Genomic DNA, 55,759 nt, shown 5'->3' with positions numbered 1-55,759 from the left:
CAGGACGACAGCAGCTCCAGCGCATCGTCACTGGCGCGCGCCAGTTCGCGGGCGCTCAACCGGCGTTCGTCGGCCAGGCGGCGCATCAGCGTCGCATCGCGGCCTGCAGCGCGGTAGCTCTCGCCATTGATGAACACATGGTGCGTGTCGTACATCATGCGGCTGCGGCGATCCAGGCGTACACCTTCGAGCATCACACCCGCGTCCCCTGGCTCGAACCACACGCTGGGCTTGGGTTCGGTCAGATATTCACCGAGCGCGCGCTCCAGCACCAGGGGCTGCGCCAGCGCGCGGGCCAGTGCATCGCGCGCAAAATCCTGCAACCCCGCAGGAATGGCTGCGGGCTGAGGCACAGCCTCCTGCTGCGCGTCTCGGTACAACAAGGGGCTGCCCTCATCGGCAGCATCCTCAGCCAGGCGCACCAGCAGTTCTTGCGCAAGCTCAGCACGGGCCGGGGCCCTGAAACCGATCGAATAGGTCATGCATTCGCCCTCGGCGATGCCGTCATGTGCATAGCGCGGTGGCAGGTACAGCATGTCGCCAGGCTCCAGCACAAACTCCTCTTCCGGCTCGAACTGCGCCAACACCTTGAGCGGAATGTCATCACGCAGCGTGAGATCCTTCTGGCGGCCAATGCGCCAGCGCCGCCGACCGTGGGCCTGCAACAGAAAGACGTCGTAGCTGTCGAAATGCGGGCCCACCCCCCCGCCAGGGGACGCATAGCTGATCATGAGGTCATCAAGCCGCGCTTCCGGCACAAACCTGAACTGCTGCATCAGCGCGTGTACTGCATCATTGTGCAGGTCCACCCCTTGCACCAGCAAGGTCCAGTCTGGCTGCTGGAGTGCAGGCAGGGCACGCCGCTGGAAAGGGCCGTGGCGCAGCTTCCACGCACCTTTGGCCAATTGAACAAGGCGGGACTCCACCCCCTCTTGGGCGGCCAGCGCGAAAAGCTCGGACCGCAGCACTGGGGGCGTGAACTGGGGAATAGCCTGGCGCACCAGCAAAGGCTTCTTCTGCCAATGGCGGCGCATGAATTGCGCGGGGGTCAGGCCACCGAGCAGGGAAAGGGGTTGCTGGATATCCATGGGCACAGGTCTACCCCTTTGCGGGGCCATTGGTCAAACTGCGACAATTCTCCTATGGAAATTACCCAACAATGTGTGGTCGCACTGACCTGGACGCTGAAAGACACCCTGGGCGAAGAACTGGACGTTCTCGATGACCCTGTGGAGTTTCTGGTGGGGGGCGACGATCTGCTGCCCCGCATCGAGGAAGCCCTGCAAGGCCACAGCCCCGGGGCCACGCTGGCACTCCACCTGGAGCCCGAAGACGCCTTCGGCGACTTCAATGATCAATTGCTGTTCCTGGAACCGCGTGCCCTGTTTCCCGCAGAGATCGAAGAGGGAATGACGTTTGACGGCGCCGCTTTGCCGCAAGGCTGCAACCCCGATGCTCCCCGCACCGGGCTCTACACGGTGACCGAGATCTATCCTGAACATGTGGTTCTGGACGGCAACCATCCGTTGGCGGGTATTGCGCTGCGTTTGCAGTTGACCGTACAAGCGGTGCGTGAAGCCACTGAAGAAGAGATTGGCCGTGGCACCGCCGGTACCGGTTTCTTTCGGGTTCAGCCCCAGGCCCCTGGCAATAACCTGCTCCACTGAACCGCATTGACGGGCAGTCCTGAACGACTCAGGACTCCCGCGCAACCTGCCGGTTCATCAAAGGCGAGAAATCTGGCCGTTGTAGAGGCGCACACGGTCACCCATGCGCAGATCCCCAGGGCTGCTCACGTCGTAGACGCGGTAGCCCCCGTGATCGAGTTGTACCGACAGGCGATAACCCTGTACTTCCTGGCTGTTGTTGCGGCCCTCGATGGCATTGCCTGCGACGGCTCCCCCAACAATACCTACGCCTGTCGCTGCGGCGCGGCCTGAGCCCTTGCCAATCTGGTTGCCCAGCACACCCCCGACCACGGCTCCGATCACAGCTCCTGCACCAGAGGTTTGGCCTTGTGAGCGCCCCTGCAGCACTTCAATGTTGGAAACCCGACCATATTCCGTGCCTGCCGGGCTGTTCGGGTAGGCTGGCGCGGTCTGGTAGCCACCTGAGTAGCCACCCGAATATTGCGGCGGAGGAGCCGAACGGTTGTGGCCGCAAGCGGCCAAGGAGCCCATGAGGACGACAGCACCGGCAATGGCGAAGGAACGGGTAAATTGCAGCATTTTCAAACTCCTAAAGTCAGGGGGGCTGGCGCATGGCGCTCTGAGAACTCAGACTCGGTGCGCATGCCTTGATTGGAACAACGCGCGAGCACCCCATGCCGTAGACGCGGAGGCTGCGAGTTGGTCAGTAACAGACTCTTCCAAAGGTAAGCGCCGTCTTACAACCACGCCCACGGCCCACTGGCTGCTCGTTTTTCAGGCTTTTCCGGTAGATCCGTAGCCGCCCTCACCGCGCTCCGTCGCTGCAAACTCCGTCACCACATTGAACTGTGCCTGCACCACCGGGACGATCACCAACTGGGCCAGTCGCTCCATCGGCTCCAGAGTGAATGCAGTGCCGCTGCGGTTCCAGGCGCTCACCATGAGCTGCCCCTGGTAGTCGCTGTCGATCAACCCCACGAGATTGCCCAGCACGATGCCATGCTTGTGACCCAAGCCCGAGCGTGGCAGGATCAGCGCGGCATACCCGGGGTCCTTGAGGTACACGGCAATCCCCGTGGGCACCAGCTGCCAACCATTGGGCTGCAATGTCAGCGGAGCATCGAGGCAGGCCCGCAGATCCAGGCCAGCACTACCGGGCGTGGCATAGGTTGGCAACTGGTCCGCCATGCGCGGATCCAGAATCTTCACATCAATCTTCACAGCTATTTTTTCTTTCCTGTTTTGCGCTGCTGGGTCACTTGCCGCAGCCGCTCCTGCAAGGGCGCCACGCCTGGCGTGGCGCCGGAGCCTGCGGATGATAGGGCTTTGGGCGCAGCCTCCATCAGCCAGCCGAGCCCCCACCAAATAGCCCCCATGACCACCAGCCCCGGCAAAGAGCCCTGGCTGAACACAAACAGCGCAACGGCATGCAGTGCAATCAGCACCAACAGCACGACACGCACCGTCCGCAGCACTCCGAACAAAGGCATGAGAACCTGGGCAAGGTCCGGCGGAACAGCCGGAGACATCGGGCGCACACCACCTGCAGCCGCCGGCTTAGATGCCGTGGTGGAGCCAGGGGATGGTGCCTGCGCGCTCCTGGCGGGAGCTGACGCGCTCAGCCGCTCCACATATCGCGCAAAATCGCCATTGGGCGGTGTGTCCCATTCAGGCTTGGTGGAGCCAGTATTCATACGACCTCCTAAAAACGAAAGTCACGAACCCAGGGGCGGCAAGCGGGCGGCGATGTCCTCCACCAGTTGCTGCGCCAGCACGCGCTTGGAAGCACGGGGCAGCTCCCGGTGACCCTCCGCATCCACTAGCAACAGGGCATTGTCATCCATCCCAAAAGTGGCAGGGCCGATGTTGCCCACCAGCAGCGGTACCCCTTTGCGCACGCGCTTGGCCGTCGCATGGGCCAGCAGATCATGGCTCTCCGCCGCAAAACCGACACAGAACAAATCGCCTGCGAGGGCATGCGATGACTTCGCCACCGCAGCCAGAATGTCGGGGTTCTCGACAAAACCCAGGGTCGGCGTCTGGCCCGATCCGTCCTTCTTGATCTTCTGGGAAGACTGGCTGGCTGGCCGCCAGTCCGCCACGGCAGCCGTGGCAATGAACACCGAAGCCGCCTGCACATGCCGCTCCACCGCCGCCAACATGTCCCCGGCCGACAGCACATTCACACGGCGCACGCCACGCGGAGTGGACACATGCACAGGCCCGGCCACCAAAGTGACATCGGCTCCAGCCTCGCGGGCCGCGCGGGCGATGGCAAAGCCCATCTTCCCGCTTGAAAGGTTGGTGATACCGCGCACAGGATCGATGGCCTCAAAAGTGGGGCCCGCCGTCACCAGCACCTTGCGCCCCGCCAGGACCTTGGGCGCGAAGAAGGCAATCAACTCCTCAAGCAGCTCCCCAGGTTCCAACATACGGCCATCACCAGTCTCGCCACAAGCCTGGTCGCCGTTGCCCACACCCAGCACCACCGCACCATCCTGCGCAACCTGGGCCAGGTTGCGCTGCGTGGCTGGGTGAGCCCACATCTCACGGTTCATGGCGGGTGCCAGCAACAACGGCACCTGGTGCGCCGGACGTGCCAGGCACAGCAGGCTCAACAATTCATCCGCCCTCCCCTGCACCAGCCGCGCGATGAAATCCGCACTGCAGGGCGCAATCAGGATGGCATCGGCCTCACGGCTCAGGTTGATGTGGGGCATGTTGTTGGGCTCGCGCGCATCCCACTGCGAGCCATACACGGGGCGGCCGGACAGGGCCTGCATGGTGACCGGCGTGACGAATTGCTCAGCCGCTTCGGTCATGACGACCTGCACGGTGGCCCCCTCTTTGATGAGCTGGCGGCACAGATCAGCCGCCTTGTAGCAAGCCACGCCCCCACTCAGACCCAGAACAATGTGTTTGCCAGCAAGCTCATTCATGGAGCGAATTTAGCAGACGGGGGTGACCCTGCCGGCCGGGGTGCCGCCGGGGTGCCATCTATAATCCCAATTTCCCACCACCAAAAAAGACATGACCAAATTTGTCTTCGTCACCGGCGGTGTGGTGTCTTCCCTCGGTAAGGGAATCGCCTCAGCCTCCCTTGCCGCGATCCTCGAATCGCGGGGACTCAAAGTCACCCTCATCAAGCTAGACCCCTACATCAACGTAGATCCGGGCACCATGTCGCCATTCCAGCACGGCGAGGTGTTCGTGACCGACGACGGTGCAGAAACCGACCTGGACCTCGGCCACTATGAGCGTTTCATCGAAACGCGCATGAAGAAGACCAACAACTTCACCACGGGCAAGATCTACCAGTCCGTGCTGGAGAAGGAACGTCGCGGCGACTACCTGGGCAAGACCGTGCAGGTCATTCCCCATGTCACCAACGAAATCCAGGAATTCATCAAGCGCGGCGCGGGCATCGGCACGCCCGACGCGGTGGACGTGGCCATCGTCGAGATCGGCGGCACCGTGGGCGACATCGAATCGCTGCCGTTCCTTGAAGCCGTGCGCCAGATGAGCCTGCGCATGGGCCCCAACAATGCGGCCTTCGTGCACCTGACCTACCTGCCCTGGATCGCAGCGGCCGGCGAGCTCAAGACCAAGCCCACCCAGCACACCGTGCAGAAGCTGCGCGAGATCGGCATCCAGGCCGATGCGTTGCTGTGCCGCGCCGACCGCCGCATTCCCGAGGAAGAGCGCGCCAAGATCTCGCTGTTCACCAACGTGCCCGAATGGGGCGTGATCAGCATGTGGGACGTGGACACCATCTACAAGGTGCCCCGCATGCTGCACGAACAGGGCCTGGACGGACTGATCTGCGACAAGCTGCGCCTGAACACGCCGCCCACCAGCCTCAAGCGCTGGGACGACCTGGTGCACGAAACCGAGCACCCACAAGGCGAAGTCACCATCGCGATGGTGGGCAAGTATGTGGACCTTTCGGACAGCTACAAGTCCGTCAACGAAGCCCTGCGCCACGCCGGCATGCGAAACCATGTGCGCGTGAAGATCGACCATGTCGATTCTGAAACCATCGACAGTGCGGAGGCTGTGGCCAAACTGGCCAAGTACGACGCCATCCTGGTGCCCGGCGGCTTTGGCCAACGCGGTGTGGAAGGCAAGATCGCCACAGCCCAGTTTGCCCGCGAGCGCAAGGTGCCCTACCTGGGCATCTGCCTGGGGATGCAGGTGGCCACCATCGAATACGCGCGCCATGTGGCGGGCCTGGCGAACGCCAACAGCACCGAGTTCGACCCCGCCACCCCGCACCCCGTGATCGCCCTGATCACCGAGTGGAAAGATGCAGACGGCACGATCAAGAAGCGCGATGAAAACTCGGATCTGGGCGGCACCATGCGCCTGGGTGCACAAAGCTCTGACGTATCGGCCAACACGCTGGCCCACAGCATCTACGGAGATGTGGTGACCGAGCGCCACCGCCACCGCTATGAAGCCAACGTGAACTACCTGGACCAGCTGCGCAAGGCGGGTCTGGTGATCTCGGCGCTTACGCAGCGTGAAGAACTCACCGAAATCGTGGAGTTGCCGCAAAACGTGCACCCCTGGTTCATCGGCGTGCAATTTCACCCCGAGTTCAAGTCCACGCCCTGGAACGGCCACCCGCTGTTCAATGCCTTCATCAAGGCGGCGGTGGAACACCAGAAGCAAGCGGCGAAAGCCTGAGGAAAACGGCCATGCAACTGTGCGGATTCGACGTCGACCTCCACCAGCGCTTTTTCCTGATCGCGGGCACCTGCTCCATTGAAGGCTTGCAGATGTCGCTCGACGTCGCAGGCCAGCTCAAGGAAACCTGCTCCGCCTTGGGTATCCCGCTGATCTACAAGGGCTCGTTCGACAAGGCCAACCGCTCGTCCGGCTCCAGCCAGCGTGGTGTGGGGCTGGAGGCGGGTCTCAAGATCCTGGACGAGGTGCGCCGCCAGTTGCAGTTGCCCATCCTGACCGATGTGCACGACACAGCTCAGGTGGCCGAAGTGGCCAGCGTGGTCGATGTGCTGCAGACGCCCGCATTCCTGTGCCGCCAGACCGACTTCATCCGTGCCGTGGCGCAGTCTGGCAAGCCGGTGAACATCAAGAAGGGCCAGTTCCTCGCACCCTGGGACATGAAGAACGTCATCGACAAAGCCCGGGCTGCCGCGCTGGAAGTTGGCCTGTCGGAAGACCGGTTTCTCGCCTGCGAACGCGGCGTGAGCTTTGGCTACAACAATCTGGTGGCCGACATGACCAGCCTGGCCGAGATGCGCAAGTCTGGCGCGCCGGTGGTGTTTGACGTGACCCATTCGGTGCAAAAACCTGGTGGGCTTGGCGCCGTGAGCGGCGGCGCGCGCGACATGGTGCCTGTGCTGGCCCGCGCCGGTGTGGCTGCGGGCGTGGCAGGGCTGTTCATGGAAACCCACCCCAAGCCCGCTGAGGCCTGGTCGGACGGGCCCAATGCCGTGCCCCTCAAGCACATGAAGGCGTTGCTGGAGACCTTGGTGGCGCTGGACGACATCACCAAGAAAAACGGATTCCTAGAAAACAACTTCAACTGACAGGACGAAAAAATGGCCGTCGCCTACATCATCGTAGACATGAAAGTGACCGACCCCGAGCAGTACAAGCTGTACATGGCCGCCGCCCCCGCTGCGGTGAAAGCCCATGGTGGCGAATACCTGGTTCGCGGCGGAAAGTTCGAGACTTTGGAAGGCGATTGGACGCCAGCACGAGTGGCCATGCTTCGCTTCCCCAGTTTCGACAATGCCAAGGCTTTCTACGACGCCGAGTTGTACCGGGCCGCGCGCGCCAAGCGCGAAGGCGCCACCGAGTTTTTCAATATGGTGCTGGTCGAAGGCGTAGACGCCCCGGTCTGACCCTTATCTATCCAAAGGAAAAAAATGAGCGCAATCGTTGACATCGTAGGCCGCGAAGTTCTGGACAGCCGCGGCAATCCCACCGTCGAATGCGACGTGCTGCTGGAATCGGGCGTGATGGGGCGCGCCGCCGTGCCTTCGGGCGCATCCACCGGCAGCCGCGAAGCCATTGAAATGCGCGATGGCGACAAGAGCCGGTACCTGGGCAAGGGCGTGCTCAAGGCCGTGGAGCACATCAACACCGAAATCAGTGAAGCCGTGCTGGGCCTGGATGCCTCCGAGCAGGCCTTCCTGGACAAGACGCTGATCGACCTGGACGGCACCGAGAACAAGAGCCGCCTGGGCGCGAACGCCATGCTGGCCGTGTCGATGGCCGTGGCCCGCGCTGCCGCCGAAGAATCCGGCCTGCCCCTGTACCGCTACCTGGGCGGCATGGGCAGCGTGCAGTTGCCCGTGCCGATGATGAACGTGATCAACGGCGGCGCGCACGCCAACAACAGCCTGGACCTGCAAGAGTTCATGATCATCCCCGTGGGCGCTCCCACCTTCCGCGAAGCTGTGCGCTGGGGCGCTGAAGTGTTCCACGCGCTGAAGAAGATCATCCACGACAAGGGCATGAGCACCGCCGTGGGCGACGAAGGCGGCTTTGCCCCCAGCGTTGAAAACCACGAAGCGGCCATCCGCCTCATCCTGCAAGCCATCGAAGCCGCGGGCTACACGGCCGGCGAACAGATCGCCCTGGGCCTGGACTGCGCTGCGAGCGAGTTCTACAAGGACGGCCACTACGTGCTGGAAGGCGAAGGCGGCCTGAAGCTCACCGCCCAACAATGGACCGACATGCTGGCCGCCTGGGTGGACAAGTACCCGATCATCAGCATCGAAGACGGCATGCACGAAGGCGACTGGGACGGCTGGAAGCACCTGACCGAACGCCTGGGCGACAAGGTACAGCTGGTGGGCGACGACCTGTTCGTGACCAACACCAAGATCCTGAAGGAAGGCATCGACAAGCGCATCGCCAACTCGATCCTCATCAAGATCAACCAGATCGGCACGCTGACCGAAACCTTCGCTGCCATCGAGATGGCCAAGCGCGCCGGCTACACCGCCGTGATCTCGCACCGCTCGGGCGAAACCGAAGACAGCACCATTGCCGACATCGCTGTGGGCACCAACGCTGGCCAGATCAAGACGGGCTCGCTGTCGCGCTCGGACCGCATCGCCAAATACAACCAGCTGCTGCGCATCGAGGAAGACCTGGGCGAAATCGCTCAGTACCCCGGCCGCGCTGCGTTCTACAACCTGAAATGAAGCTCCCCCTGAGCCGCTTCGCGCCTTCCCCCTCTCCTGCGGGAGGGGGACGCACCCAGTGGCCCGGTCAAGCCGGTTCCACGGGTGCACTGGCGTGCAGCGCGCCCAGGACACAGGCATGGCCTGCCGCAGCCGGTCGGACGGCGCGGCATCGCACCAAGGACTGAACCGCCGCCATGGGCTCCCGCATAGTGCCTGTCATCCTGCTGGCTCTGCTGGCAGCACTGCACGCCCAGCTCTGGCTGGGGCGTGGCAGTGTGCCGCGCGTCAACGAGATGCAGCGGCAGATTGATGCGCAAAAGGTCGCCAATGACCAGGCCCGGCAGGCCAACGAGCGCTTGTCCTCGGAGGTGCACGATCTCAAGGAAGGGCTCGACATGGTGGAAGAGAAGGCGCGCAGCGAATTGGGCATGGTCAAGCCCAACGAGGTCTACGTGCAGTTCACGCCACGCTGAGCCCGTGCGTTTGCACTCCGAGGTTCAGTGACCCTCCCCCAAAAAACCGCCGTTCGGATGTCTTGACGACGGCACAGGGGGCGACGCCCCATCTTCTGACCACCTGCCCCCGTGCCCTCCTCGCCCACCATCGTTCTGCTCGGCGCGCCCGGCACTGGAGCCCAGGCGTTGAGCGACGCGCTGCACATGCAGCTTGCCGCCGGTTCCGCACACATTCTCTGCAACCCTGCCCTGTGCGGCCTGCCCCCTGAGGAAGTCATTGAGGCCAGCCTGATTCTGCTGATGGGGCTGGATCTGCCCTGCCCCGCTGGCGAACGGGCGGCGCAGGAGGCAGTCGACGCACGTTTGCGTGTGGATCTGGCCCAGGCTGGCATGGGCTATCGGGTGGTGTATGGGCATGGCGAGCAACGCATTGCCAATGCAATGATTGCTATTAAAAATATAGCAAAAAATACTCACCAATCAAGCACCAGGGGCATTTTTGACCCAAAATCCGATGCCAGCACCCGCACACCGGCCCGTCTTCGCGCCTGGAACTGCGAAAAATGCAGTGACCCTGAATGCGAGTACCGCCTGTTCACCGCGCTCACGGGGCGAGACACACGCACCACCTGAATCCTGGCAACCCAGGGCGCATCCCCCGAAAATGCGTGCTGGGGAGGGGGGCGCGACAGTAATCAGGCTTGCTGCACGAGGCCGCGCTTGAGTTCCTTGAGCAGCAGCACCACCTGGCTGGAGCCATAGCGGTACCCGCCGTGGAGCACCTGCACGGCCTTCTCCCATTCCCCTTGCTGGGCCCATTCCACCAGCACCGCGGCCTGTTCGTGAAAGTACTGGTGGCGCGCCATCAGCACTGCATAGGCAGGCTGGTCGCCCAGCAATTCCCCGCCCACGCCATGCAGCCACCGCCCGAGCGCGCCACGGTCGCTGCGGCGCACCTCCGCGGGGTCCAGGCCCTCGCTGGTGCGGCCTTCGAGGTAGTCCATGAGGTGGGTTTTCCAGCGCTCGTGGGCATTGATCGCTGCGTCGATGTCGAGGGCCGCCAGCACAGTGTCCGCACGCAGCGAGTCCGGCGCGCCTGCGGCACGGCTGCTGTCGCACAGCTCCAGCGAAGGCACAGCCTCCCGCCCTCGGGGGCCCACAAATACACGACGTAAGAAATCCATAGCCCCTCTTGCCACACCATGCGGCGCAGCTGCCAGGTGCTCTATGGAGCACCCCTGCAGAGAACCTCGTGTGTGAAAGGCGCCCATCTTAGGTGCGCAGAGCGGGGGAAAACGCGCGCGATTGTCAACGATGGTCATCCGCCCGGTGCCTCGGCCGGCCGCTGCAGCTCCATGGCGGCAATGGGCGCGGGGAAGCCTACTGGATGCCGGTCGGCCCCGGCGGCTGGGTGGCGGTGGGTGGCAGAAAAATCTGCGCGGCATCCACCGCATCGAAGCGGTACTGCTGGCCGCAGAACTCGCAGCCCACCTCGATGTCCTCGCGCTCTGCCAGGATGCTCTCGGCTTCTTCGATGCCCAGGTTGCGCAGCATGTTGCTCACGCGCTCACGGCTGCAGGTGCAGGCAAAACGCGGGCCGCTGGCACCCTGCTGGGGTTCGAAGCGCAGCAGCTTTTCCTCCCAGAACAAGCGGCGCAGGATGGTGTCCACATCCAGCGTCAGCAGTTCCTCGCGGGTCAGGCTGGCGGCCAGGTGGGCAATGCGGTTGTAGTCTTCGTTGTGGCCGATCTGGTCTTCGTTCTCGCGGTGCGAGAGGCCCGAGGCCAGGTTGCCCTCGCCCTTGATCGGCATGCGCTGGATCAGCAGGCCGGCGGCCACCTGATCGTTGGCGCCCAGCACCAGGATGGTGTCGAGCTGCTCGGATTGCAGCATGTAGTGCTGCAACACGTCGGACAGGCGCTCCAGCTTCTCGTGGCGGTCGCCGTACAGCGGAACCACGCCCTGATAGGGCCGCTGTCCGGGGTGGCGATCCTTGGGGTCCAGCGTGATGGCGCAGCGGCCACCGCCCCCTACATTCACCATCTGGCTCAGCGGTGCGCCTTCTGGCACTTCGCCATTGAGGGTGGCCGTGGCACGCAGGCTCAGGTCCGACTGCACTTCGGCCACAGCCAGTTTCACGGGGCCGTCGCCAAACACCTGCAGCACCAGCGCGCCATTGAACTTGATGTTGGACTGCATGAGCACGCCTGCAGCGGCCATTTCGCCCAGCAGCTCGCTCACGGGTGCGGGGTAAGCGCCGTTGGCGGTGTTGCCCGCACGGCGGCGCAGGATTTCGGTCCAGGCATCGGTCAGGCGCACGACCATGCCACGCACGGGCAGGCCTTCGAAAAGAAACTTGTGGAGTTCAGACACGCAGGGGTTCCAGGAGAAAAAATGGGCCGCAGCAACGAAAGAAAGCGGCCGCTGCTCAGGCGAGTTTGTGCAGGCCGTTGTGGTAACGGCGGGCGTTGTCGATGTAGTGCCGGGCGCTCTCGCGCAGGCCTTCGATCTGCTCGGGGGTCAGTTCGCGCACCGCCTTGGCGGGGCTGCCGATGATCATGGAACCATCCGGGAATTCCTTGCCCTCGGTGACCAGCGCACCCGCGCCCACCAGGCAGTTTTTGCCGATCTTCGCGCCATTGAGCACCACGGCGCCAATGCCGATCAGCGACTCGTCGCCGATGGTGCAACCGTGCAGCATGACCTGGTGGCCCACCGTCACACGCTCGCCCACCACCAGGGGCTTGCCAATGTCGGCGTGCAGCACGCTGGCATCCTGGATGTTGGAACCGGCACCAATGGTGATGGTCTCGGTATCACCCCGGATCACCGTGCCAAACCACACGCTGGTGTCTTCGCCAAGCACCACATTGCCCATCACCTGGGCGCTGTCCGCCACCCAGGCCGATGCAGCCAACTGGGGCACCATGCCATCGAGTTCGTAAATCGCCATGCACCACTCCGAAAAAGGGGAAAGGCCAGCGTTTGCGCAAGCCCAGGGAAGTCGCCAGTCGTTACAAAGCGTGCGCAGTGTTCCGAATGGCAGGGCCTAGAATTGTAAGGATGGAGCTTCGCCACCGTGCATTGCAGGTCTTGTGCCTCGCCGACCCTGAACAAAAAGCGGCTGCAGCGCTGGATCTGCATGCGCAAGCAGCTATATTTTCAATAGCAGAAAAAGCCCCCTCGCCGCCATCGGACGCCAGCGCACTGCCCGGTCGGCCCGAGCGGCCGTCGCTGCTTCGCCATACCGACGTCGCCCGCCGTTCGCCCGCCACCGCACAGGGGCGAGCCATCCTGATTCACGCCATTGCGCACATTGAGTTCAACGCCATCAATCTGGCGCTGGATGCCGTGTGGCGCTTTGATGGCATGCCCCGCGACTACTACACCGACTGGATGCTTGTGGCTGGCGAAGAGGCCCGGCACTTCCGCCTGCTGCGCGACCACCTGCGCAGCCAGGGGCATGACTATGGCGACTTTCCGGCCCACCAGGGCCTGTGGACGATGTGCGAGAAGACCCAGCACGACATCCTGGCCCGGATGGCCCTGGTGCCGCGCACACTGGAGGCCCGCGGATTGGACGCGACGCCGCAGATCCAGGCCAAGCTGCGCCAGGTGGGCACGCCCGACGCGCTGGCCGCCGTGGACATTCTCGACATCATCCTGCGCGACGAAGTGGGCCATGTGGCCATCGGCAACCACTGGTACCGCTGGCTGTGCGAGCGCCAAGGGGTGGACCCGGAGGCCCACTACGGCACCCTGGTCAAGCTGTACGAGGCCCCACGCCTGAAACCACCGTTCAACGAAACCGCCCGCCGCAAGGCAGGGTTCACCGACAACGAGTTGCGCTGGCTCCAGCAAATCTGAATTCCTGTGGTTACAGCGCGCGCCGGCAGCGGCTCCTACAATCCGCCGCGCCAGCCACCACTGACACTGGCCCCTCTTTCTTCGATACTCCCACCATGACCTCACCCTCCGCCCCCGGAACCCCCCCAGCCCCCCCCTCCGGCAACCAGACCTCCGTCGCCATGATCGCGCGGCAGGCCATCGTGAATGCGCAGCAGGTGGTGGTTGGCTACGAGCTGTTCAATCGCTCGCGCAGCGGCGCGGCGCATACGGCCGCCACCGATGTGATCCTGGTCTTCACGGCGCTCTCGCACGCGGGCACCGAAGAACTGGTGGGCAAGAAGCTCATCTTCGTGAACTGCACGCATGAAAGCCTTTCCGGGGGCCACCTCGAACTGGTGGAGCCCGACAAGGTGGTGCTGGAAATCCCCCCGCTGGGCCACACGGCGGCCGAAGAAGTTGCCACGCGCATGCCCATCCTGGCAGAGCTGCGCGACCGGGGTTTTCACCTGGCGTTCAACCACACGGTGCTGCAGTCGGCTTACGCCCCGTGGCTGCCGCTGGCGGACTACATCAAGCTCGATCTTTCGGTGCTGGCCGCCGACCAGCTGGCGGTGCTCATCAGCTATGCAGGCCGCCATTGCCAGGCCGAGCTGATCGCGGAAAAAGTGGAAACCGCCCAACAGTACGACATGGTGTCCAGCCAGGGCGTACAACTGTTCCAGGGCTACTGGTTCGCTCGCCCCGCGCTGGTGGAGGCCAAGCTGCTCACCCCGTCGCAGGCCAGCATCATCGAACTCATCAACCAGGTGCGCAAACAGGCCAGCACCGATGACATCGAGGACACACTCAAGAAGGACGCCGGCCTGGCCTTCAACCTGATGCGCCTGATCAACTCCGCGGGTTTTGGCCTGACGCGCGAGATCACATCCTTTCGCCAGGCCGTCATGCTCATGGGGCTCAAGAAACTGTTCCGCTGGGCGGCGCTGCTGCTCACGGCATCGCGCACCAGCGGCACGCCTTCGTCGGTGGGCCAGACCGCCGTCGAGCGCGGCCGCCTGATGGAACTGCTGGCCCTGGAAACCCTGCCGCCCGAGGAAGCCGACCAGGCCTTTGTGGTGGGCATTTTCTCGTTGCTGGACGTGATGCTGTCCATGCCCATGGAGTCCGCGCTGGGCCTGCTCAACGTGCCCGAGCCCGTGGCGGCGGCGTTGCTGCGGCGCGAAGGCTTCCTGGGAGACCTGCTGACCCTGGCCGAAGCCTGCGAGTCCAGCGACGATGTCGTGTTTGACCGCACGGCGGGCCTGCTGCACCTGACCAGCCAGCAGATCAACTTTGCGCACCTTCAGGCCCTCGCCTGGGCCGACCAGCTCGCTGCCTGAGTGCACCACACATTGATTCATAGGCGAGCGCCGCGTGCCGGTCTAGAATCATTGCAGCGCCCAGCACTTCACCACCGCGGACCCCATGTCGACCACACCTGAACAAGACGCCCCCGAAGCTGCACCGACTGCGGTTGACCCCGTGGACGAAAACCTTGCCATCATCGCGCGCCAGGCCATCGTGGACGAATCCCGCGCCGTCTATGGCTATGAGCTGTTTGACCGGTCCACCGCCTCGGATGCGCACACGGCGGCCAGCGATGCCGCCCTGCTGTTCAACGCCCTGTCGTACGCTGGCACCGAGGCCCTGGTCGGCAAGAAGACGGTGTTCATCAACTGCACCCATGACAGCCTTTCGGGTGGACACCTCGAACTGATCCACCCCGAAAAGGTGGTGCTGGAAGTCCCCCCCCTGCCCGACAGCGCCACGCCCGAGGAAATCGAAGGCCGCATCCCCACATTGGAAGCCTTGCGCACCCGCGGCTTTCGCCTGGCGTTCGACCAGCAGGCCTTGCGCCGCGCCTACACCAGCTGGTTGCCGCTGGCGTCTTTCATCAAGCTGGACATGCAGGCCTTCAAGCCCGAGCTGGCGGGGCCGCTGGTCAAGTTTTCCACCACCCACAGCAAGGCCACGCTGGTGGCCGAAAAGGTGGAAACCGCCGAACAGTACGAAATGATGCGCGACCTGGGGGTGAAACTGTTCCAGGGCTACTGGTTCGCACGCCCCTCGCTGGTGAAGGCCACCACCATCCGCCCTTCGCAGGCCACGATCATCCAGCTCATCAATCTGGTGCGCAAACAGGCCAGCACGGCGGAGATCGAAGACCTGCTCAAGAAAGACCCCACGCTGTCTTTCAACCTGCTGCGCTTCATCAACTCCTCGGGTTTTGGCCTGTCGTGCGAGATCACTTCGTTCCGCCATGCCGTAATGATCCTGGGCCTCAAAAAGCTTTTCCGCTGGGCAGCCCTGCTGATGACCACCTCCCGCGCCGGAGGGGCACCACCCGCCGTGGGCCAGACCGCCGTGGTGCGCGGGCGCCTCATGGAGCTGCTGGCTGGCGAGTTGCTGCCGCCCGAAGACTGCGACAACGCCTTTGTCGTGGGCGTGTTCTCGCTGCTCGACACCATGCTGGGGGTTCCGATTGAAAAGGCGCTGGAATCCGTCGCCCTGCCCGAGCCCGTGATGGATGCCCTGCTGCGCGGGACCGGTGTGTTTGCCCCGTTCCTGGAGCTGACCAAGGCCTGCGAAAGTGGTGATGAAGTGGCCTTTGCCAAGGCAGCCGATGCCTTGCACCTGTCCAACCGCCAGGTCAACTGGGCCCACCTGCAGGCCCTGACCTGGGCCGAGAGCCTCAACGAAGACTAGCCTCCCGGGGGCGGGGGCGCTCCTCGCTCCTTGCATTCGCCTGCACGGGCCCTGGCCATCCAGGGCCCTTCGTTTTTCAGGCGGTCATTGATTTCCCTGGATGCCCGCCGCACGGATGATGCGCGCATTGCTCTCCGACTCCTGCGCGATCTGGCGCGCGAACTCCGCCGCCGTGCCACCGGTCGGCACGTTGTCCGTGGCTTCGAGCTTGCTGCGGATGTCAGGCAATGCCAGCGCCTTGTTCACCTCGGTGTTGATGCGCTCCAGCACAGCGGCGGGCGTCTGTGCTGGCGCATAGATGCCGAACAGCGACGACAGGTTGGCGGCGGGCTGACCCAGCTCCGCCAGCGTAGGCACCTGGGGCAACGAATCCAGCCGTGCCGGCGCACCCACCGCCAGCGGCTTGAGCTTGCCCGCCTTGATGTGCTGCAGCACGGCAGGCCCCGCATTGGTGGACAACACCTCGAACTGCCCGCCCAACGCGTCGTTCATCTGCTGGCCACCGCCCTTGTAAGGCACATGGGTGATCTGCACCTGGCTTTTGCCCATGATTTGCTCCACCATGATGTGGCCCAGCGACGCCTGCCCCGAGGTGGCCCAGCGCACGGCACCGGGCCGGGCCTGTGCGGTGGCGATCAGCTCCTTGAAATCCCCCGCCTTGCTGGCCGAGGTTCCGAGGAGCAGCACGGGCGAATACATCACGCTGACCACAGGTGCAATGTCCTTTTGTGGATCGAATGGAGATTTGCCAAGGTGCGGATTGAGCGCCAGCGGACTCACCGCCGCAAAGCCCAGGGTGTAGCCGTCTGGCGCTGCCTTGGCGACCGCATCCACGCCCAGGCTGCCGCTCGCACCGGCCTTGTTCTCGATGACCACGGGGGTGCCCAGCTGCACCGCGAGTTTGTCGGCCAGCGCACGGGCCACCGTGTCGCTCACGCCGCCGGCGGGATAAGCAACCACAAGGCGGATGGGTTTGGCCGTGGGCCAGGCCTGCGCCGTGGCCAGGGTGGCAGCGCCTATCAGCAACACGCCGGTTATCGTTTTTTTCATGGGTTTCCTTGCGTATACAAGCTGTAGATACAAACGGCAGACGGCCGCGATACCAGTACCGATCCGCGCTATCCGCGCGGATGGTGCTGCGCATGCAGCGACTTGAGGCGTTCCCGCGCCACATGGGTGTAGATGGTGGTCGTGGAAATATCGGCATGGCCCAGCAGCAGCTGCACCACACGCAGATCGGCACCATGGTTCAGCAAGTGTGTGGCAAACGCGTGCCGTAGCGTGTGGGGCGACAGTGGCACGGTGATACCCGCCACCTGCGCCCATTTTTTCACGATGACCCAGAACATGACACGCGTCATGCCGCTGCCACGCTGGGTGACGAACAGGTCGTCCGTCTGCTGCCCGCCCAGGATGGCGCTGCGGCCCTCCTGCAGATAGCGGTCGAGCCACTGGCGGGCCACTTCGCCAAACGGAACAAGCCGCTCCTTGCTGCCCTTGCCCATCACCCGCAGCACACCTTCGTTCAGGCCCAGCTGGAACGTCTTGAGCGTCACCAGCTCGGTCACGCGCAGCCCGCTGGCGTACATCAGTTCCAGCATGGTGCGGTCGCGCAGGCCCAACGGGTTGCCAAGGTCTGGCGCATTGAGCAGGGCCTCCACCTGCGCCTGCGACAAGGTCTTGGGCACACGCAGGGGCTGGCGCGCTGCCTGCAGCCGCACTGTGGGGTCGGCCGTGGTGCGCCGCTCCCGCAGCGCCCAGTGAAAGTAGCGCCGCAGCACCGTGAGGCGCCGGTTGGCCGAGGTGGCGCGGGTCTGCGCGTGGCGTGCCGCGAAGTAGCCCTGCAGGTGGTGCTCAGCCGTGTCATCAAGTGCCAGCGCGGGCTGCTGCGCGGCCAGCCACTGCGCATACAGCGTCAGGTCGCGCCGGTAGGCGGCCAACGTGTTGCGCGAAAGGCCGTCCTCCAGCCAGAGGGCGTCCACAAAGGTATCGATCGCGTTCAGGCTGGCGGTGAGCATCCAAAAACAATAGCACGTAAAGCCCATAAAAAAGCCGCCCGTGGCAACGGGCGGCTTTGTGCAGGAAGGAATGCGGTGCTGGTTATTCCAGCGTCAGCTTCTGCTTGACCACCACATCCTTGTACACGGCAAACTCTGCCTTGATCTGCTCGGCAAACTGCTCGGGCGTGTTGCCCAGCACGATGGAGCCGGTGTCTTCGATGCGTTTTTTCACGGCCGGGTCTTCCAGTGCCTTGCGCACGGCAGCGTTGACCTTGTCCACCACGTCCTTGGGCAGGCCCTTGGGGCCTACGATGCCGTAGTACGCCATGCGGTTCACGGGCTCCAGGCCCATTTCCTTGAAGGTGGGCACATTGGGCAAGGCGGCAACGCGTTGAGGCGCCGCCACCACGATGGGCACCAGGCGGTTTTCCTTGATGAAGGGCAGCGCCGAGGGCAGGTTGTCAAAAATCATGGGCACCTGGCCCGCCACCGTATCGTTCAGGGCGGGGCCCGCACCGCGGTAGGGAATGTGCGTGACGAAGGTGCCCGAGAGGTTCTTGTACAGCTCCATCTGCAGGTGGCCAATGCCACCCGTGCCGGACGAAGAGTACGAATACTTGCCGGGCGACTTCTTGAGCTCGGCCACGAACGCCTTGTAGTCCTTGGCCGGGAAGCCCGGGTGCACCGCAATGATGTTGGGCGTGGCCGCAATGTTGATGATGGGCGTGAAGTCCGTCAGCGGGTTGTAGGGCGTCTTGGGGTTGATGGCGGGGTTGGCCGCCGTGGTGGACACGGTGGCCACGCCCAGCGTGTAGCCGTCCGGCGCCGAACGTGCCGTTTCCGACGCACCCACGATGCCACCGCCACCGGCCTTGTTTTCCACGATCACGGATTGGCCCAGGGCTTTGCCCAGCGGGTCGGCAATCACGCGCGCAATGATGTCGGTGGTGCCACCGGGCGCAAACGGCACCTGCAGCTTGATCACCTTGTTGGGGTAGCCCTGGGCGGCTGCGGACCCTGCGGCGGTAGCCAGTACGGTCAGCGCGAGCCATTGACGACGATGCATGGAGTTCTCCTTCGTGCGGGGTAACAAACAGCGCTGATGGTATGCGCAACCAGCCCCATGGAGCCCTGCGGATTCCACATAAGGGCTAACCCGAAGAACTTGCCCCTCATCAAGTATTCTCGGTGCGTGAACTACGCCCAGCTCCTGATCCCGGACTTCTCCCTCATCCTTTGCGGCTACCTGATCTGCCGGTACACCGCCCTCAACCGCTCTGTGTGGCAGCCCGTGGAGAGCCTGGTGTACTACCTGCTGTTCCCCGTGCTGCTGTTCCAGTCCATCGTCAAGAGCCCGGTGGACATCGGCGCCGCGTCGGGCCTGATCGCTGCGGGTTTGACCATGGGTGTCACGGGCATTGCACTGGCCTACAGCCTGCCGCACTGGCCGTGGCTGGGCAAACACATCGACGCACGCGACCACGCTGCCAGTGCGCAGGTGGCGTTCCGCTTCAACTCCTTCATTGGCCTGGCCATCGCCGAGCGCCTGGCGGGCTCGGAGGGCCTGCTCATGATTGCCGTGCTGATCGGCGTGTGTGTGCCGCTGTTCAACGTGGCGGCCGTGTGGCCGATGGCGCGGCACGGCCAGCACAGCTTTGCGCGAGAACTGGTGCGCAACCCGCTCATCGTCGCCACGGTGTCGGGCCTGGTGGCCAACCTGCTGGGCTTTCAGATTCCGGAGTGGGCCAACCCCACGGTCAGCCGCATCAGTGCCGCGTCGCTGGCGCTGGGGCTGATGGCGGCGGGCGCGGGCCTGCAGTTTGGATTGCTCTCGCGCGGCAAGGCGCTGAGCGTGGCGGTGTTGTCCATCCGGCACCTGGTGCAGCCGCTGCTGGCCTTCGGCATGGCGCGCCTGTTCGGACTGAGCCCGGTGCAGACCACCATGCTGCTTGCGTTCTCGGCCCTGCCCACGGCCTCCACCTGCTATGTGCTGGCGGCGCGCATGGGCTACAACGGCCCCTATGTGGCCGGGCTGGTGACGCTGTCCACCCTGCTGGGCATGGTCAGCCTGCCATTTGCCCTGGGATTTCTGCGATGACCGATTCACACCCCGCCCCGCGTTCCTCCTCCTTGGTCCTGGCACAGCGCCGCACCCTGATGGCGGGCCTGGCCGCAGTCGCGCTGATGCCGCTGGCGGGCTGCGGGCGCAAGGCCCCGCGCGCCCAGGCCGTGCCCACCAGTGCCACGGTGCTGGCGCTGGGTGATTCGTTGACCTCCGGCGTGGGCGCATCGGCAGACACCGCCTACCCCGCAGTGCTGGCGCGCCTGACCGGCTGGAAGGTGGTCAACGCAGGCGTATCGGGCGACACCTCGGCCCAGGCGCTCGAGCGCCTGCCAGCCCTGCTGCAAAAACACCAGCCCGCACTCGTGATCGTGGGTATCGGCGGCAACGACTTCCTGCGCCGCCAGAGCGCCAGCGCCACCCGCGCCAACATCCGCCAGATCTGCGCCGACGCGCAGTCCACTGGCGCCCAGGTGTTGCTGGTGGCCGTGCCCGAGCTGTCGCTTTTGGCGGCCTCCACCGGCCGGCTGAGCGACCACGCGCTGTACGAAGAAGTGGCGAGTGAGCTGAAAATCCCCCTGCACAGCAAAGGCTGGTCCGGCGTGCTGGCCGACGCGCGCCTGCGGTCCGACCAGATCCACGCCAATGCAGCGGGCTACGAGCGATTTGCGCAAGGGCTGGTGGAAACGCTCAAGGACACCGGACTGCTGGCACGGTAAAGCCACACAAGGTCACGGTTCAAATACTCATTTTTTGATAGCTACCAGCGCTTATCCATCAAGCGCTAGCATCCATTTTTATTCAAGATCCAGCGCCCAGGCCACATGCTCACGCACCAGCTCGCTGGGGTCCTGGGCGCGGGACTGCAGCGCCGCACGCACCGCTTCATCCCCGGTGGCACGCAGCGCGTTGCCTAGCGCCACGGCCACGTTGCGCAGCCAGCGCTCGTGGCCAATGCGGCGGATGGGGCCGCCCTCGGTCATGCGCAAAAAGGTGGCCTCGTCCCATGCAAACAGGTGCACCAGCTGCTGGCCCGCCAGGCCCTTGCGCTCGTCAAAATCGGGCAACCGGCTGACCTGTGCGAACTTGTTCCAGGGGCAGATGAGCTGGCAGTCATCGCAGCCGTAGATGCGGTTGCCCATCAGCGGGCGCAGCTCCAGGGGGATGGGGCCGGCGTGTTCGATCGTGAGGTACGAAATGCAGCGCCGCGCATCGAGCCGGTGCGGCGCAATGATGGCCTGCGTCGGGCACACATCGATGCAGGCACTGCAGCTGCCGCAGTGGGCCGTGACCGGTTCGCTCGCGGGCAGAGCCATGTCCACATAAATCTCACCCAGAAAGAACATCGACCCCGCCTCGCGGTTGAGCACCAGCGTGTGTTTTCCCCGCCAGCCCTGGCCGCTGCGCGCGGCCAGCTCGGCCTCCAGCACGGGCGCCGAGTCGGTGAACACGCGGTGGCCGAAGGGGCCGATGGCCTCGGCGATGCGGTCGCTGAGTTTTTGCAGGCGCGCGCGCAGCACCTTGTGATAGTCCCGCCCCCGGGCATAGACCGAGACGATGCCTTCCTGCGGGCGCGCCAGACGCCCCCATTCAAACGCCTGCCATGCCCCCGGCGCCTGCCTGCCCGTGTTTCCGGGCAAATAATCCATGCGCGCCGTGATCACGCTCACGGTGCCGGGCACCAGTTCGGCCGGGCGGGCTCGCTTCAACCCATGCGACGCCATGTAATGCATGTCACCATGGAAGCCCTGCGCCAGCCAGGCCGAAAGACCGGGCTCTGCCGCAGACAAGTCCACCCCCGCCACGCCGATTTGGGAAAATCCCAGTTCGCGGGCCCACTCCTGCATTTGAGGAACGAGTTGACTGTTGCACCACATACCGGCCAGATTGTAGGAAGCGCCGCTGCCGCTCCGGCAGAACCACCCCGTCAGATCACCTGGCACAGCGAGGATGACACCAGCGCCTTTGCACGCCAGCTTGCAGCGCAGCCGCAGTTGACCAACGCCTACCTGACCCTGCACGGCGACCTGGGCGCGGGCAAGACCACGCTGGTGCGCCACCTGCTGCGCGCCCTGGGCGTTGGGGGCCGCATCAAGAGCCCTACGTATGCGGTGGTGGAGCCCCACGAGGCACCGGGCCTGGCCATCTGGCACTTTGACTTCTACCGCTTTGACGACCCACGCGAGTGGGAGGACGCGGGTTTCAGGGACATTTTTGCCAACCCCGGCCTCAAGGTGGCAGAATGGCCGGAAAAGGCTGCAGGGCTTACGCCACTTGCGGACCTTGCTATCCACATTGAAGCAATGGATGACACCGAAAGGAAGGTCACGCTGCACGCCCACACCGCCATCGGGCGCAGCCTGCTGCAAGCACTCTGAGACGCCGTGAACGAACCCACCCTGCCCGCCCGCCCCGCCGCTGCCCCCCTTCCGTCACGCCGCGCTGTGCTGCAGGCGGGCAGCCTGGTTCTGTTGCTGGGCACGCAGCAGATTGCGCGCGGCGCCACCATCCTGGCCGTGCGCGTGTGGCCCGCCCCCGAATATTCGCGCGTGACCATCGAATCCGACGGTGCGCTGGTGGCCAAGCAGTTCTTCGTGACCACGCCGCCCCGGCTGGCGGTGGACATCGAGGGCATTGACTTGAGCCCCGAGCTGCGCGAGCTGGTGGCCAAGGTCAAGCCGGACGACCCGAACATCGCCGGCATCCGCGTGGGCCAGAACGCGCCCGGCGTGGTGCGGTTGGTGGTCGACCTGAAACAGGCCGCCATGCCCCAGGTGTTCACGCTGCCACCCGTGGCCGCCTACCAGCACCGGCTGGTGTTTGACCTGTACCCGGCCGCGCCGGTGGACCCGCTGGAGGCACTGATTGCCGAGCGCCTGCGGGAGGCCCCCGCCAAGGCCGCACCGGCGCCCAACCCACCCCTGACCACCGCCGCAGCCGCTGCGCGCGCACCCGCCCCACCGGAGCACGACCCACTGGGCGATCTGATTGCACAACGCAGCCAGCGCCCCGGCCCACCCGAGCCGCCGCCCATGGTGGCTACTGCACCGCCCCCCGCCGAACCCGCGCGCCCCGGCATTCGAGCCACATCCACACAGACCGACCGTCTCATCATCGTCGCGCTGGACCCCGGCCACGGTGGCGAAGACCCGGGCGCCATCGGCCCCGCAGGCACGCGCGAAAAAGACGTGGTGCTGCGCGTGGCACACCTGCTGCGCGACCGCATCAACGCCACCACCGTGGGCGGTAACCCCATGCGTGCCTACCTGACGCGCGACGGCGATTATTTTGTGCCCCTGGGCACCCGCGTGCAAAAGGCGCGGCGCGTGCAGGCCGACCTGTTCGTCAGCATCCACGCCGACGCGTTCACCACGCCCGCCGCCCGGGGGGCCAGCGTGTTTGCGCTGAGTCAGGGCGGCGCCTCCAGCACGGCCGCCCGCTGGCTGGCCAACAAGGAGAACCAGGCCGATCTGGTGGGCGGGATCAACGTGCAGTCCAAAGACCAGCACGTGCAGCGCGCGCTGCTGGACATGAGCACCACCGCACAGATCAACGACAGCCTGAAGCTGGGCACCGTGCTGCTGGGCGAGATCGGCAACGTGGGCAAGCTCCACAAGCCCCGCGTGGAACAAGCGGGCTTTGCCGTGCTGAAGGCGCCCGACATTCCCAGCGTGCTGGTCGAAACCGCCTTCATCAGCAACCCCGAAGAAGAAAAGCGCCTGCGCAGCAGCGCCTACCAGGAACAGCTGGCCGATGCGCTGATGCGCGGCATCACACGCTACTTTGCCAAGAACCCGCCGCTGGCGCGCAGCCGCTCCGTGTAACCCCTGCTGCCCGGGGCAGTACCCTGCGCCTTGCACTGGCGGGCAAGTGCAGGCACAGTAGCCTTCATCACGACGCCCATCCCAGCGATGGGAAGGAGGCAAGCTATGGCATTACCCCACGCCCAATCCGGCCAGATCGTCAGCGTGCGCCCCCTGGGCCACCGCCTGCCCGAAGCCATCACCACCGCCATTCTCAAAGCGGGCCAGCTCGAAGTCATGCGCGTGGTGCTGCCGGTGGGCAAATCCATGAAAGAACACCAGACCCCCGGCGAAGCCACGGTGCAGTGCATCGAGGGCGTGGTGGAGTTTGTCAGCGAAGAGGGTATCCAACGGCTGCACCCCGGCGATTTTGTGCACCTGGCCCCCCGTGCGCTGCACGCGCTCAAGGCCGTGGAGCACGCCTCGCTGCTGGTCACCATCTGCCTGCGGCCGGGTTAAGAACGTGTTCACGATCTCGCAGGGGCGACCGTAAACAGGATTTCCAGGCCGCATCCGGTCAGCGCCCCAGTCGGAACACGCTCACAATTTCAGCCAGCCGCGCGGCCTGGTGCTTGAGGCTGTCGGCCGCAGCGGCGCTCTGCTCCACGAGCGCCGCGTTCTGCTGAGTGACCTGATCAAGCTGCGTCACGGCCTCGCCCACCTGGCTGATGCCGATGGTCTGCTCGCCCGTGGCGCTCGAGATTTCGCCAATCAGATCGCTCACGCGTTTGACCTGCGTGACGATGTCTTCCATGCTGCGCCCGGCATCGCCCACCAGCTGGGTGCCGTTTTCCACCTTGTGCACGCTGTCGCTGATCAGTGCCTTGATCTCCCGGGCCGCAGAGGCAGAGCGCTGGGCCAGGCTGCGCACTTCACTGGCCACCACGGCAAAACCCCGGCCCTGCTCGCCCGCGCGGGCGGCTTCCACCGCAGCATTGAGCGCCAGGATATTCGTCTGGAACGCAATGCCGTCGATCACCGCGATGATGTCGGTGATCTTGCGCGACGCGGCCGAGATGTCCTGCATCGTGGCCACCACCTGGCCCACCACTTCACCGCCCTTCACGGCCGCAGCCGAAGCGGAGCCCGCCAGCACGGCGGCGCGCTGCGCGGTGTCGGAGTTGTTCTTCACGGTGCTGGTGATCTCTTCCATCGAGGCGGCGGTCTGCTCCAGGTTGCTGGCCTGCTCCTCGGTGCGCTGGCTCAGGTCGGCATTGCCCGAGGCGATCTCGCTGGAGCCGGTGGCGATGGAGTCGCTGCTGTGGCGCACGTCGCCCACGATGCGTACCAGCGAGGTCTGCATGGCCTCCATCGCCCGCATCATCTCGGCCACCTCGCCACGCCCGCTGGCATGGATGGGCTGCGACAGATCGCCCCCGCCAATGCGCTGCGCCACCGCACTGACCTCGCCCAGCGAGCGGCGGATGCGCCGCACCACCACCCACGACAACACCACCAGCAGCGCCAGCCCCGCCACGCCCGCCGACAGCACCGCCATGCGGTAGGACTGGATGAGCGCAGCCGCCTCGGACGCCTGTTCGCCCGAACGCTGCACCTGGTAGCTCACCATCTTGTCGGCCACGGCGTTGTACTGGTTCAGCACGGGCGCAAACGTCCCCAGGGCGTAGCTCTTGGCCTGCGCCATGTCACCCGCTTTCTTGAGTGCCAGGGATTTGTCGCGGGTTTCCAGGTAGTTCTTGCGCACGGCGGCAAGCTCCTCCTGGATGCGCAGCCCTTCAGGGCTGTTCTCCAGCTCGGTATAGCGCTTTTGCACCGTGCTGGTGTCGGCCGTGGTCGCCGCCATCATGTCCTTGAAGTAGTTCTGCAGGTCGTCCCCCTCGGTCTGCACGATGGAGAACACCCGGGTGGCGTTGACGGCAATGTTGCTGCGCCAGCGCAGGGCCAGTTGCAGCCGCTCGACCTGCTCGGTGGCCAGGCCGTCCACCGTCCTGCCCAGATGCTGCACCCGCACCAGGCTCAACGCCAGGATGAGCACGAGCGCCAGCACAGCCACCCCCACAATCAACCCGATCTGTTGCGCCACCGTCAGCTGCGCGCCCATCCGCCGTGATTGCTGGTCCATGGTGTCCCCTTGTATGAGTAATGGGTTTACACAGGAAATGATCTGCCGGTGCCCGCCCGTTGGCAACCACCCCACACGCCACGTAAACCCTGATCCATGGAGACCCACCATCGCCCCGGCGGTGGCCCGACTCAGGAGGAAACAGTGATCCCAGAAAGCCCCATGTCCTACAGGCGCATGCCAAGGGTGCCTACGCCAGGCGGCACGCGCCGGATGGATAGTGAAGCCACAGGTCGAGCCCGGACGCAACCGCTGCTGGGAGCCAAGGCCTGAATCCATTCACAAAGGACTCCTGCCATGAAAATCCGTCACATCCTTCTTGCGACCACCTGCACTGCAGCCCTTGCTCTGGGTGGTTGCGCTTCGAATCCGTCGAACGCCCAGGTTGGCACCGGTGTCGGCGCCGTGGTCGGTGGTGTGGCCGGCAACGCCATCTTTGGCGGCCCGGTGGGCACCATCGGCGGGGCAGCAGCTGGCGCCCTCATCGGCCACGAAATCGGCGAAGACCGCGATCAGCGCAGGCCTTATCGCCGTTGATCCGGCCTTCCGTGCCGAATCCCCACGGGGATTTTGCATAAAAAGAGCTTCTGGCGCTTATTCAACAAGCGCCAGCAGCTCTTTTTTTGATAGCAACCATGAAATGATTGCCTCAGGCCGCCTTGGCCTGCCGCCCCGCACGCCATGCGCCGAAAATAGCGATCAGGCCGGGCACAAAAATCATCGCCCAGATGATCTTGTCCAGGTTCTCCTTGACCCAGGCAAAGTTGCCAAAGAAGTAGCCCGCCGTGGCAATGCCCAGCACCCACAGCAGCGCGCCACCCACATTGAACGCCGTGAACTTGGCCCGCCCCATCTCGGCCACACCCGCCACAAAAGGCGCAAACGTGCGGATGAACGGCATGAAACGCGCCAGGATGATGGTGATGCCACCATACCGCTCATAAAACTCGTGCGCCTGGTTGAAGGCGCGGCGGTTGAACCAGCGCGAATCCTCCCACTGGAACACCTTGGGGCCAAAGAAGCGGCCAATCGAATAGTTGCACTGGTCCCCCAGAATGGCCGCCGCAATGAGCACCGCGCAGGCCAGCGGAAAACTCATCATCCCCGCGCCGCAGAGCGCGCCCACGATGAACAGCAGCGAGTCGCCCGGCAGAAAAGGCATGACCACCACGCCGGTTTCGACGAACACGATCAGGAACAGCAGCGCGTACACCCAGGCACCGTAGGTTTGCACGAAGGCTTCGAGGTACTTGTCGACATGCAGGATGAAGTCGATCAGAAAAGTGACCAGTTCCATGGGGTAGCCGGTGGGGGCACCGGACGTTAAAAAAGTTGCGGGCATTATCCCCATCGGTCGATTCCCATCGACCGATGCCCCTGCGCAGCCCTCGCCCTAAAATCTGCCGGGTGAACGACACCATCCCCACCCTCGCTGCGGCACAGCCTGCCCCCCCCGCCACCCGCCGCCCCATCCGCGACCTGCCCGACGAGCTGATCAGCCAGATTGCTGCGGGCGAAGTGGTGGAACGCCCCGCCTCGGTGGTGCGCGAGCTGGTGGACAACGCGCTCGATGCGGGCGCCACGCAGATCACCGTGCGCCTGTCGGCCGGCGGCGTGCGGCTGATCACCGTGGAAGACGATGGCGGCGGCATTCCACACGAAGAGCTGCCCGTGGCCCTGCGCCGCCATGCCACCAGCAAGATCACCAACCTCAACGACCTGGAAACCGTGGCCACCATGGGCTTTCGGGGCGAGGCGCTGGCGGCGATTGCCTCGGTGTCGGAGATGGCCCTGCTCTCACGCCCGGCCGCACAGGCCAGCGCGTTCCTGCTGGACGCCCGCAGCGGTGAACTGCGCCCCGCCGCACGCAGCACCGGCACGACGGTGGAGGTGAAGGAACTGTTCTTCTCCACCCCGGCGCGCCGCAAGTTCTTGAAGACCGACGCCACCGAATTGGCGCACTGCATTGAATCGGTGCGCCGCCATGCCCTGGCGCGGCCCGATGTGGGCTTTGCCATCTGGCACGAAGGCAAGCTGGTGGAGCAATGGCGCGCGACTTTCATTCCTGGCCAAGGCACCGCCGACGCCGTGCAGGATGCGCTGGCCCGCCGCCTCTCGGACGTGCTGGGCGAAGACTTCGTCACGCAATCGGTCGCCGTACAGCACCGCGTGGGCCCTGTCATCGTGACCGGCCGTGCAGGCCTGCCCGACGCCGCCCGCTCGCGCCCCGACCACCAGTATTGCTACGTCAACGGCCGCTTCGTGCGCGACAAGGTGCTCACCCACGCCGCCCGCAGCGCGTATGAAGACGTGCTGCACGGCCACAAGCAGCCCATTTATGCGCTGTATGTCGAGATCGACCCGGCCCGCGTGGACGTGAACGTGCACCCCACCAAGATCGAAGTGCGCTTTCGGGACAGCCGCGAGGTGCACCAGGCCGTGCGCCACGCCGTGGAAAACGCGCTGGCCGCGCCGCGCGCCGCTGCGCTGGCGGCAGCAGGGGCTGGCGCATCAGCAGACACCGGCTCCTCGGCACAGGGCAGCATCGAAAATTTCAAGCCAAATCAGCCCCTGGCGCACAACTGGCAAGCGCAAGCAGCTATCAAATTTGAAGAACGTGGCCACCATGTGGCCGACCTGCAGGCCCTGTGGGGGCCCCGGAAAGACAACGCAGCCACCGTGCCTTCTGGCCCCGCTGCACCCTTCGTGAACTGGGGCACTGCGGCCAACACCGCTGAGGCAGACGCCATGCCGCAGCCCTTTGCGCCCGCCTCGTCTATCCCCCCTGCCGCAGCAGGCGCTGTGGCCTGGCCCAGCAACAATACTGGACATGAAGCCGCCTGGCCCCAGGGCCAGGGCGGCAACGACATCGCCTGGCCGCTGGGCAAGGCCGTGGCCCAGTTGCACGGTGTGTACATCCTGGCTGAAAACGCCCAAGGCATGGTCATCGTGGACATGCACGCCGCGCACGAACGCATCGTCTACGAGCGCCTGAAATCCCAGGTGGACAGCGGCGCCCGCATTGCGAGCCAGCCCCTGCTGATCCCCGCCACCTTTGCCGCCACCCCGCAGGAAGTGGCTACCGCCGAAGAGTCGGCCGAGGTGCTGGCCACGCTGGGCCTGGAGGTCGTGCCTTTCTCCCCCAAAACTCTGGCCGTGCGCGCCGTGCCCACCACGCTGGCCCAGGGCGACCCCGTGGAACTGGCCCGCAGCGTGCTCGCCGAATTGGCCGCACACGACGCCACCACCGTGGTGCAACGCGCCCGCAATGAAATCCTGGGCACCATGGCCTGCCACGGCGCCGTGCGCGCCAACCGCAAGCTCACCATCGACGAGATGAACGCCCTTCTGCGGCAAATGGAAACCACGGACCGGTCGGACCAGTGCAACCACGGAAGGCCAACGTGGCGGCAGCTGTCGATGAAGGAACTGGACGCGTTGTTTTTGCGCGGCCGTTAACGGGCACCCGACCACCACCGGTTGAGCCCATCCCAGCCTTTGGCTGGCGTTAAGCTCCAAAGACGCAGACACGGGCAGAATCGGCCGCCCCACACCTCTGGCTGGCCCTTTCATGTTTGCACTCAACGCCCAATCCATCGCGCAGACCACACCCACGGGCGAGGCCATTGCGCAGGCCGTCGTGTCCTTCTGGGCGCTCGGGCCCGTAAAACACTGCGTGCTGATGCGGCGCGGCTTCAACCAGGTGTACGAGCTGCACTTTGACAATGGTCGCCACGCCATCGCGCGCCTGAGCGCCGAGAGGCCGCGTGGCGAGCCCAACATCGCGTACGAAACCGCCCTGCTCCTGCACCTGCAAGCCCGGGGCATTCCAGTGGCAGCGCCGTTGGCTGCCGGAGATGGAACCTTCAGCCTGGTACTCAGCTTGCCCGAGGGGCCGCGCGCCCTGATGCTGTTCGACTTTCTGCCGGGCGATCCTCCCGGCGAATCGCTGGTGGACATCGAAGCCACCGGCCGGGGGCTGGCGCAGTTGCACACCGCAGCACAGGACTACGCGGGCCCGGCAAGCCGCTACGTGCTGGATCTGCCCGAACTGCTGGACGCATCGTTGGAGCGGATGCTGCAAGCGCCCACGGTGGACGGGCCGCTGGCACGCGAGTTTTCTGCACTGGCCCGTGATCTGCACGAACGCTTTGCCACACTGCACGGCCTGACCCACGTGCGTTGCCATGGCGACTGCCACGGCAGCAACAACTTCATGTCCGACGGGCCGCATGGCACAGGAGAAGGCCACCGTGTGGCCGCGTTCTTTGACTTTGACGACACCGGCCCGGGCCTGCTGGCCTACGAGTTGAGCGTGTACCTGTGGGTGCTGCTGCCGCGCAGCCTGGAAACCCCCACATCGGCCGCCACGCAGGAGCGCTGGCGCCGCTATCTGGCCGGCTACACCGGCGTGCGCGCAGTGCCAGAGGTGGACCTGGCGGCCATTGCACCCTGCCTTGCGGTGCGGCAGTTCTGGGTGATGGGCGAATACGCGGGGCGCATTCCTGTGTGGGGTACGCAGGCGATGCCCACCCACTGGCTGCGCAAACAGGTCCCGCTCATGCGGGCCTGGATGGACATGCCCCTGGCCGACGGCAACATCGGGGGAGCACCGGCAGCGGCCTGATCCCCCGGGCTGCGAGGAAGTGCTGCGCGCGCATGGTCGCCGGACGGCACGTTGGCCCGGCCACCCTGCAACGCGCCTTCATTCATTGGGTGGCCACGGCGTCGATGCGGTCAAGCCGCACCAGGATCCGGCCAAACTGCTGGTTGCGCAACTCCACCCATTGGCCGGGCTCCAGGCGCGTGACAGCGCCGCCCACCGACTGGCCGCCCACATACAGGGTGACGCTGTGCCGCTGCTGCTGGGCGTCGGCCAGCAGCTTCTCAATGCCCTGCAGGACATCGGCCGCCAAGGCAGAACTGGTAAAGACCAGCGCAGCCACTGTGACGGCCAGGGAGCGCAACGTGGTGCGGAAGATCGGAGTTGTGGACATAGCGGTGCCATTCATCAATCAAAGGGTGGAAAGAAGCAAACCCACGGAAGGCGCAGGACAGCGATGCCCCCCGCACCGGCCACATTGTGGCCCGATCCGGCGCGAAGGCACCATACGCGGCACGGGGCCAAGCCATGGCCCCGAGGAAACAAAAAAAGCCTGCAGGTGCAGGCTTTTTTGGATCGGATGCGCGTGGGCGCACACCTCAGGTCGCTCAGTTGTCGCGCGCTGCCTTGGCGGCATCGGGGAAGTCGCTGAACACGCCGTCCACGCCCAGTTGGTAGAACAGCTTGTATTCGGCCTTGGGGTCGCCCTTGAAGTCCGAGGCCAGGCGTTTGGCCTCGCTGCGGAAAGTGTAGGGGTGCACCAGCAGGCCTGCGGCGTGGGCGTTTTTCACCACGTCGGTGGCGGGCATCATCACGCGGTCGCGCTCGTCGATCTTGCCGTCACCATTGAGGTCGTCGGCCTTGCCGTCCTTGTTGGCATCCACCTGCTTGGAGGGGATGAGGTAGGGCTTCCAGGGGCCAATGCCGTCGGCATAGGTCTTGACTTCCTTGAGGCCCGCTGGCGTCAGCAGGCTGGCAAAGGTGCGCGTGTCGCCGGCCACGGCAAAGTCGTACGGCTTGTCGTAGGGTGCGGTCAGGTCCATGCTGCCGTCGGGGTTCACATCGTTCGCGTCCACCAGTTGCACCAGGCGGATCTGCGTCTTGGTGCGCAGGTACTTGAGGTTGGATACCTCGAACGATTGCACGATCACCGGCGATGCCTTGGTGGTGTAACCGTACTTGGCCAGGACGGCCAGCAGTCGGTCTTCCAGCGGCAGGCCCAGTTTTGAATGGAAGGTGGGGTGCTTGGTCTCCGGGTACACGCCCACGCTGCGGCCGGCCTTGGTGCCTTCGCTCTTGGCGAGGTCCAGCACTTCTTCCAGAGTGGGGATCTGGTACTTGCCGTTGTGCGACTGGTCGCGGTCGGCCAGGGGCTGCACGGCTCGCAGGGTCTTGATTTCGGCCAGGGTGAAGTCAGAGACAAACCAGCCCTCCTCTTCCACGCCGTCCACCATTTTCTTGGTCTTGCGGCTCGCAAATTCGGCGCGCGTGGACACGTCGGTGGTACCGGTGATGTTGGGCTCGTGGCGGGCAATCAGCACGCCGTCCTTGGTGGCCACCAGGTCGGGTTCGATGAAATCGGCGCCCATCTCGATGGCCCGCTTGTAGCCCTCCAGGGTGTGGTCGGGCAGGTAACCGGCAGCACCACGGTGGCCAATCACCAGCGGCTTGTCGCCATTCAAAGTGGGATAGGGGTTGTCATCGTTGCCTCCACAAGCTGCCAGCGTGGCCAGCAAGGCCAGCGCACCCAACTTCGCACCAGAAATGTGCATGCTCTTCTCCTCGTTGTGTTTAGAACCGCCGAACTGTGGGCTCGGCCTGTGACAAGGCCGTGACGCCCCTATTGCGAACTGGTGACAGCCCCGTGCCACCCACCATCCGCACCAGAAAGTGGCAACTGTCTCGCCACATTCCCCACCATTGTGCAGAGGCATACGCATAAACGTATAACTTTTGAACATAATTCGATGTTGCAGCGCGCCATGGCGTGCCACCGCCCTTGATCTTCTGAAAGTCTTTTGAAACATGAAACACGCGTCCGCAGGCAGCTTCCTTTCGCACGTCGCCCTTCGCAACCCGGGACAGCCCGAGTTTCTGCAAGCTGTCACCGAAGTGATGGAAAGCCTGTGGCCCTTCATCGAAGAACACCCCCGCTATGCCGAACACGGCCTGCTGGAGCGCCTGGTGGAACCCGAGCGCATCGTCATGTTCCGCGTCTCTTGGGTGGACGACCATGGCAGCGTGCAGGTCAACCGGGGCTACCGCATCCAGCACAGCATGGCCATTGGCCCCTATAAGGGCGGCATCCGGTTCCATCCATCGGTCAACCTGTCGGTGCTGAAGTTCCTGGCGTTCGAGCAGACCTTCAAGAACGCCCTGACCACGCTGCCCATGGGCGGCGGCAAGGGCGGCTCCGACTTCGACCCCAAGGGCAAGAGTCCTGGCGAGGTCATGCGCTTTTGCCAGGCCTTTGTGTCCGAGCTGTTTCGCCATGTGGGTGCCGACACGGACGTGCCCGCAGGCGACATTGGCGTGGGGGGCCGCGAGGTGGGGTTCATGGCCGGCATGATGAAAAAGCTCAGCAACCGGGCGGACTGCGTGTTCACCGGCAAGGGGCTGTCGTTTGGCGGCTCGCTGATCCGGCCTGAAGCCACCGGCTACGGCACGGTGTACTTTGCGCAGGAGATGCTCAAGTCCACCGGCCGGTCACTGGATGGCCTGCGCGTATCGGTCTCCGGCTCGGGCAATGTGGCGCAATACGCCGTGGAAAAGGCTTTGCAGCTGGGCGCCAAGGTGGTCACGGTGTCGGATTCGAGCGGCACCATCGTGGACGAGGACGGATTCACCCCCGCCAAGCTGGCCGAGCTGATGGAGGTGAAGAACCACCTGTACGGCCGCGTGAGCGACTACGCGGCGCGGACCGGGGCCCAATTTGAAGCCGGTGTGCGCCCCTGGCATGTGCCGGTGGACGTGGCCCTGCCCTGTGCCACCCAGAACGAGCTGGACGCGAACGACGCTGCGGTGCTGATCAAGAACGGGGTGGTCTGCGTGGCCGAGGGCGCCAACATGCCTTCCACCATCGAGGCGGCCAAGGCCTTTGAGGCTGCGGGCGTGCTGTACGCGCCGGGCAAGGCCAGCAACGCAGGCGGTGTAGCCACCTCGGGCCTGGAGATGAGCCAGAACGCCGCCCGCCTGTCCTGGCCGCGCGAAGAGGTGGATGCGCGCCTGCTGCAGATCATGCAGGGCATCCACGCTGCCTGCCTGCGCTATGGCAAGCGCAGCGACGGCACGGTGAGCTATGTGGACGGCGCCAACATCGCAGGTTTTGTGAAGGTGGCCGACGCCATGCTGGCGCAAGGCGTGGTGTAACCCCGGTCCCGAAGGCAAGGCGCCCGAAGATGGGACAAGAAGGCGCGTTACCCGCCATTTCGTCCCATTTGCACGCAATGGGCACAAACCCTGCTTCGCCGGTCAGAACTTTCTGACGCGAAGCCGAGTCTGTCTCCACCATGAAGCGCACCCCCCTCCTGGTTTCCCTGACCTTGGCCATCGCCGTGACGGCGGGTTGCGCCACCCTCGACGCCAAGCAGCGCGAGTGGATCTTCCAGCCCAGCGACCGCAGCTGGGGTGGCGCGCAGTCCACCGCAGACATGCAGGATGTCTGGATCGACTTCCAGTCCGATGCCAGCGGCAAGGCCGAGCGCTTGCATGGCCTGTGGCTGGCCCATGAACGTGCCGATGCGCCCGTGCTGCTGTACCTCCATGGCGCGCGCTGGAACGTGGCGGGCTCGTCCGGCCGCATCCGGCGCATGCAGGAGCTGGGCTTTTCGGTGCTGGCCATCGACTACCGGGGTTTTGGCCAGAGCAGCGCCGCGCTGCCGTCCGAGGCGACCGCCGGAGAAGACGCCCGCGCAGCGTGGGACTGGCTGGGCCAGCAGCAACCGGGCAAGCCCCGCTACATCTTCGGCCACTCGCTGGGGGGTGCCATTGCCATCGACCTGGCCCGCCAGGTGCCCGACGAACAGGGCACCATGGTGGAAGGAACGTTCACCAGCATCCCCGAGGTGGTCAGCACCTTCAAGTGGGGCTGGTTGCCGGTGTCGGGCCTGATCACGCAGCGGTTCGAATCCGTCCGCAAGGTGGCCGAGATCGGCTCGCCCCTGCTGGTGGTGCATGGCAGCCAGGACAGCCTGATCCAGCCCGCCCTGGGCCGCAAGCTGTTCGAGGCGGCGCAGGAGCCCAAGCAATTCATCCTGGTCGAAGGGGGCTCGCACCACAACACCAATTCGGTGGGCCAGGGCCTCTACCGCGAGGCGATGGCCTCGCTGTTCAAGCTGAAGTAGGCCCTGCTGCCGCCCGGCGGCACGCGCCGCTGGCGGCGTGCGAAGCCCGCGGCCCGCCGCGTTGATGTGGCGCAAATGCGCGCCACTGCGCACAGGTCCCGCTGGCACCGGCCTGCATGCCCCATCTGGTACCCTCAGACAGATATGTCTGCCTCCTCCGCCACCGCCGTGCCTGCGGCTGCTTCCGCCTCCATCCAGCCTGGCATGGCCATCCTGGTGCTGGCCATGCTGCTTTCCATCCAGCCTGTCACCACCGACCTGTACCTGCCCGCATTGCCCGCCCTCACGCGCAGCCTGGGCGCGCAGATGGCAGCGGCACAGCTCACGCTCAGCGGGCTGCTGCTGGCGTTTGGCTGCTCGCAAATGGTGTGGGGGCCGCTGTCGGACCGCTTTGGCCGCCGCCCCATCCTGCTGGCCGGGCTTGGCATCTACACCGTGGCCTCGCTGGGCAGCGCGTTTGCGCCCACCATGGCGCTGCTCATCGTGTGGCGCATTGCCCAGGGCGCCGCCATGGGCGCGGTGGTGATGTGCGCCCGGGCCATCGTGCGCGACCTGTACACCCCGCTCGATGGCGCACGCGCCATGTCCAAGGCGCTCACCGGCCTCGGCGTCGTGGCGTGCATCTGCGCGCCATTGGGCGGCTTGCTGAGTGAATGGCTGGGCTGGCGGGCAGCGCTGATGGCGCTCACGGTGTATGCCGTGGCCACGCTGGCGCTGGTGGCGCTGCGACTGCCCGAAACCCTGGCCCACCGCAACCCGCAAGCCCTGCAGCCCCGCGCACTGGTCGGCACCTGGATGCAAGTTTTGCGCAGCCCCACCTTCTGGGCGTTCTCGCTCCAGACCACAGCCACCTATGGCGGCCTGTTCACCTTTCTGGCCGCGTCGTCGTTTGTCTTCATCGACGTGCTGGGTCTCACGCGCACGCAGTTCGGGTGGACCATGGCTTCGGCCTGTGTGGCATATCTGGCAGGCACCTTTCTGTGCCGTCGCCTGCTGGCACGCCAGGGCCTGCTGCGCACGGTGGCCATTGCTGGCGCGCTAAGCGCAAGCGGCGGCACGCTGATGGCCGCCGTGGCCTTCATGGGCTGGCACCAGCCCTGGGCGCTGCTGCTGCCGTTCTACCTGTTCATGCTGGGCCACGGCATCCACCAGCCCTGCGGGCAGAGCGGAGCGGTGGGGCCGTTTCCCAAGGCAGCCGGCGTGGCCTCCGCACTCAACGGCTTCATGATGATGCTGGCCGCGTTCGGAATCGGTGGCTGGCTGGGCATGCGCCTGGATGGCACGGTGTGGCCGCTGGTCAATGGCATCTGGTTCTGGTCGGTGGTGCTCGCCCTCATCTCATGGACGCTGGTGCAGAAATTCGGAGCGCCGCGTGAGCATGCCTGAGCCCTTGTTGCACAACGCCCTGCCCGCCATCGCCCTGGCAGGCCCCACGGCCTCGGGCAAGACGGCCGGGGCCCTCGCGCTGGCCGCCGTGCTGGGCAAGCAGGGCACGCCGGTAGAGATCATCAGTGTGGACTCGGCCCTGGTGTACCGGGGCATGGATATCGGCACCGCCAAGCCCACACCCGACGAGCTGGCCGCCGTGCCGCACCACCTCATCGACATCCGCGATCCCTTGCAGGCCTACAGTGCGGCGGAGTTCGTGCAGGACGCCACGCGGCTCATCGCCGAGATTCGCGCGCGCGGCGCGCTGCCGCTGCTGGTGGGCGGCACCATGCTGTACTTCAAGGCGCTCATCGACGGCATCGACGACATGCCCGCCGCAGACCCTGCCGTGCGCGCACGGCTGGAAGCCCAGGCGGCCGAGCAGGGCTGGCCCGCATTGCACGCCGAGCTGGCCCGTGTAGACCCTGTGACGGCCGCCCGGCTGGCACCGGCCGACAGCCAGCGCATCCAGCGCGCGCTGGAGGTTTGGCAGGTATCGGGTCAACCGTTGTCGAGCTTTCACACTATCAAAAAGATAGCTACTAGCGCTGATGGAATAAGCGCTGGAGCCCTATTTTCCTTGGAACCTGACGATCGGGCCTGGCTGCACGGCCGCATTGCCCAGCGTTTTGACGCCATGCTGGCCGGCGGCTTCATCGACGAAGTGCTGGCCCTGCGCGCGCGCGGCGACCTGCACCCCGACCTGCCCTCCATGCGCTGTGTGGGCTACCGCCAGGCGTGGGAAGAGCTGGACTTCCAGGCCACGCGCACACCGGGCACACCGCTCAACATGGGCCTGCTGCGCGAGCGCGGCATTGCCGCCACACGCCAGCTCGCCAAGCGCCAGATCACCTGGCTGCGCAGCATGCACGGGCGCCACGCCATCGCCTGCGACCAGCCCCACGCCGTGGCCCAGCTCGTGCAGGCCGTGCTGCAGCGGCTGGAGCAGCGGCCGGATTCGCAAGAGCCAATCACCCCATGACGCTGCTGCGCGCCGAACAGCTGGGCAAACACTACGGCGAAACGCCGGTGTTTTCCAACGTGCAGTTCACCGTGGAACCGGGTGAATTCGTGGCCATCGTGGGCGACTCGGGCGTGGGCAAGTCCACCCTGCTCAACTGCCTGGCCGGGCTGGACACCTGGGACACCGGCCGCATCACCCATGGCACCACCGACCTGGGCCAGTTGGGCGACACAGAGCGCGCCCTGTGGCGCCGTGCCCATGTGGGTTTTGTCTTTCAGGCCTTCCATGTGCTGCCGCACCTGGACGTGGCGCAGAACGTGGCCCTGCCGCTGATGCTGCTGGGCCAGAACGACCCGGCGCGCGTGCAGCAGATGCTGGACGCCGTGGACATGGGCGCACTGGGCGCGCGGCTGCCCCAGCAGCTCAGCGGCGGGCAGCTGCAGCGCGTGGCCATCGCCCGTGCGCTGGTCCACCGCCCTGCCCTGCTGCTGGCGGACGAGCCCACCGGCAACCTCGACCCCACCACCGCAGCCCGCGTGATGGACCTGCTGCTGGCGCAAACACGCGGGCACGGCGCATCGCTGGTGCTGGTGACGCACTCGGATGCCGCGGCGGCCCGGGCCGACCGGGTACTGCGGCTGCGCAGCGACGGCATCAGTGCGGGCGGCTGACCCGCAACACCCGCATCACGGTTCGAGGCGCGGCGCGCGGAAGTGCCCGTTCTGGTGCAGCACCACGGCACGCACCTCGCCGCTGGAATAACGCTCAAACTCCAGCTCCGCCCGCACCGCGTCGTACGCAAACCGGTCGCGCTGCCCAGGCAGCGGATAGACGGTGTAGCGCGGTTGAGAGCCCAGGCGCACCTGCAGGCGGCCACTCGTGGCCTGCACATCCATCACAGTGCCGCCGCGCAGGCGATAGCGGCCCAGGTACGGAGCCAGCACCTTGTCGGACTGTGGCGGCGCGAGGCCCAGCACGGGCTCCTTTACACGCAGGGCCGTCAAGCGCGCGCCAAAGCGCGTGTAGCGCAGCACCGCGGGCCGCCCTTCCTTGTCGCGCTCAAAGCGCAGCTGCCGGCCCGATGTGGGCTGCGTGAAGGCGTCGGTCCCCAGCACCTGCAGCGGCTCGAACACACCGCCAGTCGGCCGAAGCTGAAGTTGACCATCCACCAGGGCCAGGCTCAGGGCCACCGCAGGCGACGCGCGGTAAACCCCCTCGTACGGTGCCAATGCAGCTGCATCGGTGGCGGGCTGGCCGGGCGGCACGGGGTAGCGCTGCGCCAGCAGCGGGGTCATCACATCCTGCTGCGCGGCCTGGGCGTTGGCCACGAGGGCAATCACCGCTTCGCCCCGGTCGGGTGCCAGCAGCCATACGCTGCGAAAGCCCCCCGTGCCGCCGCCATGCAGCCAAGTGCGCAGTCCATCGCGCTCGCGCAGCATGATGGCGTAGCCGATCTGGCCGCCGTCGTGGTCCGCCAGCGGCGTGAACAGGCGCTCGGCCGCGGGGCCCAGAGGCCCTTGCGCGCCGGCCAGCAACGCGCGGCTGAACACCAGCATGTCGGCCGCCGTGGAGCGCAGGGCGCCCGCACCGGAGAACGCATCGAAATCCCACACCGACACCGGCATCTCGCCCTCATGCGGCACAGCCAGGCGCGGCGCCTTGTCGCCCAGCGACTGCACCGTGTCGTGCATGCCCAGCGGGCCGGTGATGCGCTCTTGCACCAGCTCAGCCCAGGGCTTGCCATGGCGCTGAGCCAGCAGCTCGCCCAGCACCGCAAAGCCGAGGTTGCTGTATGCGCCGGCACACGGCGGCGACTGGGCGAGACGCGCATCGGCCAGCGCCTGCCACAGCCGGGCGCGGTCGTACCGCAAGTACGGGTTTGCGGCGTCCGAACCGCGGCGGAAGTCCGCCGGCAAGCGTGGCAGGCACGAGGTGTGCGTGACGAGCTGGCGCAGGGTGATGGCAGCCACCGGGGCGGGCAAGACGGGCGCCAGCGCGGGCGAGCCATTGAGCAACCCGCCCAACGTGTCGTCCAGCGCCATGTCGCCACGCTCCACGGCCTGCGCCAGCAGCAGGCCGGTGAACACCTTGCTGATGGAGCCCACTTCAAACAACGCCTGGGCAGGTGCCTGTGCCACGCGGTTGTAGGCTGTACCGAAACGTGCCTGGCCACCGTGCCACACACCCACCTCGGCCGCGCCACGCAACTTCCCCAGCGCTGCGGCCGCCATGGCGTCGGCCGGGCCCGACCAGTCGAAGCTGCGTGGCAACACTGGTGCGGCGGGCGCTGTGGCTGTGCCGGCGGGCTGCGGCGCCTGCGCACCGGCATGCCCCGCCAACGCGGCCGACACCAACCCGGCAGCCAACGCATGCCACGCCACCCTGTGCGCCCAGACAAAGGATTCCACAATGCACACCATGCCATCGCCCTTTTGAACGGCACCGCAACGCGGGTACCAGGGCGGCATGGTCGCACGCGCTGGCTATGGGCCAGCTTAAGAAGGGCTGTGAGGAAGGGGTGCTGCGACGACGAACATCACCCCCTGTATCTGCGAGGTAGAGTCAAAAAAGGGCCGCAGCGGCAAACGCTGCAGCCCAATGCCGCCGGGGCGGCCTCGCATGTCAGACAATCAGCAGCGTCAGAACGAATGCCCCAAGCCTGCGTAGATGGCGCGCTGCGAGGCGCCTGCCCCCGGCCCGTTGACCGTCACATCCGCAGCGTAGTTGGCAGATCCGCTGTTGCTCACCCCGCCCAGCGACGCATACACAAAGGTCCGCTTGGACAGGTAGTAGTCTGCACCCACCATGAGCAGCGTGGCCTTGCCGTTGCCCCGGTTGGCGCTGACGTGGTAGCCCGCTCCGATCAGCGTGAGCAGCGGCGTGACCTGGTAGCGCACACCCACCCATCCGTGGCGCAGCTTGGTCGGCGTGCCGGACGCGGCGTCGGGGGCCGAGACGCTGTCGATCGCTGCAAAGAGCTTGGCATTGCCCACGGTGTAGGTGCCGCCCACGATGGTTTCGTTGGAGAAGCTATAGACGTCGCTGTGGCGGCCATTGCCGTCGCGCCGGCTGGTGTGGATGGCGCGCAGTTCCAGGTCGCCCGCCACGTAGGCCGCAGACAGTCCCTCGCTGCGCAACTGCCTGGCCGATGCAGGCTGCTCGCCCAGGGCCACCTGGGCATTGAGCGTGAAGCCGCCCCAGTTGGGCGTGGTGTACTCGAACACATTGTTCGCGCCCTGCCAGCTGCGCCCGCGCACCAGCGTGGCGCTGCTCATGAACTGCTGGCCCGTGGGGTCCAGAAACCAGACATCGTTGCTGTTGAGCAGGTTCTTGCCCAGCTGGAACGTGCCCCAGCCCGGGCTCGACAGGCCCACGAAGCTGCGGCGGTTGAAGAAGGCATCGCCCGTGGCGCCCTTGGGGGCGCTGAAGCCGCCCTCCAGCCGGAACACGGCCTTCAGGCCGTCGCCCAGGTCTTCGGAGCCCTTGAAACCGAGCATGCTGGTGCCCCACTGGTTGTCCGCCGCCCGCGTGAGCGATCCGGTGCTGCCTGTGGCGGGGTTGGCGATCTTGTCCACATGCTCCACCCCGGCCACCACCCGGCCGTAGAGGGTGACGCTGGACTGCGCCTGTGCCAGCTGAGGCCATGCGCCCGCAGCCACCAGCGTGGCCGCGACCGCCAGGGTCTTGTTCAATGTGCTGTTCATGATGGTGTGTCTCCATTCGTTGGTGAGTTCTTTGTGATGCGTTCAGAGGTGGCTGTCTGCCCCGCAAACCGTGCGCCCAGGCTGGCGCCCCACCCGTGCGCTGGGGCCCGGCGCACGGGGTGTTTTTGACGTTCGGTAGAAGCGGCTAGCCCTGCGCCGCCAGATCAAAGATGCGCGTCGCCGGCATCCACTTGCGGCCCGCGGGCGTCCATGGCGTGGGCGCCTGGAAGCGCCACATCAGTGCTTCCCAGGCTTGCAGACGGGCATCGAGGGCCTCGGCCTGTGCCATGCGGTCGCCGTCAAAGCGCGCGTCATCCGTCTCCATGAACATGCACAGCCGCGTGCCCAGGCGAAAGATCTCCATGCCCGTCACCCCGTGCTCGCGCAGGTGCTCCCGCACCTCGGGCCAGATGGCGCGGTGGTGCGCCTCGTATTGCGCAATCAGGGCGGGGTCGTCCTGGAGGTCGAGCATCAGGCAGTGGCGCATGGGGCTTCCTGGGGTTGAAGGTAGGAGTGCAGGGGTCAGGGCAATGCGCGGTCGAGGTGCGTATAGCCCCCGTCCGGGTGCAGCCACTGCCCGGTGGTGTGGGACGAGCGGTCCGACAGCAAAAAGACCACTAGGTCCGCGATCTCCTGGTCCCGCGTCATGCGGTGCCCGAGCGGTATGCGCGCGGTGATGCGCTGCAGTGCGGTGGCGGGGTCGGGCAGCGTCTGCAGCCAGCGCTCATACAGCGGCGTCATCACTTCGGCCGGCAGCACCGCGTTGACGCGCACGCCGTGCGGCGCCAGCGCTGCAGCCCACTCCCGCGTGAGCCCCAGCTGCGCCGCCTTGGCAGCCACGTAGCCGCTGGTGCCGCCCTGGCCCGTGAGCGCGGTCTTGGAGGAGATGTTGACGATGGCGCCCTGGCGCTGCTGGAGCGACTCCACGCACAGGTGAGCCATCAAGTAGCAGTGCACCAGGTTGTCCTCCAGCGACCGGCGGAATGCGGCGGTGCCGGCCGCGAGGTCCACCCCATCGTTCACACCGGCGTTGTTCACCAGCCCATCGATGCCGCCGAACCGGCGCAGCGTCTGCGCCACCGCGTCCGTGCAGGCTGCTTCGTCGCCCAGCTCCAGGGCAAAGAACGCAAAGGTGGGGCACAGCGCACGCAGCGTGGCGGCAAAGTCGTCGCCCAACGGGTGGCGGCCCAGGATCACGGGCACCGCCCCTTCGCGCGCCAGCTGCAGGCTGATGGCGCCGCCGATGCCGGCACCGCCGCCGGTCACGATGACCACCTTGTCTTTGAGATGCAGGTCCATACGGTGCTCCTGGCGTGGGTGCGGGTCAGCCGCGGTGCTCGTAGCGGGCCAGCGACTCGGGCTTCATCTCGATGGAATAGCCAGGACGCTGCGGCGGCATGTAGGCCGCGTTGCGGATCACGCACGGGTCCACGAAATGCTCGTGCAGGTGGTCCACGTACTCGATCACGCGGCCTTCCTTGGTGCCGGCGATGCACAGGTAGTCGATCATCGACAAATGCTGCACGTACTCGCACAGGCCCACCCCGCCCGCGTGCGGGCATACCTTGAGGCCGTACTTGGCGGCCATGAGCATCACGGCCAGCACCTCGTTCACGCCGCCCAGGCGGCAGGCGTCGATCTGCACCACATCGATGGCGCCGCGCATGATGAGCTGCTTGAACATGATGCGGTTCTGGCACATCTCGCCCGTGGCCACCTGCATCGAATCCTTCACGGCCTCGCGGATGCGGCGGTGGCCCTCGATGTCGTCGGGGCTGGTGGGCTCTTCGATGAACCAGGGCTTGGCGAATGCCAGCTCCTGGAGCCAGTCGATGGCCTGGCCCACCTCCCACACCTGGTTGGCGTCGATCATGAGCTTGCGATCGGGGCCCAGCACCTCGCGGGCCACGCGCACGCGGCGGATGTCGTCCTGCAGGTCACGCCCCACCTTGAGCTTGATGTGGGTGAAACCTGCATCCACCGCCTCCTGCGCCAGTCGGCGCAGCTTGGCATCGTCGTAGCCCAGCCAGCCGGCAGACGTGGTGTAGCTGGGGTAGCCATGGGCCAGCAGGTCAGCGCGGCGCTCGGCCTGGCCCACGGCGCGCTCGCGCAGCAATGCCAGCGCCTCGTCGGGCGTGATGCAGTCGGTGATGTAACGAAAGTCGATGAGCCGCACCAGCTCTTCGGGGCTCAGGTCGGCCACCAGTTGCCACACCGGCTTGCCCTCCGACTTGGCCCACAGGTCCCAGGCGGCGTTGACCACCGCGCCGGTGGCCAGATGGATGGCGCCCTTGTCAGGGCCGATCCAGCGCAGCTGGCTGTCGGAGGTGACATGGCGCCAGAAGCGGCCCATGTCCTCGGCGATCCACGCCAGGTCCAGCCCGACCACCAAGTGCTCCATCGCGCGGATAGCGGCGCAGCAGATCTCGTTGCCCCGGCCGATAGTGAACGTGAGGCCGTGCCCCTCCAGCCCCGGCTGGTCGGTTTCCAGTACCACATAGGCGGCCGAATAGTCCGGGTCGGGGTTCATCGCGTCGGAGCCGTCCAGGTGGGCGGACGTGGGGAAGCGCACGTCCAGGACGCGCATCGATCGAATGGTGGTCATAGCTCGGTGGTTTTGCGGGGAAAGTCGGCTCGCGTTCAGGCCTGCACGGTGCGCTGCTGCTGCTCGCCCAGGCCGCTGATCCCCAGCCGCATGGTCTGGCCCGCCACCAGGTACACCGGCGGCTTCTGGCCCAGGCCCACGCCGGGCGGGGTGCCGGTGGAAATGATGTCGCCCGGCTGCAGGCTCATGAACTGGCTCAGGTGGCTGACCAGTTGCGCCACGCCAAAGACCATGGTGCGGGTGTTCCCGTTCTGGTAGCGCCGGCCGTCGACCTCCAGCCACAGGTCCAGCACCTGCGGATCCGGCACCTCGTCGGCAGTGACCAGCCATGGCCCGGTGGGCCCGAAGGTGTCGCAGCCCTTGCCCTTGTCCCACTGGCCGCCGCCGCGTTCGAGCTGCACTTCGCGCTCGGACACGTCGTTGATCACGCAGTATCCGGCCACATGCCGCATGGCGTCGGCCTCGCTGATGTAGCGGCCACCTTGGCCGATGACCACGCCCAGCTCCACCTCCCAGTCGGTGCGCTGGCTGCCGCGCGGAATCTCGACCGCATCGTTGGGCCCCACGATGGCGCTCGTCCATTTGGAAAACACCACGGGTTCAGCGGGCACCGGCATACCGGACTCCGCCGCGTGGTCCGCGTAGTTCAGGCCGATGCAGATGAACTTGCCCACGCGGCCCACGCAGGCCCCCAGGCGCAGGTCCTGCTGCGGGGTGCCCGCCACCAGCGGCAGCGAGTCCACATCGAGCTGCGCAATGCGTGCCAGCCCCTCGGGCGTGAGCACGTCGCCAGCGATGTCGGGCACCAAGCCAGAGAGGTCGCGCACGCGGCCCTGGGCATCGAGCAGGCCGGGCTTTTCCTGGCCCTGAGGGCCGTAGCGAAGAAGTTTCACGAAAGAATTCCTTGTGGGTGGCAACGCACCGAGTTGAAAAAGCGATCCGTCGCAGAGACCATCAGTCGTACAGAACGGCGGCGATCTTGGGATCGTTGATACTGGTCTTGTCGTACCAGAAGAAGCCGGTGTCGATCACCTTGGGCAGCTTCTCGCCCTTGAGCGCCTTGACTGCCGCCTCCACGGTCTTGTAGCCAATGCCCACGGGGTTCTGCGTGATGGAGCCGGCGATCAAGCCTTCCTTGATGGCGTCCTTCTGCTGCTTGCCCGAGTCGTAGCCGATGACGACGAGCTTGCGCTTGGTTTCGCGCACCGCATTCACCACGCCGAGCACCGAGCCTTCGTTGGCACCAAACATGCCCTTGAGTTGGGGGTAGGCCTGCAGGATGGATTTGGCGATTTCGGTGGACTTGAGGTGGTCGCCTCCGCCGTACTGCACGCTCACGATCTTGATCTTGGGATGTGCGGCCTTCATGCGCTCGACGAAGCCGTCGCGCCGGTCCACGCCGGTGCGGCTGGTCTGGTCGTGCACCACCAGTGCCACCTCGCCCGCACCGCCGATGAGTTCAGCCATCTTGTCGGCCGCCAGCGCCGCTGCCGCCTTGTTGTCGGTGGTGGCGGTGGTCACGGGGATGTCGCTGTCCACGCCGGAGTCGAAGGCCACGACCGGGATCTTGGCGGCCTGGGCCTTTTTCAGAAGCGGGATCGCGGCCTTGCTGTCCAGTGCGGCCAGGCCGATGGCCTTGGGGTTCTTGGCAAGCGCTGCGGACAGCATGTCGATCTGCTTGTCCACCATGGCTTCGGACTCCGGTCCCTCGAACGTAACGCGCACATCCAGGTCCTTGCCCGCCTGTTCGGCGCCCGATTTCACGGCCTGCCAGAACTGGTGCTGGAAGCCCTTGGACACCAGCGGTATGTAGACCTGCTGTTGCTGCTGGGCCATGGCGGCCGTGGTGCCGCCCCATGCCATGGTGAGGCCCACGGCGATGCTGAGTACGCGTTTGCTGAACATGGTTTGTCTCCTTTTAGTGGTTGTGGGAAAAGCGGAACTCGGGATGGACGGCCCTCAGCGGCTGCGGCGCCGCAGGATGTCGGTGTAGACGGCCAAAATGATGATGGCGCCCGTCACCACGGTCTGCCACTCCTGCGCCACGGACATGATGCGCAGCCCGTTGGTCAGCACGCTCATGATGAAGGCGCCGATGATGGTTCCAAGGATGGTGCCGGTGCCTCCGGCCAGCGAGGTGCCGCCGATGACCACCGCCGCGATGGCGTCCAGCTCGTAGCCCTGCCCCAGCGCGGGCTGCGCCGAATTCAGTCGCGAGGCAATCAGCAGCCCGGCAATGCCGCAGATGCCGCCGCTGACCGAATAGACGACGATCTTCCAGAAATCGACGTTCACGCCCGACAGGCGCACAGCCTCTTCGTTGCTGCCCAGGGCAAAGGTGTAGCGGCCCAGCATGGTCTTGTTCAGCACGAAACTGGCCGCCACCGCCACGACGAAGAGGATCAGCACCGCGTTGGGAATGGGCAGCGACGGCAGCAGCTCGCCGATCAGCGAGTCCTGCGAGATGGCGCTGAAGCCTTCGGTGTCGTTGAAGTAGATGGGCTTGGTGCCCGAGATCACGAGCGACAGCCCCTTGAGCAGCATCATCATGCCCAGCGTGGCAATGAAGGGCGGGATCTTGAGCTTGGCGATCAGCACGCCCGAGATGAACCCGCACAACGCCCCCGAGAGGATGGCCGCCGCAATGCCCAGGGGCAGCGGCAACCCCAGGTAGGTCAGCACCACCCCGGCCATCACGGCGCTGAAGGTCATCAGCGTGCCCACCGACAGGTCGATGCCCGAAGTGATGATGACGAAGGTGCAGGCGATGGCCAGCACCCCATTGACGGCCGTGGCCTGCAGGATGCTCACCATGTTGTCGGCCTTGAGGAAGTTGCCGGACGCGGCCGTGAAGAACGCCATCAGCGCGAGCAGGCTGGCGAAGGCCAGCAGCTTTTGCCGCGTCTCGGCGCGAAACAGCCGCTCTTTGATCGCGGCCCAGGGGCCGACCTTCGATGCAGTGGGCGTCGTCAATGTTGGTGTGGCTTTTGGCATGGTCTTCAGTTCGTCAACGTGGTGGGCCGCCGGGTGGCGAGTTCCATGATCCGTTCCTGGGTGGCATCGGCGGCCGAAAGCTCGCCGGTGATGCATCCCTCGCACATCACCAGCACGCGGTGTGACAGGCGCAGCACCTCGGGCAGCTCGGAAGAGATCACGACGATGGCTTTGCCCTGCTCGGCCAGGGCGTTCAGGAGCTTGTAGATCTCGGCCTTGGCGCCGACATCGATGCCGCGCGTGGGCTCATCGAAGAACAGGATGTCGCAGTCGCGCAGCAGCCATTTGGCGATGACGATCTTTTGCTGGTTGCCGCCGGAAAGCAGGCGCACCTGCTGCTGCACCGAAGGCGTCTTGATGCCCAGCTGGCGCACGTATGCTTGCGCCGTGCTGCGCAGGGCGGCCTGGTCCAGGACGATGCCGCCCCGCGCAAAGGAGCGCATGGACGACAAGGCGATGTTGGTCTCGACGTCGAGCCCGGTGGCCAGGCCAAAATGCTTGCGGTCTTCGGACAGATAGCCGATGCCCAGCGCCACCGCCTGCTGCGGCGAACGGATGGTGACGCGCTGGCCCCGCACATGGATTTCGCCAGCGTCGATGGGGTCCGCACCAAAGATGGCCCGCGCCACCTCGGTGCGCCCCGCGCCCATCAGCCCGGCAAAGCCCAGGATTTCGCCGCGCCGCAGCTCAAAGCCCACATCCACGATGGCCGCCTTGCGGCACAGCCCCCGCACCTGCAGCACAACCTCGTTGCCCGTGGTGTCGGGTACGTGCTTTTCCAGGGCTTCGAGCTGGCGGCCGACCATCATGCCGATGATGCTGTCCACGCTGGTCGACGCCATGGGCACGGTGGCGATGGTCTGGCCATCGCGCATCACCGTGACCCGGTCGGCGATCTGCTGCAGCTCGTCCATCTTGTGCGAGATGTAGACGATGCCCACGCCCTCGGCCCTGAGCTGGCGGATGATGCGAAACAGGTCGGCCACTTCTTCGTTGTTCAGCGCGGCGGTCGGCTCGTCCATGATGAGCACCCGCGACTGGAACGACAGCGCCTTGGCGATCTCGACCATCTGCTGCTTGGCCACCGTGAGCTCGCCCACCAGCGTGCGCGGGTCGAGCTGAAGGTTCAGGCGCTCGAAGATGGCACGCGCCTGGGCGTTGAGCGCATGCTCGTCCAGCACCAGGCCCAGCCTGTGGCGCGGCTCGCGGCCGATGAAGATGTTCTGGGCGGCGCTCAGGTGGTTCATCAGGTTGAGCTCCTGGTGAACGATGCCGATGCCCAGCGCCTGGGCGGCGCGCGGGCTGCCGATGTCAGCGGGCTGCCCGCTCACCAGCACCTCGCCGTCATCGCGCGGGTAGATGCCGGACAGCACCTTCATCAGGGTGGACTTGCCCGCGCCGTTCTCGCCCATGAGGGCATGGACTTCGCCGGGCATAAGTTCGAAGCGCGCCTTGTCCAGCGCCCGCACACCGGCAAAGGCCTTGGACAGGTTACTGATCGAGATGAGCGGAGAGGTCATGGCTGCCTGGGCCTCATGCAATGCCATAAAAGCGCTGTGCGGTGCTGCGCCACACCGCGTCCTGGTCGGCCGGCGGCAACTGGCCGATCAACACGCCGGCGGTGGCCAGCCATTGGTCATAGCTGCTGGCCAGCGTGACCACGGGCCAATCGCTGCCCCACATCAGCCGCGTCGGGCCGAATCCTTCGAGCAGCGCATCCCACACCGGCCGCACTGCGGCCACACAGGCCTCGGCCGATGTGCGCTGCTGTGGCTGCAGCTCGGTCAGCAGGCCCGAAAACTTGCAGTGCACGCGCGGCAGTGCCGCCAGCTCGGCCATGCAGCGGCGCCACAGGGGCGCCCAATCGGCATGCCAGCCCTGGGCCAGCTGCGGCTTGGCAGCGTGGTCCACCACGACCTGCAGGTCGGGCCAGGCGTGCAGAAAGCGCAGTAGCGATGGCAGGTGCTCGGGCTTGACCAGCGCGTCCAGGCGCAAGCCCAGCCGGATCAGTGCCTGCACGGCGTCCGCACGCGGCGCGCGCTCGATCCAATCGACGTCCGGCAGGTCCTGCAGCATGGGGCGCACGCCCTTGAACTGCGGGTGCCGCGCTAGCGCCTCCAGCGTGGCGGCCGCGTCGCTGCGGCTCAGGTCTACCCAACCGACCACACCGCCGATGAAGTCATGCTCAGCGGCGAGTCCCAACAGGAATTCGGTTTCCGCCACCGAGTCTGCAGCCTGGACCAGCACGGTGCGGACGGTGCCCGTGGCCTGGAGCGTGGGCTCCAGATCGCAAGGCATGAACGCACGCAACAGCGGCGCAAGCGCGGGCTCATCGGCACGCAGCCAGGTGTAGTCACCGCGTGCTGGGTTCCAGAAGTGCTGGTGCGAGTCGATGCGCGTCATGGGCAGGGCTACCGGTGCTGAATGGCGTTGCCGCTCAGATGGTCACGCCACCGTCGACGAGCACCGCTTGCCCCGTCACGAAGCGGGATTCGTCGCTCAACAGGTACACCACCTGCGGGGCTATGTCGTCCACCGTGGCCAGGCGGCCCAGCGGCTGGCGCGCGATGAAGTCTTTCTCGGCCTGCACCGGGTCTGCAGCACCCGCGATGCGCTCGCGCAGGGATGGCGTGTCCACCGTGCCCGGGCACAGCGCATTGCAGCGCAGGCCCACGCGGGCGAAATCCGCCGCGATCGCCTTGCTCATGCCGATGACGGCAGCCTTGCTGGCGCCATAGACGAACCGGTTCGGGAAGCCTTTGATCGACGAGGCCATCGAGGCCATGTTCACGATGGAGCCACTGGTGCCCGCGCGCTCCATCCGGGCCAGCATGCCCGGCAGGAAGGCCCGCGCCACGCGGTAGGCCCCTTTGACGTTGAGGTCCATGCTGAAGTCCCACGCTGCCTCGTCGCATTCAAGCACGCTGCCGTTGTGCACGTAGCCCGCGCAATTGAAGAGCCCGTCCAGCGCAGGCAGCTGCGCAGCCAGGGCCACCACGGCAGCGCTGTCGCGCACATCCAGCACATGGGTCGTGAGCCCCGCTCCATCCTGGGCCAGCCGCGCCAGCAAGGCTGGGTTGAGGTCGGTGGCGATGACCTGAGCGCCTTCGCGGGCACAGGCCAGTGCGCTGGCGCGGCCAATGCCTTGGCCAGCGGCGGTGATCAGGATGGTTTTGCCTTGCAGTCTCATGGAGTACCTTTGGTCTGTAACTTCATATATGAACTTTTTGTTCATTAGAAAATAATGTACAAAGGCGACGACTGCCATCCAATCAGTGCTTACCCTGCCCTGGCCGATGTCCCGCGACCGGGATACCCTCTGGTAAGGTGAAGCCGCTTTTTCTGCGCGCTGACCGGCGCCAAGGGACACTCCATTCCGCCCCCCTGAATCCGTAGCGCTGCAAGCACTCCTTTTTCTCCATGACAGAACCCAACGACCGCTACCGCGCCCCCGCCCTCGACAAGGGGCTGGACATCCTCGAGCTGCTGGCAGAGCAGCCGCACGGCCTGACACGCGCCGAGATCGTGAAGGCCATGGGCCGCGGGCCGAGCGAGATCTACCGCATGCTCGAGCGCCTGGTCGCGCGGGACTACGTCACGCGGTCGCAGCAAGGCGACCGCTATGCGCTCAGCCTCAAGCTGTTTGTGCTGGGGCACCGGCACCCGCCCATCGAAAGGTTGGTGGCGCAGGCCCTGCCTGCGATGGAAGCCTTTGCCACGGCGGCCGAGCAGTCGTGCCACCTGGGCATTTACAACCGGGGCAACATCACCGTGGTGGCGCAGGTCAATGGCCCGGGCAACTGGGGGCTGTCCATCCGGCTCGGGGTGCGGGTGAGCCTGATCGATACCGGATCGGGCCATGTGGTGCTGGCGTTTCAGTCCGAGCAGCGCCGCACCGAAATGCTGGCAGAACACGACGCGCTGGAGGGTGAGGTGCCCATGCCGGAGGCCGAGCTGCAGGCCATTCTGGACCGCATCCGCACGCTGGGACACTGGCAAGGCGACAGCCAGCAGGCCTATGGCGTCACGGACATTTCGATGCCCATCCTCGGGCCCCAGGGGCATGCACTGGCCGTGCTCACCTGCCCCTTCATCCGGCGCATTGATCGCCATGTCGGCTCGGACCTGGACACCGCCCGCGAACTGCTGGCACGCGCGGCGACCGGGCTGTCACTGCGCTAGACAAGCGGTACAAGAGAGCGTTCATGGTTGGCACTTCTGACAAGGAATGCCAACTACCGGGCCGAGGCTGGCCTGGGCATCCAAGCCAAGCACCAACCCGGGCAACCCAGCGGTCGGGTTGCCATGCGACGTTCATCCGCCGGATCCGCTAGGCGCCCCGCCAGCAGCCACAATGCAGGCCATGCTTGCGCTGCTTCGCACCTTCTCCTGGCAGGACCTGCGCCACCACCCCTGGCGCAGTGCTGCGGCAGTGGCGGCGGTGATGCTGGGCGTGGCGCTGGCGTTTGCGGTGCATGTGATCAACGCGTCTGCGCTGGATGAATTCTCCCAGGCCGTGCGAGCCGTCAACGGGCAACCTGACCTGGAGCTTCGGGCCATGCAGGGTAGTTTGCCTGAGGCACTGTACGGGCAGCTTGCCACCCATCCGCAGGTGGCACGCGCCAGCCCGCTGCTGGAGCTGTCGGCCGTGGCGCGGGCCCTGCGGCAGGGGTCGGGTACGGCGACCGTACCCACTCCACCCCCCACGCCACTGCGCGTGCTGGGCGTGGACGCCCTGTTGCTGCCCGCCATGGCCCCCGCGCTCATGCCACAGCCCTGGGCGGGCGCCGACCGGCTCGCCCTCTTTGCACCGGCCACGGTGTTCCTCAATACAGCAGCGCTGCAGGCTCTGGGCCTGCCCACCACGCCCCCCACCTCGGCAGAACCGTCGCCACAGCTGCTGCTGCAGGCCGGGCTGCAGCAATGGCCGGTGCGCGTTGCCGGCACGGTGGCTGCGGGGGGCGCACCGCTGGCAGTGATGGACATCGGTGCCGCACAAGACCTGTTTGGCCGCGCCGGCCAGCTCAGCCGCATCGACCTGCAGCTTCAGCCCGGCACCGACCGCAGCGCGTGGGAGCAGGCCGTGCGCGCCCTGCCCGGCTGGCCGGCGCAGGTGGTGTTTGCGCAGCCGGGCGATGCGGCGCAGCGCATCAGCAATCTGTCACGCGCCTACCGCGTGAACCTGACTGTGCTGGCGCTGGTGGCGTTGTTCACGGGGGCGTTCCTGGTGTTCTCGGTGCTGGCGCTCAGCGTGGCACAGCGCGCGCCGCAGTTCGCGCTGCTGGCCGTGCTGGGCGCCACACCGCGCCAGCGCCTGGCGCTGGTGCTGGCCGAATCCGCCGTGCTGGGCCTAGTGGGCAGCGCCGCCGGCATCGCCCTGGGCACGGCCCTGGCCGCCGCTGCGCTGCGCCTGCTGGGGGGCGACCTGGGCGGTGGCTACTTTGCAGGGGTGCAACCGGTGCTGCAGTGGAGCGCGCCAGCAGCCCTGGCCTATGGCGCACTGGGCGTGCTGGCAGCACTGGTGGGTGGCTGGTGGCCCGCGCGCGCCGCGCAGACGCTGCCGCCCGCGCAAACCTTGAAAGGCCTGGGCACAGTGTCCAGCCAGGCGGGCCAAGGCTGGATTGGTATCATTTTGATAGCTATTGGCGCAATACTGACTAGCGCACCACCCGTTTTTGGCATACCACTGGCCGCCTACCTGGCCATCGGCCTGCTGCTGGTGGGTGGCATTGCCGTGCTGCCCTGGGCCATGGCCTGGCTACTGCACCGCCTGCAGCCGCTAGCCGCACGCCACGCCCTGGCGCTGCTGGCACTGGAGCGCGCTCGGCGCATGCGTGGCACGGCCGCTATCGCGGTAGGCGGGGTGGTGGCCAGCCTGAGCCTGGCCGTCGCGCTGACGGTGATGGTGTCAAGCTTTCGTGGCTCGGTCACGCAGTGGCTGGACGCTGTGCTGCCATCGCCCCTGTATGTGCGCTCGGCCCTGGGTGCGCCGGGCAGCGAGGCCGCACTGCTGCCGGCAGGCTTCGCCGAGTCAGTCGCACAGTTGCCCGGCCTCGCGCGTGTGCAAGCCCTGCGCGCCAGCCCGCTGCAGCTCGACGCCACGCGCCCCGCGCTCATGGTCATCAGCCGCCCGCTGGGCACCGACCCCGCCCGCAACCTGCCCCTGGTGGGCGAAGCCCTGCCCGTGCCCGCCGGGCGCACTGGCGTCTACGTCAGCGAGGCGGTGGTGGACCTGTATGGACTGCGCCCCGGCATGGAGTGGCCCGCACTTTCTGATGCTTTTACCCCCCTGGCGCTTGATAGACAAGCGCAACCAGCTATCTTTTACATAGCGGGCGTGTGGCGCGACTATGCACGGCAGTCGGGCGCCGTGGCGATGGACCGCGCCGTGTGGCTGCGCCTGACGGGCGACGCCCGCACCAGCGACCTGGCGCTGTGGCCCGCAGAAGAGATCAACATCACGGCGTTGCAGGATGCGATCCGCGCAGTGGCGGCAGCCCAGGCGGGCCGTGTGCCCCCGGCCCAGGACGGCACCAGCGCGGCGGACGAGGCCCTGGTGGAATTCGTCTCGGTGGGCGCGATCCGCGAGCGCTCGCTGCGCATTTTTGACCGCAGCTTCGCCGTCACCTACTGGCTGCAGGCCGTGGCCATCGGCATCGGCCTGTTTGGTGTGGCCGCCAGCTTCAGCGCCCAGATTCTGGCGCGCCGCAAGGAGTTTGGCCTGCTCGCCCACCTGGGTCTGACGCGCCGCCAGATCCTGGCCGTGGTGGCTGGCGAGGGCGCTGCCTGGACTGGCGTGGGCGCGGCCGCAGGCTTGCTGCTGGGCTTGGCCGTATCGGTGGTCTTGGTGCACGTGGTCAACCCGCAAAGCTTTCACTGGACCATGGACCTCAGCCTGCCCACCGGGCGCCTGCTGGGCTTGTGTGTGGCCGTGGTCGCCTCGGGCACGGTGACGGCGTGGCTGGCAGGGCGGGCTGCGGCTGGGCGCGATGCGGTGATGGCGGTCAAGGAAGATTGGTGAACGGCGGGCGGTCTGTCAAGTTCCGATAGTTTGGTTAAAAATTGTTTGCAATCCCTGCAGATTTTGATAATCATCCATCACCAATCAAACCCGATCCCGGGGTTGCCAGCCATACCGGCGCACCGTGCCAACAGCCAGCAGCCCCATGTCCAGCCACCCTGATTCAAGACCAGACGCGCCGCCTCTTGGCCCCACAAAGAGGGCCGCCGCGCAACCCGAGGGAGTTCAATGAAATCGATATTTCGCCAAATGGCGGCCATGGCTGCGCTTTGCTGTGGCCTGGCAGCACCTGCCTGGGCACAATTCACCATCCCTGCAGGAAGTTCATTCGACGTGCCCGGCGGCTCCATCGACATGGGGTGCCTCCCCGTGCAGGTAGAGGGTTCCCTGAACATCATTACGGGCCAGTTTTCGACCAGCGGCAACCTCAACGTCGCTGGCACGGGCGTGTTCAACGGTGGCTCCGGTCTGCTGACCGTGGGCGGTGACCTGAGCAGTTCGGGCACTTTCAATCCCGGGTCCGGCACGGTGGCGCTCACGGACGGTTGCACCGGCAACACGAGCCAGCTGTCGGGCACGCTGGTGTTCCAGAACCTGACCCTGAGCAGCACCACGGGCCGCACCTTCGTCATTCCAGCCGGCACCAACATCACCGTGCTGGGCACCTTGACGCTGCAGGGCGCACCGGGACAAAACATCCAGCTGATCTCCTCTGGCGGCGGCACGGCAGTCATCAACCTCGGCCCCGGTGCCGTGGTGAACCAGAACTTTACGTCCCTGGCGGGCAATGTGCAGATCGGTGGCGCAGTGGCGGCCACCAACATCCCCACGCTGAGCGAGTACGGCCTGATGCTGCTGGCACTGCTGATGGGCATGGCGGCCTTCTGGCAGCGCCAACGCCACGTCGCAGCCGCTCCACGCAGCTGAGTTTTCAGGCCTCCACAGATCTCCACCATGAAATACCTGCCTCACCCTCTGCGCCTGATCGGAGCCCTGGGCGCCGCCTATGCCCTGCACAGCCCGGTAGCCCTGGCCGCCGACATCTCCNTTGTGATCAAGAACTCCACGGGCACCCAGGAGCGTTTTCGCGTGCAGGACAGCGGCGAAGTGCTGGCCCCGGGCCTGAGCGGTGCCACGCCCAATACCAGCCTCACCTGCTTTGACAGCCCCACCGGTCGGCTTGGGCCCTGCGCCGCAGGCATTGGCTCCGGTGCGACAGGTGCTACCGGGCCCACAGGGCCCACTGGCGCGACCGGTGCCACCGGCGCAGGTGCTACTGGCGCCACGGGTGCAACGGGACCGGCGGGCGCGGTGGGAGCCACTGGTGCCGCAGGCCCAACTGGCGCCACCGGGGCCGCCAGCGCCGTGCAGGGCCCCACAGGTGCCCAAGGCCCCGCCGGCCCTACCGGCCCCACTGGTGCAGACAGCTCCGTCGTCGGGCCCACGGGCGCCCAGGGGATTCAAGGGGTTCAAGGCGCCACAGGCCCTGTGGGGGCGACGGGCGCTACCGGGGCAGCTGGTGCAGCCGGCGGCGGCCTGGGGGTTCGAGACAACAGCAGCACCAGCCTTGGCACGGTCATCGACATATCCGTGAGCAGCCAGTCCTATGTGGCCGTCATGACGTCCACCAAGCACTACGTCAAGCTACGCTTCAACGGAACGATCCAAAACGAGTCTTCCATTTATTTTGTGTCGACCGACTGCACAGGCACACCGTATGGCGGCAGCGGGGGTACTTCGAGCAACCAGCGCTTTGCCAAGACCGTGGTCTACCGATCGACAGGGCAGCTCTATACGCTGTCCAACCCCGACGCCAACGGCTTGGCCACGCCTGTTTCGCAAGCCACGCTGGGTATCGACGTGAACTCCATCGAGGACAACGTGTCAGGAACTTGCACTACGTCGGCTTCCACCCAGCACATGTTCCCGCTGACCTTGGTCACGCCTGCCAGCGTGGGGCTGCCGAACAGCATTGCGGCGCCGCTTTCGTTCACCCCTTGAGTACCGCAGGCCCGGGTTGAAGCGCTTGATCCTCCCCACGGGCGTGCCCATTGAGTTGCGGGCAACAACAGACTGCCCACGTAAAACGCGCCTTGAATCAGAGGCGCTCCGCAGCACGCAGTACGAATACGACGTTTGACCCCGAAGGTCCATGGCGCCTCACCCATCACCACCTTTAACACCCACCTGCCATGACACTTAGATTCCAACCCCTTCATCTGGTTGTCACCTTGGGCGCGGCATACGCTCTGTACAGCCCAGTGGCCCTGGCCGCCGACATCTCT

53 protein-coding genes (1 of these 53 cut by a window edge) are annotated in these 55,759 nt (G+C 65.9%); 26 read left to right on the top strand and 27 right to left on the bottom strand.

Annotated elements, in window-relative coordinates; genetic code table 11:
- A protein-coding gene (locus ASE52_RS14480; RefSeq protein ID WP_057226981.1) for a cupin domain-containing protein crosses the window boundary here: on the bottom strand, nt 1-1,088 show its 5' portion. It extends 37 nt beyond the left edge of the window; the window shows 1,088 of its 1,125 coding nt (coding positions 1-1,088); its start codon is at nt 1,086-1,088; its stop codon lies beyond the left edge, outside the window.
- Between the two features lie 54 nt (nt 1,089-1,142).
- On the opposite strand from ASE52_RS14480, the gene ASE52_RS14475 reads away from it, so the two are divergent.
- The gene (locus ASE52_RS14475; protein WP_010464010.1) at nt 1,143-1,667 is read left to right on the top strand and encodes a peptidylprolyl isomerase; all 525 of its coding nucleotides are present in this window, start codon (nt 1,143-1,145) and stop codon (nt 1,665-1,667) included.
- A 57-nt stretch (nt 1,668-1,724) separates the two neighbouring features.
- On the opposite strand, the gene ASE52_RS14470 is transcribed toward ASE52_RS14475, so the two are convergent.
- From ASE52_RS14470 to coaBC, 4 genes are all read right to left on the bottom strand, one after another.
- The gene (locus ASE52_RS14470; RefSeq protein ID WP_029414090.1) at nt 1,725-2,228 is read right to left on the bottom strand and encodes a glycine zipper 2TM domain-containing protein; all 504 of its coding nucleotides are present in this window, start codon (nt 2,226-2,228) and stop codon (nt 1,725-1,727) included.
- Between the two features lie 195 nt (nt 2,229-2,423).
- Entirely contained in the window at nt 2,424-2,870 is a 447-nt protein-coding gene (gene dut, locus ASE52_RS14465; protein WP_057226979.1) for a dUTP diphosphatase, read from the bottom strand.
- Between the two features lie 2 nt (nt 2,871-2,872).
- Nucleotides 2,873-3,139, bottom strand: coding sequence for a hypothetical protein (locus ASE52_RS14460; protein ID WP_010464007.1), 267 nt, complete (start codon nt 3,137-3,139; stop codon nt 2,873-2,875).
- 225 nt (nt 3,140-3,364) lie between these two features.
- The gene (gene coaBC, locus ASE52_RS14455; RefSeq protein ID WP_057226977.1) at nt 3,365-4,588 is read right to left on the bottom strand and encodes a bifunctional phosphopantothenoylcysteine decarboxylase/phosphopantothenate--cysteine ligase CoaBC; all 1,224 of its coding nucleotides are present in this window, start codon (nt 4,586-4,588) and stop codon (nt 3,365-3,367) included.
- A 91-nt stretch (nt 4,589-4,679) separates the two neighbouring features.
- Here coaBC and ASE52_RS14450 point away from each other — a divergent pair, with 91 nt between their 5' ends.
- From ASE52_RS14450 to ASE52_RS14425, 6 genes are all read left to right on the top strand, one after another.
- Nucleotides 4,680-6,338: a CTP synthase gene (locus ASE52_RS14450; protein WP_057226975.1), complete on the top strand. Its 1,659-nt coding sequence runs from the start codon at nt 4,680-4,682 to the stop codon at nt 6,336-6,338.
- Nucleotides 6,339-6,349: 11 nt separating this feature from the next.
- Nucleotides 6,350-7,204 carry a 3-deoxy-8-phosphooctulonate synthase gene (kdsA, locus tag ASE52_RS14445; RefSeq protein WP_057226973.1) on the top strand — a complete coding sequence of 285 codons (855 nt, stop codon included), beginning with the start codon at nt 6,350-6,352 and terminating at the stop codon, nt 7,202-7,204.
- Nucleotides 7,205-7,216: 12 nt separating this feature from the next.
- Nucleotides 7,217-7,522, top strand: coding sequence for a DUF1330 domain-containing protein (locus tag ASE52_RS14440; RefSeq protein WP_010464003.1), 306 nt, complete (start codon nt 7,217-7,219; stop codon nt 7,520-7,522).
- Between the two features lie 24 nt (nt 7,523-7,546).
- Nucleotides 7,547-8,833, top strand: coding sequence for a phosphopyruvate hydratase (eno, locus tag ASE52_RS14435; RefSeq protein ID WP_010464002.1), 1,287 nt, complete (start codon nt 7,547-7,549; stop codon nt 8,831-8,833).
- A gap of 176 nt (nt 8,834-9,009) precedes the next feature.
- Nucleotides 9,010-9,288: a septum formation initiator family protein gene (locus tag ASE52_RS14430; protein ID WP_057226972.1), complete on the top strand. Its 279-nt coding sequence runs from the start codon at nt 9,010-9,012 to the stop codon at nt 9,286-9,288.
- A gap of 111 nt (nt 9,289-9,399) precedes the next feature.
- Nucleotides 9,400-9,903, top strand: a complete 504-nt coding sequence (locus ASE52_RS14425) for a hypothetical protein (RefSeq protein WP_057226970.1) — start codon at nt 9,400-9,402, stop codon at nt 9,901-9,903.
- Between the two features lie 62 nt (nt 9,904-9,965).
- On the opposite strand, the gene ASE52_RS14420 is transcribed toward ASE52_RS14425, so the two are convergent.
- From ASE52_RS14420 to ASE52_RS14410, 3 genes are all read right to left on the bottom strand, one after another.
- Nucleotides 9,966-10,454, bottom strand: a complete 489-nt coding sequence (locus ASE52_RS14420) for a CZB domain-containing protein (protein ID WP_057226967.1) — start codon at nt 10,452-10,454, stop codon at nt 9,966-9,968.
- Nucleotides 10,455-10,650: 196 nt separating this feature from the next.
- On the bottom strand, nt 10,651-11,643 hold the full coding sequence (locus ASE52_RS14415; protein WP_010463998.1) for an Hsp33 family molecular chaperone HslO: 993 nt from the start codon (nt 11,641-11,643) through the stop codon (nt 10,651-10,653).
- Between the two features lie 55 nt (nt 11,644-11,698).
- Nucleotides 11,699-12,223: a gamma carbonic anhydrase family protein gene (locus ASE52_RS14410; RefSeq protein ID WP_010463997.1), complete on the bottom strand. Its 525-nt coding sequence runs from the start codon at nt 12,221-12,223 to the stop codon at nt 11,699-11,701.
- Between the two features lie 110 nt (nt 12,224-12,333).
- Here ASE52_RS14410 and ASE52_RS14405 point away from each other — a divergent pair, with 110 nt between their 5' ends.
- From ASE52_RS14405 to ASE52_RS14395, 3 genes are all read left to right on the top strand, one after another.
- Nucleotides 12,334-13,137, top strand: a complete 804-nt coding sequence (locus ASE52_RS14405) for a ferritin-like domain-containing protein (protein WP_057226966.1) — start codon at nt 12,334-12,336, stop codon at nt 13,135-13,137.
- A 95-nt stretch (nt 13,138-13,232) separates the two neighbouring features.
- Nucleotides 13,233-14,498 carry an HDOD domain-containing protein gene (locus tag ASE52_RS14400; RefSeq protein ID WP_057226963.1) on the top strand — a complete coding sequence of 422 codons (1,266 nt, stop codon included), beginning with the start codon at nt 13,233-13,235 and terminating at the stop codon, nt 14,496-14,498.
- An 85-nt stretch (nt 14,499-14,583) separates the two neighbouring features.
- Nucleotides 14,584-15,864 carry an HDOD domain-containing protein gene (locus ASE52_RS14395; protein ID WP_010463994.1) on the top strand — a complete coding sequence of 427 codons (1,281 nt, stop codon included), beginning with the start codon at nt 14,584-14,586 and terminating at the stop codon, nt 15,862-15,864.
- Nucleotides 15,865-15,948: 84 nt separating this feature from the next.
- On the opposite strand, the gene ASE52_RS14390 is transcribed toward ASE52_RS14395, so the two are convergent.
- From ASE52_RS14390 to ASE52_RS14380, 3 genes are all read right to left on the bottom strand, one after another.
- Complete coding sequence (locus tag ASE52_RS14390; protein ID WP_057226961.1) at nt 15,949-16,914, bottom strand: tripartite tricarboxylate transporter substrate binding protein; 966 nt, start codon at nt 16,912-16,914, stop codon at nt 15,949-15,951.
- Nucleotides 16,915-16,982: 68 nt separating this feature from the next.
- On the bottom strand, nt 16,983-17,882 hold the full coding sequence (gene xerD / locus ASE52_RS14385) for a site-specific tyrosine recombinase XerD (protein WP_057226959.1): 900 nt from the start codon (nt 17,880-17,882) through the stop codon (nt 16,983-16,985).
- Nucleotides 17,883-17,964: 82 nt separating this feature from the next.
- Nucleotides 17,965-18,930 carry a tripartite tricarboxylate transporter substrate binding protein BugE gene (locus ASE52_RS14380; RefSeq protein WP_010463991.1) on the bottom strand — a complete coding sequence of 322 codons (966 nt, stop codon included), beginning with the start codon at nt 18,928-18,930 and terminating at the stop codon, nt 17,965-17,967.
- A 126-nt stretch (nt 18,931-19,056) separates the two neighbouring features.
- Here ASE52_RS14380 and ASE52_RS14375 point away from each other — a divergent pair, with 126 nt between their 5' ends.
- Together ASE52_RS14375 and ASE52_RS14370 are read left to right on the top strand one after the other, a co-directional pair.
- A complete protein-coding gene (locus tag ASE52_RS14375; RefSeq protein ID WP_057226958.1) occupies nt 19,057-19,962 on the top strand; it encodes an AEC family transporter in 906 nt (301 codons plus the stop codon).
- Nucleotides 19,959-20,645 carry a GDSL-type esterase/lipase family protein gene (locus ASE52_RS14370; protein WP_057226956.1) on the top strand — a complete coding sequence of 229 codons (687 nt, stop codon included), beginning with the start codon at nt 19,959-19,961 and terminating at the stop codon, nt 20,643-20,645. The genes ASE52_RS14375 and ASE52_RS14370 overlap by 4 nt, the downstream gene beginning before the upstream one ends.
- A 78-nt stretch (nt 20,646-20,723) precedes the next feature.
- Here the strand turns inward: ASE52_RS14370 and queG are convergent, their stop codons facing one another.
- Nucleotides 20,724-21,773: a tRNA epoxyqueuosine(34) reductase QueG gene (queG, locus tag ASE52_RS14365; protein ID WP_057226953.1), complete on the bottom strand. Its 1,050-nt coding sequence runs from the start codon at nt 21,771-21,773 to the stop codon at nt 20,724-20,726.
- Nucleotides 21,774-21,785: 12 nt separating this feature from the next.
- Here queG and tsaE point away from each other — a divergent pair, with 12 nt between their 5' ends.
- The 3 genes from tsaE (at nt 21,786) to ASE52_RS14350 (ending at nt 24,188) form a co-directional block, all read left to right on the top strand.
- The gene (tsaE, locus tag ASE52_RS14360) at nt 21,786-22,304 is read left to right on the top strand and encodes a tRNA (adenosine(37)-N6)-threonylcarbamoyltransferase complex ATPase subunit type 1 TsaE (protein WP_057226951.1); all 519 of its coding nucleotides are present in this window, start codon (nt 21,786-21,788) and stop codon (nt 22,302-22,304) included.
- A gap of 6 nt (nt 22,305-22,310) precedes the next feature.
- Nucleotides 22,311-23,750: an N-acetylmuramoyl-L-alanine amidase gene (locus ASE52_RS14355; protein WP_010463986.1), complete on the top strand. Its 1,440-nt coding sequence runs from the start codon at nt 22,311-22,313 to the stop codon at nt 23,748-23,750.
- A gap of 105 nt (nt 23,751-23,855) precedes the next feature.
- Nucleotides 23,856-24,188, top strand: a complete 333-nt coding sequence (locus ASE52_RS14350; RefSeq protein ID WP_010463985.1) for a cupin domain-containing protein — start codon at nt 23,856-23,858, stop codon at nt 24,186-24,188.
- A gap of 58 nt (nt 24,189-24,246) precedes the next feature.
- On the opposite strand, the gene ASE52_RS14345 is transcribed toward ASE52_RS14350, so the two are convergent.
- Nucleotides 24,247-25,812 carry a methyl-accepting chemotaxis protein gene (locus ASE52_RS14345; protein ID WP_035198212.1) on the bottom strand — a complete coding sequence of 522 codons (1,566 nt, stop codon included), beginning with the start codon at nt 25,810-25,812 and terminating at the stop codon, nt 24,247-24,249.
- A 297-nt stretch (nt 25,813-26,109) separates the two neighbouring features.
- Between ASE52_RS14345 and ASE52_RS14340 the strand changes: the two genes are divergently transcribed.
- Complete coding sequence (locus tag ASE52_RS14340; protein WP_010463983.1) at nt 26,110-26,349, top strand: glycine zipper 2TM domain-containing protein; 240 nt, start codon at nt 26,110-26,112, stop codon at nt 26,347-26,349.
- Between the two features lie 112 nt (nt 26,350-26,461).
- On the opposite strand, the gene ASE52_RS14335 is transcribed toward ASE52_RS14340, so the two are convergent.
- Nucleotides 26,462-27,109 (bottom strand): DedA family protein, encoded by a 648-nt coding sequence (locus ASE52_RS14335; protein ID WP_010463982.1) that lies wholly within the window; start codon nt 27,107-27,109, stop codon nt 26,462-26,464.
- A 110-nt stretch (nt 27,110-27,219) separates the two neighbouring features.
- On the opposite strand from ASE52_RS14335, the gene mutL reads away from it, so the two are divergent.
- Nucleotides 27,220-29,271: a DNA mismatch repair endonuclease MutL gene (gene mutL, locus ASE52_RS14330; RefSeq protein ID WP_057226948.1), complete on the top strand. Its 2,052-nt coding sequence runs from the start codon at nt 27,220-27,222 to the stop codon at nt 29,269-29,271.
- 112 nt (nt 29,272-29,383) lie between these two features.
- Nucleotides 29,384-30,439 carry a phosphotransferase gene (locus ASE52_RS14325; RefSeq protein ID WP_010463980.1) on the top strand — a complete coding sequence of 352 codons (1,056 nt, stop codon included), beginning with the start codon at nt 29,384-29,386 and terminating at the stop codon, nt 30,437-30,439.
- 82 nt (nt 30,440-30,521) lie between these two features.
- Here the strand turns inward: ASE52_RS14325 and ASE52_RS14320 are convergent, their stop codons facing one another.
- Together ASE52_RS14320 and ASE52_RS14315 are read right to left on the bottom strand one after the other, a co-directional pair.
- Nucleotides 30,522-30,809, bottom strand: a complete 288-nt coding sequence (locus ASE52_RS14320; protein ID WP_010463979.1) for a hypothetical protein — start codon at nt 30,807-30,809, stop codon at nt 30,522-30,524.
- Nucleotides 30,810-31,023: 214 nt separating this feature from the next.
- Nucleotides 31,024-32,187: a glycerophosphodiester phosphodiesterase gene (locus tag ASE52_RS14315; protein ID WP_057226946.1), complete on the bottom strand. Its 1,164-nt coding sequence runs from the start codon at nt 32,185-32,187 to the stop codon at nt 31,024-31,026.
- Nucleotides 32,188-32,440: 253 nt separating this feature from the next.
- On the opposite strand from ASE52_RS14315, the gene gdhA reads away from it, so the two are divergent.
- From gdhA to ASE52_RS14290, 5 genes are all read left to right on the top strand, one after another.
- Complete coding sequence (gene gdhA / locus ASE52_RS14310) at nt 32,441-33,784, top strand: NADP-specific glutamate dehydrogenase (protein WP_057226944.1); 1,344 nt, start codon at nt 32,441-32,443, stop codon at nt 33,782-33,784.
- 140 nt (nt 33,785-33,924) lie between these two features.
- Nucleotides 33,925-34,758, top strand: coding sequence for an alpha/beta fold hydrolase (locus ASE52_RS14305; protein WP_010463976.1), 834 nt, complete (start codon nt 33,925-33,927; stop codon nt 34,756-34,758).
- A gap of 144 nt (nt 34,759-34,902) precedes the next feature.
- Nucleotides 34,903-36,144 carry a multidrug effflux MFS transporter gene (locus ASE52_RS14300; RefSeq protein ID WP_010463975.1) on the top strand — a complete coding sequence of 414 codons (1,242 nt, stop codon included), beginning with the start codon at nt 34,903-34,905 and terminating at the stop codon, nt 36,142-36,144.
- Nucleotides 36,137-37,168, top strand: coding sequence for a tRNA (adenosine(37)-N6)-dimethylallyltransferase MiaA (gene miaA, locus ASE52_RS14295; RefSeq protein ID WP_057226941.1), 1,032 nt, complete (start codon nt 36,137-36,139; stop codon nt 37,166-37,168). The genes ASE52_RS14300 and miaA overlap by 8 nt, the downstream gene beginning before the upstream one ends.
- Nucleotides 37,165-37,821 carry an ABC transporter ATP-binding protein gene (locus ASE52_RS14290; RefSeq protein ID WP_057226939.1) on the top strand — a complete coding sequence of 219 codons (657 nt, stop codon included), beginning with the start codon at nt 37,165-37,167 and terminating at the stop codon, nt 37,819-37,821. Before miaA ends, ASE52_RS14290 begins: the two co-directional genes overlap by 4 nt.
- A gap of 15 nt (nt 37,822-37,836) precedes the next feature.
- On the opposite strand, the gene ASE52_RS14285 is transcribed toward ASE52_RS14290, so the two are convergent.
- From ASE52_RS14285 to ASE52_RS14235, 11 genes are all read right to left on the bottom strand, one after another.
- Complete coding sequence (locus ASE52_RS14285) at nt 37,837-39,618, bottom strand: serine hydrolase (protein ID WP_057226937.1); 1,782 nt, start codon at nt 39,616-39,618, stop codon at nt 37,837-37,839.
- Nucleotides 39,619-39,789: 171 nt separating this feature from the next.
- A complete protein-coding gene (locus ASE52_RS14280) occupies nt 39,790-40,854 on the bottom strand; it encodes a porin (RefSeq protein WP_057226935.1) in 1,065 nt (354 codons plus the stop codon).
- A 145-nt stretch (nt 40,855-40,999) separates the two neighbouring features.
- Nucleotides 41,000-41,341, bottom strand: coding sequence for an L-rhamnose mutarotase (locus ASE52_RS14275; protein WP_010463970.1), 342 nt, complete (start codon nt 41,339-41,341; stop codon nt 41,000-41,002).
- A gap of 35 nt (nt 41,342-41,376) precedes the next feature.
- A complete protein-coding gene (locus ASE52_RS14270; protein ID WP_057226933.1) occupies nt 41,377-42,153 on the bottom strand; it encodes an SDR family oxidoreductase in 777 nt (258 codons plus the stop codon).
- A 25-nt stretch (nt 42,154-42,178) separates the two neighbouring features.
- Complete coding sequence (locus tag ASE52_RS14265; protein ID WP_057226931.1) at nt 42,179-43,459, bottom strand: L-fuconate dehydratase; 1,281 nt, start codon at nt 43,457-43,459, stop codon at nt 42,179-42,181.
- Nucleotides 43,460-43,494: 35 nt separating this feature from the next.
- Nucleotides 43,495-44,352 carry an ureidoglycolate lyase gene (locus ASE52_RS14260; protein ID WP_057226929.1) on the bottom strand — a complete coding sequence of 286 codons (858 nt, stop codon included), beginning with the start codon at nt 44,350-44,352 and terminating at the stop codon, nt 43,495-43,497.
- Between the two features lie 61 nt (nt 44,353-44,413).
- Entirely contained in the window at nt 44,414-45,364 is a 951-nt protein-coding gene (locus ASE52_RS14255) for an ABC transporter substrate-binding protein (protein ID WP_010463966.1), read from the bottom strand.
- Between the two features lie 54 nt (nt 45,365-45,418).
- Complete coding sequence (locus ASE52_RS14250; protein ID WP_241777006.1) at nt 45,419-46,453, bottom strand: ABC transporter permease; 1,035 nt, start codon at nt 46,451-46,453, stop codon at nt 45,419-45,421.
- A 5-nt stretch (nt 46,454-46,458) separates the two neighbouring features.
- Nucleotides 46,459-47,973 carry a sugar ABC transporter ATP-binding protein gene (locus ASE52_RS14245; protein ID WP_057227270.1) on the bottom strand — a complete coding sequence of 505 codons (1,515 nt, stop codon included), beginning with the start codon at nt 47,971-47,973 and terminating at the stop codon, nt 46,459-46,461.
- A gap of 13 nt (nt 47,974-47,986) precedes the next feature.
- The gene (locus tag ASE52_RS14240; RefSeq protein ID WP_057226925.1) at nt 47,987-48,856 is read right to left on the bottom strand and encodes an amidohydrolase family protein; all 870 of its coding nucleotides are present in this window, start codon (nt 48,854-48,856) and stop codon (nt 47,987-47,989) included.
- A gap of 34 nt (nt 48,857-48,890) precedes the next feature.
- Entirely contained in the window at nt 48,891-49,643 is a 753-nt protein-coding gene (locus ASE52_RS14235) for an SDR family oxidoreductase (RefSeq protein WP_010463962.1), read from the bottom strand.
- Nucleotides 49,644-49,873: 230 nt separating this feature from the next.
- Between ASE52_RS14235 and ASE52_RS14230 the strand changes: the two genes are divergently transcribed.
- From ASE52_RS14230 to ASE52_RS14220, 3 genes are all read left to right on the top strand, one after another.
- The gene (locus ASE52_RS14230; RefSeq protein WP_057226923.1) at nt 49,874-50,635 is read left to right on the top strand and encodes an IclR family transcriptional regulator; all 762 of its coding nucleotides are present in this window, start codon (nt 49,874-49,876) and stop codon (nt 50,633-50,635) included.
- A 172-nt stretch (nt 50,636-50,807) separates the two neighbouring features.
- On the top strand, nt 50,808-53,474 hold the full coding sequence (locus tag ASE52_RS14225; RefSeq protein ID WP_057226921.1) for an ABC transporter permease: 2,667 nt from the start codon (nt 50,808-50,810) through the stop codon (nt 53,472-53,474).
- A 228-nt stretch (nt 53,475-53,702) separates the two neighbouring features.
- On the top strand, nt 53,703-54,401 hold the full coding sequence (locus ASE52_RS14220; protein ID WP_241777005.1) for an IPTL-CTERM sorting domain-containing protein: 699 nt from the start codon (nt 53,703-53,705) through the stop codon (nt 54,399-54,401).
- Nucleotides 54,402-55,759 lie beyond the last annotated feature (1,358 nt).

It is taken from the genome of Acidovorax sp. Root275 (genome assembly GCF_001428965.1).
GTDB lineage: Bacteria > Pseudomonadota > Gammaproteobacteria > Burkholderiales > Burkholderiaceae_C > Acidovorax > Acidovorax radicis.
The sequence above is the reverse complement of the archived record's forward strand: the minus strand, read 5'-3'. Positions and strand labels throughout refer to the sequence as shown.

Bases quoted from the DNA above. Each gene is read 5' to 3' on its own strand.
- ASE52_RS14265 (WP_057226931.1), bottom strand. From the start codon at position 43,459: ATGACCACCATTCGATCGATGCGCGTCCTGGACGTGCGCTTCCCCACG.
- ASE52_RS14305 (WP_010463976.1), top strand. From the start codon at position 33,925: ATGAAGCGCACCCCCCTCCTGGTTTCCCTGACCTTGGCCATCGCCGTG.
- ASE52_RS14460 (WP_010464007.1), bottom strand. From the start codon at position 3,139: ATGCCTTTGTTCGGAGTGCTGCGGACGGTGCGTGTCGTGCTGTTGGTG.
- ASE52_RS14340 (WP_010463983.1), top strand. From the start codon at position 26,110: ATGAAAATCCGTCACATCCTTCTTGCGACCACCTGCACTGCAGCCCTT.
- eno (WP_010464002.1), top strand. From the start codon at position 7,547: ATGAGCGCAATCGTTGACATCGTAGGCCGCGAAGTTCTGGACAGCCGC.
- ASE52_RS14275 (WP_010463970.1), bottom strand. From the start codon at position 41,341: ATGCGCCACTGCCTGATGCTCGACCTCCAGGACGACCCCGCCCTGATT.
- ASE52_RS14315 (WP_057226946.1), bottom strand. From the start codon at position 32,187: ATGCACATTTCTGGTGCGAAGTTGGGTGCGCTGGCCTTGCTGGCCACG.
- ASE52_RS14220 (WP_241777005.1), top strand. From the start codon at position 53,703: ATGAAATCGATATTTCGCCAAATGGCGGCCATGGCTGCGCTTTGCTGT.
- ASE52_RS14320 (WP_010463979.1), bottom strand. From the start codon at position 30,809: ATGTCCACAACTCCGATCTTCCGCACCACGTTGCGCTCCCTGGCCGTC.
- ASE52_RS14395 (WP_010463994.1), top strand. From the start codon at position 14,584: ATGTCGACCACACCTGAACAAGACGCCCCCGAAGCTGCACCGACTGCG.
- ASE52_RS14290 (WP_057226939.1), top strand. From the start codon at position 37,165: ATGACGCTGCTGCGCGCCGAACAGCTGGGCAAACACTACGGCGAAACG.
- ASE52_RS14450 (WP_057226975.1), top strand. From the start codon at position 4,680: ATGACCAAATTTGTCTTCGTCACCGGCGGTGTGGTGTCTTCCCTCGGT.
- queG (WP_057226953.1), bottom strand. From the start codon at position 21,773: ATGCAGGAGTGGGCCCGCGAACTGGGATTTTCCCAAATCGGCGTGGCG.
- ASE52_RS14390 (WP_057226961.1), bottom strand. From the start codon at position 16,914: ATGAAAAAAACGATAACCGGCGTGTTGCTGATAGGCGCTGCCACCCTG.
- ASE52_RS14250 (WP_241777006.1), bottom strand. From the start codon at position 46,453: ATGCCAAAAGCCACACCAACATTGACGACGCCCACTGCATCGAAGGTC.
- ASE52_RS14235 (WP_010463962.1), bottom strand. From the start codon at position 49,643: ATGAGACTGCAAGGCAAAACCATCCTGATCACCGCCGCTGGCCAAGGC.
- coaBC (WP_057226977.1), bottom strand. From the start codon at position 4,588: ATGAATGAGCTTGCTGGCAAACACATTGTTCTGGGTCTGAGTGGGGGC.
- ASE52_RS14225 (WP_057226921.1), top strand. From the start codon at position 50,808: ATGCAGGCCATGCTTGCGCTGCTTCGCACCTTCTCCTGGCAGGACCTG.
- ASE52_RS14380 (WP_010463991.1), bottom strand. From the start codon at position 18,930: ATGCATCGTCGTCAATGGCTCGCGCTGACCGTACTGGCTACCGCCGCA.
- ASE52_RS14430 (WP_057226972.1), top strand. From the start codon at position 9,010: ATGGGCTCCCGCATAGTGCCTGTCATCCTGCTGGCTCTGCTGGCAGCA.
- ASE52_RS14230 (WP_057226923.1), top strand. From the start codon at position 49,874: ATGACAGAACCCAACGACCGCTACCGCGCCCCCGCCCTCGACAAGGGG.
- ASE52_RS14405 (WP_057226966.1), top strand. From the start codon at position 12,334: ATGGAGCTTCGCCACCGTGCATTGCAGGTCTTGTGCCTCGCCGACCCT.
- kdsA (WP_057226973.1), top strand. From the start codon at position 6,350: ATGCAACTGTGCGGATTCGACGTCGACCTCCACCAGCGCTTTTTCCTG.
- ASE52_RS14245 (WP_057227270.1), bottom strand. From the start codon at position 47,973: ATGACCTCTCCGCTCATCTCGATCAGTAACCTGTCCAAGGCCTTTGCC.
- ASE52_RS14255 (WP_010463966.1), bottom strand. From the start codon at position 45,364: ATGTTCAGCAAACGCGTACTCAGCATCGCCGTGGGCCTCACCATGGCA.
- ASE52_RS14440 (WP_010464003.1), top strand. From the start codon at position 7,217: ATGGCCGTCGCCTACATCATCGTAGACATGAAAGTGACCGACCCCGAG.
- ASE52_RS14350 (WP_010463985.1), top strand. From the start codon at position 23,856: ATGGCATTACCCCACGCCCAATCCGGCCAGATCGTCAGCGTGCGCCCC.
- ASE52_RS14285 (WP_057226937.1), bottom strand. From the start codon at position 39,618: ATGCCGCCCTGGTACCCGCGTTGCGGTGCCGTTCAAAAGGGCGATGGC.
- ASE52_RS14335 (WP_010463982.1), bottom strand. From the start codon at position 27,109: ATGGAACTGGTCACTTTTCTGATCGACTTCATCCTGCATGTCGACAAG.
- ASE52_RS14470 (WP_029414090.1), bottom strand. From the start codon at position 2,228: ATGCTGCAATTTACCCGTTCCTTCGCCATTGCCGGTGCTGTCGTCCTC.
- miaA (WP_057226941.1), top strand. From the start codon at position 36,137: ATGCCTGAGCCCTTGTTGCACAACGCCCTGCCCGCCATCGCCCTGGCA.
- ASE52_RS14280 (WP_057226935.1), bottom strand. From the start codon at position 40,854: ATGAACAGCACATTGAACAAGACCCTGGCGGTCGCGGCCACGCTGGTG.
- ASE52_RS14300 (WP_010463975.1), top strand. From the start codon at position 34,903: ATGTCTGCCTCCTCCGCCACCGCCGTGCCTGCGGCTGCTTCCGCCTCC.
- ASE52_RS14370 (WP_057226956.1), top strand. From the start codon at position 19,959: ATGACCGATTCACACCCCGCCCCGCGTTCCTCCTCCTTGGTCCTGGCA.
- ASE52_RS14270 (WP_057226933.1), bottom strand. From the start codon at position 42,153: ATGGACCTGCATCTCAAAGACAAGGTGGTCATCGTGACCGGCGGCGGT.
- ASE52_RS14400 (WP_057226963.1), top strand. From the start codon at position 13,233: ATGACCTCACCCTCCGCCCCCGGAACCCCCCCAGCCCCCCCCTCCGGC.
- ASE52_RS14420 (WP_057226967.1), bottom strand. From the start codon at position 10,454: ATGGATTTCTTACGTCGTGTATTTGTGGGCCCCCGAGGGCGGGAGGCT.
- xerD (WP_057226959.1), bottom strand. From the start codon at position 17,882: ATGCTCACCGCCAGCCTGAACGCGATCGATACCTTTGTGGACGCCCTC.
- ASE52_RS14345 (WP_035198212.1), bottom strand. From the start codon at position 25,812: ATGGACCAGCAATCACGGCGGATGGGCGCGCAGCTGACGGTGGCGCAA.
- ASE52_RS14475 (WP_010464010.1), top strand. From the start codon at position 1,143: ATGGAAATTACCCAACAATGTGTGGTCGCACTGACCTGGACGCTGAAA.
- gdhA (WP_057226944.1), top strand. From the start codon at position 32,441: ATGAAACACGCGTCCGCAGGCAGCTTCCTTTCGCACGTCGCCCTTCGC.
- ASE52_RS14410 (WP_010463997.1), bottom strand. From the start codon at position 12,223: ATGGCGATTTACGAACTCGATGGCATGGTGCCCCAGTTGGCTGCATCG.
- ASE52_RS14325 (WP_010463980.1), top strand. From the start codon at position 29,384: ATGTTTGCACTCAACGCCCAATCCATCGCGCAGACCACACCCACGGGC.
- ASE52_RS14240 (WP_057226925.1), bottom strand. From the start codon at position 48,856: ATGACGCGCATCGACTCGCACCAGCACTTCTGGAACCCAGCACGCGGT.